The sequence below is a fragment of the Burkholderia sp. SJZ089 genome (genome assembly GCF_007828315.1).
Taxonomy (GTDB): domain Bacteria; phylum Pseudomonadota; class Gammaproteobacteria; order Burkholderiales; family Burkholderiaceae; genus Burkholderia; species Burkholderia gladioli.
On record NZ_VIUM01000011.1, the window covers coordinates 1 to 57,671 of the forward strand.

A 57,671-nucleotide genomic window follows, 5' to 3' on the forward strand; every position below is an offset into this window, starting at 1 on the left:
GCCATCACGGCCGGGCTCGTGTAGTTCTCGGAGGCGATCAGCTCGATGTGATCTTCCTGGCGCTGGTTTTCCTGCTGGATCGCCTGCCAGAGGTCGGGATCGACGTTCGCGATGGTGCTTTGGGCTCTGTCAAACATACGGTTTCCGTCAAGTGTGTACAGGTTGACCGGGGCGGGCCGAGTACATTGCGCGCTGCTGGCGGACGGCCAGCCCGGCGCGACGGAAGGATCCGGTTACGCAAGGCGGACAGCCACCGGCAATGTACGCAACGGCGCACAACGGCTGCCCAGGCGAACGGCAAAAACGACGCCCTGCGCTTCACGGTGGGATGCTCCACCTTGAACCCGAGGGTTCTATCGCCAGTCACGCAGGGGCTGATGAGCGCCGTAGTTTATTGGATGGACGATGAATAGGCAACCGGCCGCCCGCCCCTGCGGCGCAATAAGGGCGCGATCCAAATTGCCGCGAATGCCCCGCCGGGCCTGCCTCCGGCGTCGGCTTCGAGCCTGGCGCGCAGGTCGCGGCCGAGCCCGGGCACGGCCCGTGTCGCCTTGCCGCAACGCGGCATTGTCAGTAGGCTAACGATCCCCCCTATCGTTTCACCCCACCGACCAGGAGCAGCAGCAATGATCGTGTTCGTCACCGGCGCATCCGCGGGATTCGGCGCCGCCATCGCCCGGACCTTCGTCAAGGGCGGCCATCGCGTGGTCGCCAGCGCGCGCCGCAAGGACCGGCTCGACGCCCTCGCCGCCGAACTCGGCGAGGCCCTGTTGCCCGTCGAGCTCGACGTGCGCGAGCGCGGCGCCATCGAGGCGGCGCTCGCGGGCCTGCCGGCGGACTTCGCCGGGATCGACGTGCTGGTCAACAACGCCGGCCTCGCGCTGGGTACCGAGCCGGCGCAGCGGGCCAGCCTCGACGAGTGGCAGACCATGATCGACACCAATTGCTCGGGCCTGGTCACCGTCACGCACACGCTGCTGCCCGGCATGATCGCGCGCGGCCGCGGCCACATCTTCAACCTGGGCTCGGTCGCCGGCACCTACCCGTACGCGGGCGGCAACGTATACGGCGCGACCAAGGCATTCGTCCGACAATTCAGCCTGAACCTGCGCACCGACCTGCTGGGCACGCCGCTGCGCGTGACCGACATCGAGCCGGGCCTCTGCGGCGGCACTGAATTCTCCAACGTGCGCTTCCGCGGCGACGACGAGAAGGCCGCCAACGTCTACGCCAACGTCGAGCCGCTCACGGCCGAGGACATCGCCGACACGATCTACTGGATCGCCACGCGCCCGGCCCACGTCAACATCAACACCGTCGAAATGATGCCGGTCGCGCAGGCCCCGGCAGGGCTGGCCGTGCACCGCGGCTGAAGGCTGCCGGCAGGCCCGCCCGGAGCGCGCGCAGCCGCGCCGGGCGGGCCGCTGCGCGCGCAACATTCGGTTACGAAACGGCGCGAAACGTTCCGGTAGAATGCGCGCCATGACCGAACCCGAACCTCCGCCCGAAGCCGTGCCCTCGTTTCGCTGGCCGGTTCGCGTGTACTACGAGGACACCGATGCCGGCGGCATCGTGTACTACGCGAACTACCTGCGCTTCTTCGAGCGGGCCCGCACCGAATGGCTGCGGGCCTGCGGCCTCGACCAACGGCGCCTGGCCGCCGAGACCGGCGCGATGTTCGTGGTGCGCGACACGGCGGTCGACTACCGGGCGCCGGCGCGGCTGGACGATCCGTTGACGATCGTCAGCCGGATCGAACGTTTCGGGCGCGCCTCGCTGATCTTCGTGCAGGAAGCCTGGCTCGGCGACCTGCTGCTGGTGTCGGGGCGTACCGGCATCGGCTGGGTCGACCGCGAAACGCTGCGGCCGACCGGCATTCCGCCCTCGGTCCGCGATGCACTGGAACGGGGACCGGTACCAAGCGTGTCAACGGCCGAGGCCTGAGCGCCGTTTAGACAGAGCCGATGAACTTGCGACCCTGATTCGGGACCAACGACGGCACGGCAAGGAGCGATGCGGGCAGCCGAAGGCCGGCCCGCCACGCGCCGCCGGACGCCGGACCCGTAGCGCGCCAGCGGCATCGAAGCGGCGCGGCGGCCAAGAAGGCATGACAACCACACACCTATGAACTCTGCACAAGACCTGTCGATCGTTTCTCTCGTCCTCAATGCGAGCGTGCTCGCCCAGGCGGTGATGGGGCTGCTCCTGCTGCTGTCGCTGATGTCCTGGACGTTCATCTTCCGTAAATGGTTCGCGATCCGTCGCGCGCGCAAGCAGACCGAGCGTTTCGAACGCGATTTCTGGTCCGGCGGCGATCTCCAGGCGCTCTACCAGAGCGCGGCGAACAATCGCCACACGATCGGCTCGCTGGAACGGATCTTCGAATCGGGCATGCGCGAGTTCCTGAAGGCCAAGGAAAAGCGCATCTCCGATCCCTCGCTGATCCTCGACGGCGCCCGCCGCGCGATGCGCGCCTCGTTCCAGCGCGAGATGGACATGCTCGAGGCCAACCTCGCCTTCCTGGCCTCGGTCGGCTCGGTCAGCCCCTACATCGGCCTGTTCGGCACGGTCTGGGGGATCATGAATTCGTTCCGCGGCCTGGCCAATGTGCAGCAGGCCACGCTCGCCAACGTCGCGCCCGGCATCGCCGAGGCCCTGGTGGCCACCGCGATCGGCCTGTTCGCCGCGATTCCCGCGGTGGTGGCCTACAACCGCTACGCGCACGACATCGATCGCCTGGCCAGCCGCTTCGAGACCTTCGTCGAGGAGTTCTCGAACATCCTGCAGCGCCAGGCCCAATAAGGAGCACGCGATGGCCGGCACTCCCCTTCGTTCCAGCATGCGCGGCGGCCGTTCGCGCCGCTCGATGGCCGACATCAACGTCGTGCCCTACATCGACGTGATGCTGGTGCTGCTCGTGATCTTCATGGTCACGGCCCCGCTCGTGGCCCCCTCGATCGTCAACCTGCCGACCGTCGGCAACGCGGCGCCGCAGGACCAGACGCCGCCCGTGGTGGTCAACATCCAGGCCGACGGCCGCATGAGCGTGCGCTACAAGAGCGACGCCGGCGCCTCGCAGGAAGACACCATGAACAAGGCCGAGCTCGACGACTTCATCGCGTCGCGGCAGGCCGACCATCCCGACCAGCCGGTGGTGATCGCGGCCGACAAGACCGTGCAGTACGACAAGGTGATGACCGTCATGTCTGACCTGAAAGCGCGCGGCGTCAAGCGCGTGGGCCTCCTCGTCAAATCGCAATGAACCAGCGCAAGACCCGCACCGCCTCACCGCTGCAGCCGCCTCGAGAGCGCGGCACGGGACGCGCGTTCCTGCTCGCGGCGCTGATGCACGTGCTGCTGGTGGCCCTGCTCTACCACGGCATCAATTGGCAGAACAGCACGCCGGCCGGCGCGGAAGCCGAGCTGTGGACCGAGGTGCCGGATTCGCCGGCGCCGCGCCCGGTGCCGCCGCCCGCCCCGCCGGTGCGCGTCGCGCCAGCGCCGCCTCCGGCGCGGGACGACGATGCCGAGATCGCCCTGCAGCAGAAGCGCCGCCAGCAGCAGGAAGCGGCCGCGCGCGAGGCGCAGCTCGCCGAGCAGCGCCGCGAGCAGGCGCTGAAGGCCCAGCAGCAGGAAGCCGAAGCCAGGCGCGCCGCCCAGCTGGCGGCGCAGCAGCTCGCCCAGCAGCAGGCAGCGGAAAAGCAGAAGCAGGCCGACAAGTTGCGCCAGCAACAACTCGCCGAACAGAAGAAACTCGAGCAACAGCAGAAGCTCGAGCAGCAACGCAAGCAGGAGCAGGCACAGGCTGAAGCGCAGAAGAAGGCCGAGGCCGAGAAGGCAGCGGCCGCCAAGGCGGAAGCCGCGGCCAAGGCCAAGGCCGACGCGGCCGCGAAGGCCAAGGCCACCGCGGCGGCCAATGCCAGGCTCGACAAGGAGCGCCAGGCGCGCCTCGCGCAGTTGCAGGGCGCGGCGGGCGGCCAGGGCGGCAGCGACGGCCTGGCCAAGAGCGGCACGGGTTCGGGCTCGGGCGGCAATGCCACCTCGCCCGGTTATGCCGACAAGGTCAAGCGCCGCGTCAAGCCGTTCATCGTCTGGAACGGCGCCACCGAAGGGCTGGTGACGCGTGTGCAGGTGCGCTGCTCGCCGTCGGGCGACGTGCTCGGCGTCTCGGTGGTGAAGCCCAGCGGCAATCCGGCCTGGGACGAAACCGTGGTCGGCGCGGTGCGGGCGGCCTCGCCCCTGCCGCCCGATACTAACGGGAGCACCCCGGCGAATATTGCAATTACCTTCCGGGCGGCCGAGTGACACGAAATCGGCATACACTCGCGCCGTCGCCACAAGGAACGAATCGGCTATTGTTAGGTCTTTGCGGTTGCACAGTTACATACGGGAAACAGGACGCATGAGTTTGATGACGAAGCTGGGTTTCAGGGCACTGGTGGCCTCGTGCCTGATCGCGGCGGGCAGCACCGCCAACGCGCAGGTCAATGTGCTCATCACGGGCGTCGGGTCGACGCAGTTTCCGATCGCCACCGCGAATTTCGTCAACGAAGGCGGCTTGCCGCAATCGGTGACCGCCGTGGTGCGCGCCGATCTGGCCCGTACCGGCAAGTTCTCGAATGTCGACGCCGGCAGCACGCCGATCCCCGAGACCGCCCCGGTCGACTACGGTGCCTGGAAGGCAAAGGGCGCGAACGCGCTGGTCGCCGGCACCGTGAACCGTGAAGCCAGCGGCCAGGTGAAGGTCGACTTCATGCTGTTCGACACGCTCAAGCAGCAGAGCCTCGGCGGCCTCTCGCTGACGGCCGGGGGCGATGCCGAGAGCATGCGCAAGACCGGCCACAAGATCGCCGACTTCATCTACCAGAAGCTGATGGGCGTGCGCGGCGTGTTCAGCACGCGGCTGTCCTACGTGACGCGCTCGGGCGGCAAGTATCGTCTGCTGATTTCCGATTCCGACGGCGAGAACGCGGTGCCGGCCCTGACCAGCTCCGAGCCGATCATCTCGCCGGCCTGGTCGCCGAGCGGAACGAAGGTTGCTTACGTGTCCTTCGAACTGCGCAAGCCGGTGGTCTATATCCACGACCTGCCGACCGGCCGCCGCTACGTGATTTCGAACCAGAAGGGCAACAACAGCGCGCCGGCCTGGTCGCCGGACGGCCAGACGCTGGCCGTGGCACTGTCCCTGACGGGCAATACCCAGATCTACTCGGTCAGCGCGACGGGCACCGGCCTGCGCCGGCTCACCCAGAGCAGCTCGATCGATACCGAACCCTTTTATTCTCCTGATGGCCGGTGGATCTATTTCACCAGCGATCGTGGTGGCGCGCCGCAAATCTACCGGATGCCCGCACAGGGCGAGAGCGCCGGCAGCGCGCAGCGCGTGACGTTCACGGGCAGCTACAACACCAGCCCGCGCGTCAGCCCCGACGGCAAGTTGCTCGCGTATATCTCGCGCACCGGTGGGGGCTTCAAGCTGTATGTCCAGGATCTGCAAACCGGCGCCGCCAACGCGGTCACCAATACGACGCATGACGAATCGCCGAGTTTCGCGGCAAACGGTCAGTACATCCTGTACGCGACCCAAGCCAATGGCCGCAGTGTGCTGGCCGCTGTCCCCTCGGACGGCAGCTCGCCGCCGCAGATTCTGCCCGTCCAGGGCGGCTCCTTCCGTGAGCCGTCGTGGGGGCCATTCATGCAATGACCAACAGGAGATTCACCATGATGACCAATAAAGCTCGCCTGGCACTCGCCGTGATGATGATCAGCGCCCTCGCCGCCTGTAAGTCGGGCGTCAAGCTCGACGACAAGGCGAACCAGCAAGGCAACGCGCTGCAGACGCAACCGAACCCGACCGACGTCGCGCAAGTGAACGTCGATCCGCTGAACGATCCGAACAGCCCGCTGGCCAAGCGCAGCATCTACTTCGACTTCGACAGCTACTCGGTCTCGGACCAGTACCAGTCGCTGCTGGCCCAGCACGCCCAGTACCTGAAGAGCCACCCGGCGCGCCACATCCTGATTCAGGGCAACACCGACGAGCGCGGCACCAGCGAGTACAACCTCGCGCTGGGCCAGAAGCGCGCGGAAGCGGTTCGCCGCGGCCTGTCGCTGCTCGGCGTACCGGATTCGCAGATGGAAGCGGTCAGCCTGGGCAAGGAAAAGCCGCAGGCGCTGGGCCACGACGAAGCCTCGTGGGCGCAGAACCGCCGCGCGGACATCGTCTATCAACAGTAAGCAAGGAAACCCAAGCCGTATGACGCACCGCTTCCCCTGGCTGCGTGCAGCCGCCGCGGCCTGTGTCGCCGGTGTCGCGCTCGGCGCGGCGCCGGCCCACGCAGGCATGTTCGACGACGACGAAGCCCGTCGCGCCGTGCTCGATCTGCGTAGCCGCACCGACAACCTGACCAGCCAGTTGTCGGCCGCGCAACGCACGATCCTCGACCAGTCCGGCCGTCTCGACCAGCTCAACCAGCAGGTCGCGACGCTGCGCGGGCAGAACGAGGACCTGACCAATCGCCTGACCACGCTCGAGCGTCAGCAGCGTGACGGCTACACCGACCTGGACACGCGGCTCAAGAAGTTCGAGCCGCAGCAGACCACGGTCGATGGCGTCGAGGGCACGGTCCAGCCCGGGGAAACGGATGCGTTCAACGCGGCTTCGCAGCAGTTCCGCGCCGGCGACTTCAAGGGCGCGGCGGCCTCGTTCCGCGCCTTCATCGCCAAGTATCCGCAGAGCCCCTACCAGCCGGTGGCGCAGTACTGGCTCGGCAACGCGCAGTACGCGCTGCGCGACTACAAGGGCTCGACGGCGACCTGGCAGGCGCTGGTGAAGGCCTTCCCGCAGCACCCGCGCGCCGGCGACGCCCTGGTGGCGATCGGCACCAACCAGTTGGAGCAAGGCCAGAAGGCGGCCGCGAAACGCACCTTCGAACAGGTCGTCTCGCAGTTCCAGGGGTCGAGCGCGGCGCAGGCGGCGCAGGCCAAGATCGATTCGATCAAGTAGGCGAGATGGAGTGGCGGCAAGCCTGTCGAGGGTCAATTCTTGACAGGCTCGAAAAATCTCCGCTACAATCTCGCCTCTTTGGGTCGTTAGCTCAGCTGGTAGAGCAGCGGACTTTTAATCCGTTGGTCACTGGTTCGAATCCAGTACGGCCTACCAAGAAAATCAAAGGGCTGCAGCGCCTCGGCGCTGCAGCCCTTTGTCCGTTTACGGGTCGTGTAGCCCCATCCTATGGGCCTACACGACCCGCATCAATCGATGCGATACCTACCATCCACGACCATTTCATGGCTTGGGCAACGCCACGCCGGCGATGATCGGATCGGCCCAGTCGTCGAGAATACGCGCGCCGGCAGCCTTCGCCTTCACCTCGGCCGCGTGCCGCTGCCGCAGCAGGCTAGGAACCTCGCTCGCGTATTTGGCCCGAGCCGCTTCGTAGGTGGGACCGAAGGTGTCGAGCCACGCGGTTTCCGACTGGATCCGCAGATCGAGCTGATCGCCGAGCGTGACGGGCAGATCGGCGGAGCGCTCGTCGCGCTCGTACTTCAAATCGACGAATTTCCCGTCCGCATACCACTGCCAGAGCGTGGTGCCGCCGCGCGACAGATGCCGCCAATCCTCGAACGTCAGGGCGTAGCCTGGATCGGCCTGCGCCAGCGACGGCGAGCTGGCATAGGTCGGTCCGGCGTAGCTCTCGGGCGTGAAGGAATAGGTCCGCCTGCCCTCCAGCCGCGGCGACGACAGCGGAATATAGCGCTTCCAGCCAGCCTGCCGGATCACCTGCAGCACGCCCGTCACGTAGCCGTACATCGCCCGGTCGTAGGCGTCGAAAGCGGCCGTGTCGTGGACGTCGGTCGGCGAGACCGGCACCTTGAACACGACGTGAATGGTGCGGATCCTGCCGCCCTCCTCCGTGTCGGACATGAATTCGACATCGGTGGCCTGCGGCAACAGCATCCGGTGCCGCGCATCGCGGAACTCGAATACCGGCTCGGCGCCGGTCGCGATCCGGCTCGCGTCGTACATCAGGGCAGTGGAGAGCTGCGAGCGCTTGACGGGGACCCGTGCCGTGCGGGCAACCTCGTCGCCGTTGTCGCCGATGCCGAAGATCAAATCAGGTTGCATGGTGGAGGTTCCGTTGCGCGCCATCGAGGAGGTCGTCATATGCCAGCCGTAGCCACCCGCGCACGACGCGACGAGCAGCGCGAGCGCCGTGAATCCGAGGCGCCTACGCATCCTTCCAGCCCGCGATCGTGGAAATCTGCTGGATCATGTACGGCCGGTATCGCTGGCTCGACATCAGGGCGTGGTACTTGTCGAGAATCTTCTTCACGTATTTCATGCGTTCGGTCGCATTGTAGAGACTGCCATCCTTGCGCTCCATGGTGACCTTGATGGCGTCCTCGCCGAGGCCGGCCGACTTCATCCGCGGATCGTTCGGATCGATCTCGGCCGAGGCATTGAAGAACAGCGTCGGGTCCTTCGCGCCGGAAAAAACTCGCAGCACCGGCAGCCGGCCAAAGTCGTTCATGTCGATAGCGTTGCGAAATTCCGCGTGGTTGTAGACCATCGCCTGCAGGTGCAGCGTCTGCTCGTGCAGCAGGAACTGCCATGCGGCCTTGTAGGCGAGATCGGGACGCTGCTGCGCGCCCGCCGCTTCATAGCTCTCGAGCAGCGCGAAGCCGTTCGACAGATAGGTCGTCACCTGGCACTGCTTCATTTCCGCGAGCGCCGCGCCGTCGTTGATCATGTCGCCACCGATCACCCATAGCGGATTCGACTTCTTCTTCAACCCGTCGATCAGCCCATCGTTCTGCCCCATCGCCCACGGCAGCCCCTGGACGATCTTCCTGACCGCGGGATCGTAGCTCTCGACGTTGCGCCGGGCCTTGCAGTGCTCGAACAGATCCTTGCCGTACTTCCGGTAGAACAGGTGCCAGCTCGTGACCTCGAGGAACACCCAGAGATTGCCCTTGGCCAGATAGTAGAACGTGACGATCGCCGACATCCGTGCCTGGCCGAGCGCCGACTGCGCTTTGTCCCACGACAGGAAGTGCAGCGCGAGATCCATCCCCGCCACCACCTCCTTGGCCGCAAACGCCGCGAGGCCGGGCCAGTAGAAGCGCCCAGCCTTGTCGGTACCCTCGTCGCCGAGGAACAACTGCGCGTAGTTGCCGGCCGTGCGTTTCGCGCGCCGCATCGGATCCTTCAGGAAGTTCAGACCATCCGCCTCGAGCGCGACGTTGTCCATCTGGATCATCGACCATTGATGTTCACATGTGACCGTGCAGTCCTTGCACGAGTCTGGCGTCTGGTTCAGCGTGCTCTCGCCGAGCAGGCCGCCCTTCAGATATACCGTGCCTTCCTCTTGATTCACCAGCGATTCGTCCGCCACGCGCGTCTCCCGGTTGCGTCATTCGAATTGATCGGAGCCGACCTGGATATTCGGCACGTGCAGATACGCCTGGATCGGGTCGGGCGACTGGCTGAACACGCGCGAGATCGAGCCCTGGTCGCTCGCGACCGTCTTCATCAAGTCGCCGCGCATCTGCAGCAAATGATCGAGGTTCGGCAGCGGCTTGCCGAGTTCGTCCTTGAACTGCAGTGCCTCGTCGTAGGGGCCGGCGGTCGGCTTGAACGCGCCGAGGTTGGTATGCAACTGCGTCGGGCCAGTGAACGCATGCGAGGCCCCCTTCACATCGACCTTTCCAGGGGCGTGGATCTCGATGTTGCCGTCCTTGATCCGAATGTAGGCCCCACCCGAGGTCAGCAGGATCTCCTGCTGTGCGGCCACTTCGATCTTCTCGGTTGCCGACAGGACCTTCACCGTCTTCTGGGCGCTAAGCTCGATGTCGTCCGAATGCGCCTGGATCTCCACCTTCCCCTTCGCTGCGAACAGCTTCATCCCGGCATTCTGCACGAACAGGCTGATCTTCTCCGCCACGCTCGCGACCAACGACTTCCCGCTCGCGATGAACGTGCTCTGGCCGCTGATCAGGTTCGTTTGCTCATCGCTCGAGACGTGCACGGATTCCTGCGTTGACAAGGCGATACCGGACGGGCTCGCCACCAGCATGACAGGACTCTTGAACACATTCGCATTGCCCGTTCCACCTCCCGCCGTCCGCCCGCCAGCCTGCGCTCCCGGCACGCTGTTTTGCGTCGCATCGGTAAACTTCTTCAGCGCATCGTGCCCATTCATCAGGTTTTCCGCCTGATGCGTCTGGCTCGCCTGCGACATCGCCTCGATCACGCTTTCCGCGCTGACGAGTTGCTGCCGAGCCTCGCGCACATCGAGCGGCTGGCTGCCAGCCGACCCGGCATGCGTCGTGACGTAGAGACCCCGGCTGGCGCGCACGGCGCCATAATCGTCGGTCCGCAGGTCGAAGCCACTGCCCAGGTAGCCGCCGCGCGTATTGCCACTCTGATCGATCAGATAGCCCAGATGCAGCAAACTGTCCGCGCTGCTGCTCATCAGCTGGACCCGGTTCTGGCCGGTCGCGTCGTCCATCACCATCTGGTTGTAGCCGCTGCCGCCGTATTCTTTCGAACGGTGGCCCGAGAGGATGCCGTTGCTGTGCCACTGGGGCTTCACCGCGCCGTTGTAGACGCGATGTAGTACGATCGGTCGGTCGCAATCACCGCCGACGTAGCCGACGATCACCTCCTCACCGACGCGCGGCATATGCACACCGCCGTAGCCTCCTCCGGTATCGGACTGCGCAACACGCACCCAGCACGAGGCACGCTCATCGCCGTCGTTCAGGCGATCCCAGACGAAGCACACCTTGACGCGATTGAGCTCGTCGGTATGGACCTCCTCGCCGCTTGGACCAACGACGATCGCCGTCTCCAGGTGCATCTCGGGCTTCTTGTGCTCGAATGGGCTGCGGTACGGCACGGTGGTGCGTTGCGCTTCCACCTCGGCCAGATAGAAGCCCGTCGACCCGTCGTCGTGATTCACGGCAACGCCTGCGTACCCGGCCTTGGCCCGCGCCAGCGCCGTTTGCAGGCTGTGCGGAAAATGCGTTTCCTGCTCCGACAACGGCAGGTTGTTCTCGATGTAGCGCCAGACCTTGATCGCGACAAACTCTCGCTGGGCGGCAGGATCGCGGTCGTGCTCCGGGTGGCCGCTCAAGTCGAACCGCAAACCTGCATCGACGCCACGCACACCACCGGCTCCCGTAAATCGCTTGGCCCGTGATTCCCATTCTTCCAGATGCACTTTGGAAAGATGCTCGCCTCGATCCTGCCGATCGTAGGTGTAGGCGCCCGTGTACTCGTAGACTTCGGTCTGCTCCGGCAAATTTCCCTGCCCAGCCATCGTCGGCAGGGTGGTTCCTTTCGGATTAGCGGCCGATGCAGGAGCCTTGTAGTCGAACGTGCGTGTCGTGTGTGTCGTGCTCTGCAAGGTCCGAACGCCACTCCACTGCGTTAACGCGTCGGCCTCGCTGCCGATGCCCGACCGATAGAACTGGACCGGATTCGGCACGACTTGGTCCAGCGCTTGAATGTCGTCGGTCACGACGAGCGTGTGCGATTTACCGTCCTTGCCCTGTCGCCAGAAACCGAACAGGCCTTCCTCCTCCATCAGTCGATGGACGAAATTCCAGTCGGATTCGCTCTGGCGGCAATACGACCGCGACGGCAACGCTTTCGACAAGGCAAACTGGAAATGACCTTGGGCTTGAGGATGCTGATCGAGGACATCAGCAATGATCGCGTCAACGCTCCGATCCTGCCAATACCGCATGTCACTGCGAAATCGCAGGAAGTGCATCCACGACGCGAAAACCAGCTGATAAACAGTAAAACTACCATCTGCACCGAGGCGACGTGCCGTATGCACGTAGCCGTTGACCGGCAAATAGGATTTGTCCGCCTGCTGGATCCACAGCGTCATCGACTGCGCGATCAGCGCCTTGAGTTCGACGTCGCCAGCCGTCGAGATCATGTCGAGCGTCACGCTGAAGTCGCGTCCGATCTCCGACGTTGCCAAGACGCGACATGGCACCATGGTGTTGGCCGGCAATGACGGAATGTCCGCCTTGATCAGCCGGTCTTGCTGAATGAGTCCACCCTGAATGGCCTGAATCAAATCGGTTAGGTTCATTCGTTAGCCACCTTGTTGTCTGCCCACCTACTGGCTGCTCTCTCTCGAGGACGGCTCCCCGATTCCTACTGACGGAACGATTCTAAGGGCATCGAAGATTCAAGGGAATCCTCAATAGAAAGAATTTTGAAAGAATACACCGGCATGTATTGATCCGTTTGCTACATGGGTAAGCTGTATCGACTACACGAAACGCCTGGACGACTCGGCGGATAGATCGTCGTGACAAGAAAGCCTGGTCTCGCGACCGGGCTTTCTGCTTTTGCGCGCCGCCGCAGCGAATCAAGCCGCTGGCTCAGCAGCTCAAGCCACCGAATATCCCCCGTCGGCCACCAGCGCATGCCCCGACACATAACTCGCATCGTCCGACGCGAGGAACGCGACGATGGTCGCCATCTCCCCGGCCGTGCCCCAGCGCCCCGCCGGCGTGCTCGTGGCGAAGGCCTGCTGGGCCTCGACCGACGGCCAGATGCCGCGATGATGAAACGGCGTCTCGATCAGTCCCGGGCACAGCGCGTTGACGCGCACACCGCGCCGGAACCACTCGATCGAGGCGGTCTTGGTCAGGCCGACCACGGCATGCTTGCTGGCGATATAGACCGAGGCATTCTCGAAGCCGATCACCCCGCCCATCGAAGCATTGTTGATGATGCTGCCGCCGCCCTGCGCGAGCATCAGCTCGGCTTCGTAGCGCATCGAATTCAGCACGCCGCGCACGTTGAGGTCGAACACCTGCTGGTAGCGCTCGGCCGTCTGCTCGACCAGCGGCGCGAAGCTGCCCTCGGTGCCGGCATTGTTGAAGGCGATGTCGAGCCGGCCATAGATGCCGGCCGCGAAGTCGACCAGCGCCCTGACCTCCGCCTCCTGCGCGATATCGGCAACGAAGGCGCGCGCCTCGCCGCCGGCCGCCGCGATCTCGGCCACCAGGCTGTCGAGCTCCGGCTGGCGACGCGCGGCCACCACCAGCTTCGCACCGCGGCGCGCCAGTTCGATCGCCGCGGCGCGGCCGATGCCGGAGCTGGCGCCCGTCACCAGTGCGACACGTCCCGCGAGTTGCCCTTGAATCTTCGTTTCCATGATTTCGCTCCTTGGCTTGGCGGCCGCTTCGCCACCGGTTGATCGATTCGACAGAGCGAAGTATCGGAGCCCGGCTGATGAAAATAAATGGAATGATCGAGCATTGAAAATTCCTTGAAGAAGAACGTTTCGCGTCAAGGCCGAAACGACTGGCACGGCGCCGGGCGCAGCCCACAAGACACCAGCGGCCCGCCCCGCTTCGATTGACTCGCGCCCCGCAACGCGGGAACAATGAGCGGCCGGAACACCCTCCTTTCCGGCCATTCTTCCCAGCGGAACAATCGATCATGCTCGATCGCCTCGAATTGCTAACCGTCTTCGCCGCCGCCGCCAAGGCGTCGAGCTTCCGCGATGCGGCGCGCCGGCTCGGCGTCTCGCCGCAAGTGGTGACGCGCGCGATCCGCGAACTCGAGCAGCGGCTCGGCGAGACGCTGTTCCACCGCAACACGCGGCGCGTGCAGATCACCGCCTACGGACAATGGTTCGCGGCGAACGCGCAGACGGCGCTGGCCGGCATCGACGCGCTGTTCGATGCAGCCGGCGCCGCGCAAGCCGACGACGTCGCGGGCACGGTCCGGCTCACGGCGCCCGGCTATTTCGGGCGCCATTACGTGATGCCGATCCTGATGGAGCTGGCGCGACGGCACCCCGGCCTCACGCCCGACCTGCGCCTGTCCGATACGCCTTCGGCGGTGGTGGACGAGCGCATCGACATCGGCGTGCGGGCCGGTTCGATCGGCGACAACCGCTTCGTCGCGCGCGAGGTAGGACCGCTGCCGATATGGGTGGTCGGCGCGCCCGCGCTGATCGAGCGCGTCGGCGAGCCGAACACGCCCACCGCGCTGGCAGCCCTGCCCGTCACCAGCCTGATCGACCGCGCCAGCGGCCGGCCCTGGCCCTGGCTGTTCCGCGGCGACACGCCGTTCCAGACGCCCGCCCCGGTCTTCGTCACCGACGACGTCGAGGCCGAGATCGCCGCGACCTGCGCGGGCCTCGGCTTCAGCCAGTGCGCCGAATACCTGCTCCGCCCGCAGCTCGAGAACGGGCGGCTGGTTCGCGTGCTGCGCCGCTTCGAGCCGCAGCCCTGGAAGCTGCACGTCTACCGCCCGCAACGCGGGCCGGTGCCCAGGCGGATCCGCGTGGTGTTCGACGCGCTGGTGGCGGGGCTGGCCGGTGCGACCTGGCGCGGCTGACGCGCGCCACGGCCTCAGCCGTTCAACATCCGCCCGCCGTCAACCACCATCTCGCAGCCGACGCTCCAGGCCGATTCGTCCGAGGCCAGGTGCAGCACCGCGCTGACCACCTCCTCGGCCAAGCCGAAGCGACCAGCCGGAATCGAGGCGAGGATCTCGCGCTCGACCTGCTCGCGATACGCATCGGGAATGCCGAGCTTGTCGTAGAGCGGCGTGTCGACGGGCCCCGGGCTGACCGCGTTGATGCGCACGCCGCGCTCGAGCAGCTCGCTCGACAGCGTCTTCGACAGCGACAGCAGGGCCGCCTTCGAAGCCGCGTAGACCGAGGAACGCGCCGCGCCGACGTGCGCGTTGATCGAGGTATTGAGCACCACCGAGGCCGGATTCGCGAACACCAGCAGCAGCGCCTGGATCAGGAAGAACGGGCCCTTGAGGTTGACGTCGAGCGAGCGCGCGAACATCGGCTCGGTCCACTGCTCGATCGGCAGCCAGACCGATACGCCGGCATTGAGGAAGGCGACGTCGAGCTGGCCGTAATGGTCGGCGACGGCCTGGCCGTTTCTCGATGGCGAGGTGAACGTCTCGGGGCGCCGGTGCGTGAACGCCCCGCAGGCGGTGCAGGAAGCGGTGCTGGCCGGCGTCGGCATCGCCCACGGCCCGCGCTGGCTGTTCGAGGCCAGCCTCGCGGACGGCCGCCTGCAACTGCTGCTCGACGCAGCATGCCGCGCCGCCGGTGCCGATCCACCTGCTGTACGCCGCGAACCGCCTGCTGTCGCGGCGCGCAATCGTGTTCATGGACTTCGTCGGCGAGCTGTTCGCGCGCGTGCCCGCGCTGAACCTGCCCGAGCCGCCGCGCCGCTAGCCCGGCGCGACGCGTCTCACTGCTCGACCACCCCGAGCAGGCTCTGCTTGCCACCCACGTAGCGGTAGAGCGAGATCACGCCATGGCGCAGATCGCCTTTGGCATCGAACTGCGTCTCGCCGAGCACGCCCTGGTAGCGCGTGGCCGGCATCGCCGCGAGGATCCTGGCCGGCTCGGTCGACTGCGCGCGCCTCATCGCGTCGACGATGATCCCCACCGCGTCGTAGGCGAACGGCGCGTTGAGCACCGGCGGGTGGCCGAAGCGCGCCTGGTAGCGCTGGACGAAGGCCGGGCCGCCCGCCATCTTCATGAGCGGCGCGCCGGCGATCGAGCAGATCACGGCGTCGGCCGCCTCGCCGGCCAGCTTGGCCAGGTCGTCGGCGCACAGGCCGTCGCCGGCCAGCACCCTGACCGCCATGCCGAGCTGGCGCGCCTGCTTGACGAAGGGGCCGCCGGTGCCGTCCAGGCCGCCGTACATGATCGCGTCGGGCTTCTCGCCCTTGATCCTGGTGAGGATCGCGCGGAAATCGACGGCCTTGTCGGTGCTCGCGTCATGCGAGAGCACGCGGATCCCGTCGGCCTTCGCGCGCTGCTCGAACTCGACGGCCAGCCCCTGCCCATAGGCGGTCGAGTCGTCGACGATCGCCACCGACTTCACCCGCAGCGTATGCGCGGCATAGTCGGCCAGCGTCGGCCCCTGCTGCGCGTCGGTGGCGACCACCCGGTAGGCGGTGGCGAAACCCTGCCGCGTGTAGGCGGGATTGGTGGCCGAGGGCGAGACCTGCACGATGCCCGCGTCGTGATAGATGCGCGAGGCGGGGATGGTCGAGCCCGACTGCATGTGGCCGACTACCGCCACCACCTTGTCGTCGACCAGCTTCTGCGCCACCTGGGTCGCCTGGCGCGGATCGCCGGCATCGTCCTGCGCGTCGAACACCAGGGTGATGCGCCGCCCGCCGATCACCAGCGCGCCGCGGTTGATCTCCTCCACCGCGAGCCGCGCGCCGTTCTCGGTGTCCTTGCCCAGGTAGGAGGCCGGCCCGGTCACGGGCGCGGCCTCGCCGATCCGCACCAGTTCGTCGGCCTGAGCCGCCCGGGCCGCCGGCCAGGCCAGGCCGGCCAGCGCCGTGGCCGTCACCAGCGCCGCCATCGTCACCCGCGCCGCCAGTCGCCCCGCGCCTGCCGGCCCCCGCCCGCGATACCCCGCCTTGCTGCTGTGCTTGCTCATGCTCCACCCGCCTGATGTGATCGTTGAATAAGGGAGTCCGCGCACCGCCGGCGGCGCGCGGGGGCTTGTCGACGGGATCGAATGTAGGCAGCCACAAAGCCATGGCATTGAACCGATCTGCCCGGAAATAGAACAGATGCGTCACGCCTGGGCGGCCCCGGCGCGGCCGGCTACAATCGATCCACCCTCCCCGGATCCGGCATCGGCGCCCGCGCCATCCGCCCGATCCCCCTTCCCCGAGTTCGCGCATGAACCCCTCCCCCCCTGCTCCGCGCTCCAGCGAATCGAGCGCATCCCTGGTCGAGGCCCTCGACGCCCGGCCGCGCGCGGACGAGGCACGGGCGTGCCGCACGGGCGGCGGCGCCGAGCTGAGCGTGGCGATCCTGCTGTGGCCGCGCTTCCCGCTGCTGTCGCTGGCCGGCCTCTGTGACGCGCTGCTCCACGCGGCCGACCGCGGCGACCAGAGCCGCCCGTTGCGCTGCTTCTGGACCGTGACCGGCATCGAGGGCGAGACGATCGAGGCGAGCTGCGGGATTCCGGTGCCGGTACAGGAGGCCTTCCCCGATCCGGCGCGCTTCGACTACCTGGTGGTGATCGGCGGGCTGCTGCCGCAGCTCGGCCAGGTCGACCCGCGCTATTGGGCCTACCTGCGGCGCGCGGCGGATGCCGGCGTGCCGCTGGTCGGCCTCTGCACCGGCAGCTTCGTACTGGCGCACGCGGGCCTGATGGACGACCGCGTCGCCTGCATCCACAGCTTCCACGTCGACGACTATCGCGAACGCTTCCCGGCGCTGCGCCTGATCACGCATGCCGACTACCTGATCGACGGCGAACGCATCACCTGCGCCGGCGGCATCTCGATCGTCGAGCTGGCCACGCGGCTGATCAGCCTGCACTGCGGCCCCGACCGCGCCTCCAAGGTGATCCACCAGATGACGGTCAGCCGGCGCAAGGGCGCCTCCTTCGTGGAGCGGCGCGCCGCGCTCGGCTACCTGTCGGTCGATGACGCGACGGTGCGGCACGCGGTGCTGCTGATGGAGGAGAACCTCGAGGCGCCGCTGACGATCGCCGTGATCGCGCGCATGACGGGCAGCAGCGTGCGGCGCCTGGAGCGCGCCTTCGCGGCCGAGATGGACTGCTCGCCGAACGAGTTCTACCGGCGCATGCGGCTGCGTTACGCGCGCTGGATGCTGGTCAACACCACGCGCCGGATCACCGACATCGCCTACGAATGCGGCTTCGCCGATGCCGCGCATTTCATCCGCGTGTTCCGCGAGGTATATGGCGTGACCGGGCAAGCTGCGCGGCGCGCGCGGCGGCAGCGGAAACGGCGTGAACGCGAGCAGCGGAAGCGGTGACGAAGCGGAGCCGGATCGCGATGCGGACGAGCCAAGCTGAGCGGTGCCCGGAAAAGGTCTGACGCAAATCTTCTATTTTCCGGCCGGCGCGTGCAATGCGCGCGGCACGGCGCGGTCTACAGTGCACCGGTCGCGGCGATTGCGCCGCCCATCCACCACGGATCACGAGGAGGCGAGAGGCACGACATGCATATCCTGATCGTCGGCGCGGGCGTGATCGGCCTGTCGAGCGCCTATACCCTGAGCCGGGCCGGGCACGCCGTCACGGTGGTCGAGCGCGGGCCCGAGGTGGCCGGCCAGACCAGCGCCGGCAATGGCGGCCAGCTCTCCTACAGCTACGTCGCGCCGCTCGCGGATCCGGGCGTGATCGGCAAGCTGCCGGGCTGGCTCACGCGGCGCGACTCGCCGGTGCGCTTCCAGCCCTCGCTGGACCCGCGCCAATGGCGCTGGTGCTTCGCCTTCCTGGCCGCCTGCACGCGCTCGCGCAGCGCGCTGACCACGCGCCGGCTGCTGTCGCTGTCGTTCCTGAGCCGCACGCTGATGCACGAGCTGATCGCGGCCGAACCCTCGCTCGATTTCGACTTCGTGCCATCCGGCAAGCTGGTGCTGCATCGCGAGCCCGCCGCGATGCAGGCGGCGATCGCCCAGCTCGAATTGCAGCGCGCACTGGGCTGCGAGCAAGCCGCCATCGAGATGGACGCCTGCATCGCGCTCGAACCCTCGCTGGCGCGGCTGCGCGGCCGCTTCGCGGGCGGCATCCACACGCCCAGCGAGGACACCGCCGATTGCCAGCGCTTCTGCACCGGGCTCGCGGCCCTGCTGCGCGAGCGCGGCGTATCGATCCTGACCGACACCGCCATCGATGCCCTGCATGCCGGACGCGATGGCCGCGTGACGGCGTTGCACGGCGGCGAGCCGCTGGCCGCCGACCATCTGGTGATCGCCGCCGGCGCCGCCGCGCCCGCGCTGCTGCGCCCGCTCGGCATCCAGGTGCCGATCTGGCCGCTGAAGGGCTACAGCCTCACCTACCACCTGCCGCCAGGCGCGGGCGTGCCGCGCGCGAGCCTGACCGACTTCGCGCGCAAGGTGGTCTATGCACGGCTCGGCACGCGGCTGCGCGCGGCCGGCATCGCCGACATCGATGCCTCGCCGGCGCCCGATCCGGCCCGGCTGGCGAGCCTGGAAGCCGAGGTCGCCGCGCTGTTTCCGGAGATCGCGGCCGGCGCCGAGCCGCAGCGCTGGTGCGGCCTGCGCCCGGCCACGCCGACCGGCACGCCGATCATCGGCCCGACCCGCTATCGCAACCTGTGGCTCAACCTCGGCCACGGCGCGCTCGGCTTCACGCTCGCGACCGGCTCGGCCGCGCTGCTGGCCAACTGGCTGGCCGGCGACAGCGGCCATGCGCTGCGCGCGAGCTTCGCGCACTGACGCCGCCCGGATCCGCCTGAACCCGCGACCTCGACCGCCGCCGAAGCGCGACGCCGCTTTCCCCACTTCGGACTACGATGCAAACCCTTCCGCACATCGCCGTGATCGGCACCGGCGGCACCATCGCCGGCCAGGGCGCCGCGCCCGCGCAGACCGCCTCCTATGCCTGCTCGGTGCTCGGCATCGAGTCGGTTCTCGCGCTGGCGCCCCAGGCGGCCGGGCTCGCCACGCTGCAGGCCGAGCAACTGATGCAGACCGGCTCCGAGAATTTCGGCAATGCCGAACTATGTGCGATCGCGCAATGCGTGGCCGCGCGGCTGGCCGATCCCGAGGTGGACGGCGTGGTGCTCGCACAGGGCACCGACACCATCGAGGAGAGCGCCTACTTCCTGCACCTGACGCTGAAGAACCCCAAGCCGGTGGTGATGGTCGGCGCGATGCGCCCGCCCTCGGCGCTCAGCTCGGACGCCGCGCTGAACCTCTACGCGGCCATCGCGGTGGCCGCGCATCCGGCTTCCTACGGGCTCGGCACGCTGGTGGTCGCCAACGACGAGATCCACAGCGCGCGCGACGTGGTCAAGCAGCACAGCTTCAAGCTGGAGGCGTTCCGCTCGCCCTATGGCCCGCTGGGGCTGGTGGTGGACGGCCGGCCGCGCTACTACCGCCGGCCCTCGCGCCTGCACACGGTGGCCACGCCCTGGTCGGCGGCGGCCCTGCCCGCGCTGCCGCGCGTGGACATCGTGCTGACCCACGACGATCTCGATCCTGCCTGGCTCGACGCGGCCGCGCCGGCGCGCGGGCTGGTGCTGGCGGGCAGCGGCAACGGCAACGTGCCGGCGCGGCTGGTGACGGCGCTGCGCGAGGCGAGCCGGCGCGGCACGCGGGTGCTGCGGGCCTCGCGCACGGGCGCCGGCGTGGTCACGCACAACGGCGCGCAGCCCGACGACGACTACGGCTGGCTCAGCGTCGACGACCAGATCCCGCAGAAGGCGCGCATCCTGCTTGCGCTGGGCCTCAGCGGCACGGACGACCGGGCGGCCCTGCAGTCGATGTTCGGGAGATATTGAGGAAGAAGCGGAAAACGCAAGCCGCGCGGCGCTCAGCCCACGAGGCGCATGCGGATCGACTCGAGCTCGGCCGGCAGCTTGCGCGAAACCGGCTTCGCGCGCGGCTGCTCGACGAAACCGAGGCGCCGGTACAGCGCGGCCGCGCGCGGGTTGCTCAGCAGCACGTCGAGCACCACTTCGCGGCCCTCGCCGTCGGCCAGCGCACCAGCGCGACGGGCATCCTCGAACAGCGCGGTGAACACGCCGGTGCCGCGCCAGCGCTCGTCGATCGCGCAATGGGCGACATGCGTCTGAGCGCGCTTCGGCGCGGGCAGCTCGCCCTCGAGCACCAGCCCGCGCAGCAGGGCCGCCACAGTGCGGCGCGCTCCGAACACGCGCAGCAGCATCCAGGCCACGTGCGGATCGTCGAGGCTCGTCAGGCGGCCGTCGTGGGCGGCCAGCACGCCGGCGATCCGGCCGTCGGGCGCGATCGCGACGCGATGGCGGCGCCACGAGAAACGGCCGAGCGAGGAGGCGAAGGCCGTCGCCAGGAAAGCCGTCATCGCCTCGGGCGCCGCGCCGAGGAAGAAACCGAATTCGCGCACGCCCGAGGCGAGGATCAGCGGCGCGCAGGCCGCCGCATCATCAGGACGCGCGGCACGGAAGGTCCAGCCGGCAAGCGTGGCCGCCATCGCGACGCCTAGCGCGCGAGCCGCGCCAGCGCGGCCACGGTGCGGGTGATCTGCTCGGGCTCGTGCGTCGAGCAGATGAAGAAGCGCAGCCGCGCGGCCTTCTCCTCGACAGCCGGATAGAAGATCGGCTGCACGTTGATGCCCTCGTCGAACAGCGCGTTGGCCCAGCGCGCCGCCTTCAGCGAGCTGCCGGTGATCACCGGCACCACCGCGTAACCCTCGCTGGTGCCGATATCGAGGCCGGCCGCGCGGGCCTCGTCGAGGAACTGCTTGCCGCGCGCGCGCAATTGCGCGACACGCCCGGGCTCGCGCTGCAGTACCTCGAGCGCGGCCAGCGAGGCGGCCGCCAGCGCGGGCGCGAGGCCCACGCTGTAGAGAAAGCCGGGAGCGAGATGGCGCAGCATGTCGACCAGCGGCTGGCAGCCAGCGATGAAACCGCCGCAGCCGGCCAGGGTCTTGGAGAGCGTGCCCATCCAGAGGTCGACGTCCTCGGGCGCGACGCCCGCGTGTTCGCGGATCCCGCGCCCGGTCGCGCCGAGCACGCCGAGCGAGTGCGCCTCGTCGACCAGCAGGAAGGCGCCGTGGCGATTGCGGATCTCGACGAACCTCGGCAGCTCGGGCAGGTCGCCGTCCATGCTGTAGAGCCCCTCGATCGCGATCAGCACGTTGCGATACTCGTGGCGCACGCGCGCCAGCAGCGCATCGAGCGCACGCCAGTCGTTGTGCGGGAAGCTCAGGCGCTTCGCGCCGCTCAACTGCGCGCCCTGCACGATGCTGTTGTGCGCGAGCGAATCGTGGACGATCAGGTCGCCGGCGCCGAACAGCGAGCCGATCACGGTGACGTTGGTGGCATGGCCGCTGACGAACACCACGCAGTCGTCCGTCTCGTAGAAGCCGGCCAGCGCTCGCTCCAGCTCGCGCTGCACGGGCCGCTCGCCCGCCACCATGCGACTGGCCGAGGCCGAGGTGCCGTAGCGGTCGATCGCTTCCTTGGCGCGCGTCGAGACGCTCGCCTCGCCCGCCAGGCCGAGGTAGTTGTAGTTCGCGTAATTCAGGTACTCGCGCCCGCCGATGGTGGTGGTGGCGCCGGCCAGCCCCTCATGGACGCGGAAGAACGGCGATTCGACGCCGAGCTTCTCGCCCATCTCGTGCATGATCCGGACCTGCTGGTACTGCGGCATCGATTCGAAACGGCTGCGCGGCGACGCGTGCGTCGTCGAGGCCGGCACCGGCACGGCGGCGGCGCCGCCTTCGGTGACGCGCTCCAGTTGGCGCTTGAGCGCCTTCGCAGCCAGTTGCTGCCGGAGATGATCTCCCAATCCCATCGATTCGTTCGCCCGTCTGTGCTTGGTCAAGCTCGTTATGTTACGCCTTGAGCTCGACCCATTCCCAGGCATCCGGCGTCGACAGCAGCGCGTCGACCAGCCGGAAGTTCATTTCGTGGCTGGGCCGCAACGCCGTGACGCGCGCCAGCAGCGGCGCGCCGGCCATGGCGAGGTCGCCGACCAGGTCGAGCACGCGGTGGCGCACGAACTCGTCGGGCACGCGCATGCCGCCCAGCACGCGGCTGCCGACGATCGAGGCGGTACACGAGGGCCGCGCGCCGCGCAGGATCGGCACGCCGCGCAGGTAGCCGGCGAGGATCGCCGGCACCGCCCACTTGACGCGTCCATACGAACGCGAGGGCGCGATCTCGGCCGCGAAGGCCGCGGGCGTGATCGCGCCGCTCCAGTGCATCTCGCCGAAGCCCTTCAGGTCGTTGCACACGCTCAGCTCGTAGCGCGGCGCCGGCTCGATGCGCATCTCGCGACGCGCGCCGCCCTCGCCGTCGGCCACCGTCAGCGGCCGCAGCACGCGGATGAAGCGCTTGGGCGCCGCGAGCGCGCGGCGCCCGCAGCCGCGAATCGCCGCCAGCCAGGGGCTCGCGCTGCCGTCAAGGATCGGGATCTCCTCGGCGTCGAGTTCGACCAGGGCATGGTCGATCTCGCTGGCCAGCAGCGCGGCGAGCAGGTGCTCGACGGTGCGCACGCCCACGCCATCGGGATGCAGCAGCATGGTGCAGAGCGGCTGCGCGCGACGCAGCGCCGGATCGACGCCGAAGCTGGCCAGCTCGCGGCGGCCTTCGAGACGCCGGAAGCGGATGCCGCGCGTGACCGGCGTATCGCCCTGCGCGGGCAGGATCCGCACTCGCACGCGCCGGCCGGTATGCAGCCCGTGGCCGTCCAGCGCCAGTTCGGCGGCGAGCGTGCCCTCGCTGGCCTGCCAGCCGTCCGGCGCCGCCGTCATTGCACGATCCCGAGCCGGACCAGCTTGCCCTTGAGCTCGGTCGTGGCGCCCTGCGTTGCCTGCGCCGCGACCTGTTCCGCCGCGGCCACCGCCTCGACGGCCGGATCGTTGGCGGCCACCTTGAGCACCGCCTTCGCCTCGCTGTCGAGCCCGTGCCGGGCAGCCAGCGCGGCGACCTCGTCGCGCTCGCCGCCCGAGCCCGCATTGGCCTCGGCGGCCGCGATCGAATCGACGATGCGGCCCGCCAGCGACTGCACGGTCGCGCCGTCGGCGATCGCCATCACCGACAGCTTCACCTCGAACACCTCCTCGACCGCGAGACCGAGCTCCATGCCCATCAACGAGTCCATGCCCATCTCGAGCACCGACTTGTCGAGCGCGATGCGATCGGCCGTCATGTGCAGGATCCGCGCGATCTGGGCGCGCAGCGATTCGGACACCAGGGCCACCGCCTCCTCGCGCGGCAGCGCCGCGACCTGGCCACGCAGCTTGTCGCCGCCTTCGCGCGAGGCATCGCTGCCGGCGCGCGTCTGCATCTGCGCATACCGGCGCGCGCCGGCCGCCGGCATGCCGCGCGACAGCGCCTGCCAGTCGATCCGCACCACCGCCTCGCCAGCGCCGCCCTCGAGCAGCACGCGCTCGAGCGCGTCGAGCGCTTCGGCCGAGCGGATCGCCGCGCCGCCGATGCGCGCCTGCAGCGCCTCGCGCGTGCCGTCGTGGCGCGCCAGGAAGCCGACGTCCTCGAGCGGCCCCCAGGCCATGAAGCTGGCCGGCAGCCCAGCCGCGCGGCGATGCGCGACCAGCGCCTCGAGGAAGCTGTTGGCGGCCACGTAGCTGGCCTGCCCCGGATTGCCGAGGTAGGTGGTGGCCGAGGAATAGAGCACGAACCAGTCGAGCGCCATGCCGCGCGTGGCGCGATGCAGGTTCCAGGCGCCGGCCACCTTGGGCGCCAGCACGGCCGCGAAACGCGCGTCGTCGAGATTGCGCACCAGGCCGTCGTCGATCTGCATCGCCGAGTGCAGCACGCCCTTGAGCGGCGTGCCGCGCGCGACGATCCGCTCGACCAGCGCCGTCACCGCCCGCGCATCGCTCACGTCGCAGGCGGCCACCTCGACCGTCACGCCGAGCGTGTCGCGCCAGCGCGCGACCTCGGCCGCGGCGGCCTCGCCCAGCACGCCGCCGCGGCTGGCCAGGCTCAGGTGGCGGGCGCCGCGCTCGACCAGCCGGCGCGCGGTGGCGAAACCGAGCCCGCCGGTGCCGCCGATCACGAGATAGGCCGCGCCCGCATCGAGCGCGAGCCGCGGCACCTCGGCCAGGCCACGGGTGGGCGCCGGCGTGCCCAGCGGATAGGTGACCAGCACCTTGCCGATCTGGCGCGCCTGCTGCATGTAGCGGAAGGCATCCTCGGCGCGTTCGGCCGGGAACGCGCGATACGGCAGCGGATGCAGCGTGCCGTCGGCGAACAGCTGCATGACCTCGCCGAACAGGCGCGCAGTCAGCTCGGGCAGCACGCCCATCAGCTGGTCGGCATCGATGCCGAAGTAGCTGATGTTGTTGCGGAACGGACGCAGCCCGATATGGCTGTTCTCGTAGAAATCGCGCTTGCCGAGTTCGAGGAAGCGGCCGAACGGGCGCAGCGTGTCGATGCTGCGCACCATCGCCTCGCCGGCCAGCGAATTGAGCACGATGTCGACGCCCTGCCCGCGCGTGAGGGCGCGGACCTGGTCGGCGAAGGCCAGGCCGCGCGAATCGAGCACGTGGTCGGCGCCGAGCAGGCGCACGAATTCGCGCTTCTCGTCGCTGCCCGCGGTGGCGAACACCTCGGCGCCGAAGTGGCGCGCGATCTGGATCGCCGCGATGCCGACGCCGCCCGCGCCGCCGTGGATCAGCACCCGCTCGCCGCGGCGCAGGCGCGCCAGCTCGACCAGCGCGTACCAGGCGGTGAAGAAGGTGGTGGGGATCGTGGCGGCTTCCTCGAAGCTGAGGCGCGCCGGCTTGGCGGCGATCGCGTCGGCGCGCGTCACCACGCGCGTGGCGAAGCTGGCCGGCGCGAAACCGAGTACCGCGTCGCCCGACGCGAAGCCGCTCACCTCGCGGCCGACGCGCAGCACGCGCCCGGCCAGCTCCATGCCGATGGTGGCGCCGGCGAAGCCGTTCTCGACCGCCTCGTCGGAGAGCAGGCCCATGGCGTACATCACGTCGCGGAAATTGAGGCCGGTGGCGACCGGCTCGATCTCGACCTCGTGCTCGCCGAGCGTGCGCGGCGCATGCGCGAACCATTCGAGGTTGCGCAACGACCCCGGCGCCTCGAAGGCCAGCACGGCGGGTACCTTGGCCGCCGCCGGCCGGCGCGCGGCCGCGCGCTCGGCGCTCAGCATGCGCGGCACCAGGCGCGCATCGGCCCGCAGCAGGACCTCCTCCTCGGCCACGTCGACCAGCAGTTCGCGCGCGAGCCGCGCCGGCTCGACGCCGCACGCCGGATCGAGATCGATCAACCGGCAGCCGAGCTCGGGATGCTCGTTGGCCAGCACGCGGCCCAGCCCCCACAGGGTGGCGTGGGCCGGCGCCTGCGGCGCGGCATCCTCGAACGGGGCCGCGCCGCGCGTCACCACCGACAGGCGCACGCCGGCCGCGCGATGCTCGGCGTCGAGCGCGCGCACCAGGGCCGCCAGGGCGATCGCACCCGAGGCCTGCGCCTGCATCAGTTGCTCGGCCGGCGCATCCTCGTCGAAGCGCGCGGCGGGCGCGCAGAACACCAGGTGAGTCGCGTCGGTGGCCGGCATGGTGGCGATGAATTCGGCGCTGCGCCGCGCATCGACCACCTCGACCACATGGCCCGCGTGCGCGAGCGCGTCGGCCAGGGCGGTGCCGATCGGCTCGGCATCGTCGCCGGCCGTGACCACCACCCACTGCTCGGCGCGCTCGAGCGCGTCGAGGCTGTCGTCGTCGGCCTCGACCGCCGCCTCGGCAGCGGGACGGCGCGCCAGCACCAGGCTCGGCGTGCCCTCCAGTTCCAGATCCTGCTCGGCGTGACGCACCACCTCGACCAGGCCCGCGCGCTCGCAGAGCGCGCCCAGCTCGGCCGGTGTCAGCGAGGCGGTGCGGCCGTCGGCCGACTGCAGGCCGAACACGATGTCGGCGAAGCGGTTGTGGCGCGCCTCGGCCAGCACCACCAGCCCGCCCGGCGCCACCCAGGCACTGATCGAGGCCAACACGTCGGCCGGATCACTGCGCCCGGCCAGGGCACGGTCGACCAGCACCAGGTCGTAGAGTTCGTCGGGCTCGGCCTTCAGCGCGAAGCGCTCGCCAGGCAACTGCGCGACCGTCGAGACGGCAGGCATCGCATCGGTATCGAAGGCCGCCAGTTGCTCAGGGGTGCCGACGATGGTGCGCTCGCAACGATCGGCCGGCAGGCGCATCGTCAGCGGCCGCAGCATGTCACCGCGGGTCGATTCGATTTCCAGCAGGCGCAGCCGGCGCGGTTCGGACCAGCCGTGGACGGCCGCCGCCGCGCAGCCGGCCATCACCGCATGCAGGTGCTCCCAGCTCGGCGAGGCGTCGAAGAACTGCTCGACCAGGCTCTTGCCGGTCGGCGACAGCACGCGGGAGGCCTCGATCTCGCCCTTGAGCACGCGCGGCAGGGCCGCGCCGCAATGCGCGAGCAGGGTCAGCTCGGCGACGTGATGCGGCGATTCGGCCAGCAGGCCGCGCCAGAGTTCGTCGAGCGGCGGCAGCGCCGCGCAGGCCTGGTCGTCGCGCACCAGGCGTTCGCCGTCGCGATGCGCCAGGCCGTCCTCGATGATCATTTCGGCCAGGCGCGCGATCAGCGCCGCCTGCGGGTGGGTCGGCAGCGCCGGCGTCGCGAACGCGTCGATCGCCTCCAGCGCGCGCAGCGCGTAGAGGCTGGCCAGCACGTCGAGCAGCGGCAGCATTTCGGTCAGGTGCTTGCCGCGGCGCGCGCCGTCCTCGTGCGTCGCGGCCCTTGCCACCGCCTCACGCAGCAGTTCCGCCGGCGCGGGCAGCGCCGCGGCGCTGGTCTCGCCCGGCAGCGGCCGGTGTTCGAGCGCATAGACGAAGCGCGAGGGCGCATGATGGCGGCCGAGCAGGTCGATGCGGCGGAAGCGACAGGCAGCCAGGCGCGCGGTAACGCTGCCGTGCGCATCGAGGAAATCGAACGAGGCCACCACCGAGTGCGGGCTGCGGCGCTCGATGCGCACCAGCACGCGGTCGATCGCGTCGCCGCGCAGGTAGTCGACCCGGCCGATCTGCACCGGCACGTAGGCGGCGCGATCGCCGTCGCCGGCCACGCCGCCGAGCAGCACGAAAAGCGGATGGAAGCCGCTGTCCATCAGTGCCGGATGCAGGCGCCAGGCCGCCAGCGCGGTCGCGTCGCCAGCCTCGGCGGGCGCGGCCAGCTCGGCCAGCGCGGTCTCGCCGGCCACCCTAACCTTGCGCACCCAGCGGAAGGCCGGGCCGTATTCGAGGCCAATCGCCGCCGTGCTCTGGTAGAGCGCCGCGCCGTCGAGCGCCGGCTGCGCGCGCAGCGCATGCAGCGTCGCGCTCGGCACCACCGAGTTCGCATCGAGCGTGGTGCCGCTCGCCAGCAGGCGGCCCGTCACGTTCAGCGTCCAGGGTATGTCGCTCATCCGCTCGCGCGTCTCGATCTGGAACACCGAGGTCTCGGGATCGATGCGCAGGCGGAACAGCTTGGCCTGCTGCGGCTGGAACACCACCGGCGCGTGGATCTCGAGATTCTCGAGCGCCGCCTCGTTGGTTTCGAGGTAGACGCGCGCGGCGGCCAGCGCCATCTCGACGTAACCCGCGCCGGGGAAGGCCACGCCGCCGTCCACCACGTGGTCGGCGAGCAGCGGCAGCTTGGCCGGATCGAGCTGGTTCTCCCAGCCGAAGGCGTGCTCGTGCAGCCGGTAGCCGAGCAGCGGGTGCTCGCGGCGGCGGTTGACGAGGTCGTAGCCCTCGACACTCGCCTCCAGCCAGTAGTGCTCGTGCTGCCATGGATAGGTCGGCAGCGCCACGGCCGGCGCCGCGGGCACGAATCGATCGAGATCGACGTTCGCGCCGTGAGCGACCGCCGACAGGATCGCGCCGTCAAGCGTGGCCGCGCTGCCCTGCTGGCGCTTGAGCGTGGGCAGCACCGCGCCCTGCGCCTGCGCGGCGGCCAGCCCGTGCTTCATGTAGCTGCGCAGGATCGAATGCGGCGCCACCTCGATGAAGACCCGCGCGCCGTCGGCGATCAGGCTCGCGATGCCGTCGCCGAAGCGCACCGGCTCGCGAATGTTGCGCCACCAGTAGCGCGCGTCGAGCGCAGTGCCGTCGAGCCCGGCGCCCGTCACGGTCGACACGAAGCTGCCGTCGCCGGACGCCGGCGCGAGCCCGGCCAGTTCCGTCTGCACCAGCGGCTCGATGCTGTTCATCTGGCGGCTGTGGAAGGCGTAGTCGAGATCGAGCAGCTGGTAGAAGCGCCCGCTGTCGCGCTGGGCCGCCTCGATCGCCTGCAGGCCCTGCAGGGTACCCGCCAGCGTGACCGCCTCGGCGCTGTTGATGCCGGCCACCTCGACCAGGCCGGCGAGGCCGAGCCGCGCGATGGCCTCGTTGGCGGCGGCCTCGCTCAGGCCTACCGCGGCCATCCGGCCGGTGCCGCGGGTGGTGCCCTGGGCGCGGCTGCGGATCTTGATCACGCGCACCGCGTCGGCCAGCGTGAGGATCCTCGCGGCCCAGGCTGCCGCGACCTCGCCTACGCTGTGGCCGATCGTCAGGTCGTGCAGGATGCCGCGCGATGCCAGCACGCGCGTGAGGCCCACCTGGATCGCGAACAGCAGCGGCTGGGCGTTTTCGGTGGCGGCCAGCCAGGTTTCGTCGACGCCGGCGCGCATCGCCTCAACCAGCGAAGCGCTGCCGTCGGCGCGCCAGAGCGCATCGACCTCGTCGAGCGCGTCGCGGAACAGCGGCGATTCCTCGTAGAGCTGCCGGCCCATCCCGGCCCATTGGCAGCCGTTGCCCGAATAGACGAAGGCCACCCGGCCTGGCTCGGCCGGCGCCTCGCCGCGCACTACACCGGCGGGAGAAGCGGTGGCGTCGGCGGCCAGCGCCGCCAGCGCGGCGCGCCCCTCCTCAAGCGAAACCGGTGCTATCACCAGGCGATGAGTGAACCACTGGCGGCGCCGCGCGGCGGTGGCCGCGATCGACTGCCAGTCGGCCCCACCCTCGAGCACGGCCAGGTAGCGCGCGGCCAGCGCACCGAAGGCCTGCGGCGAGCGCACCGTCAGCACCAGTGGCGACAGGCGCGCAGCCGGCGCCGCCGTGACAGCCTCGGCCCGCGGCGTGTGCGCCCCGGCGGGCGCCGAGCTCAGGACCACGTGGGCATTGGTGCCGCCGAAACCGAAGGAGTTGATGCCGACCGTGAGCGGCGCCTCGTCGTGCTCGCCGTCGAGCTCGGTGTAGCGCTCGACCACGCGCAGCCGGCCGCCCGCGAAATCGATGGCGGGGTTGGGCGTCTGGAAGTGCAGCGAGCGCGGCACCGCGCGGTGCTTCAGGCACAGCACGGCCTTCAGCAGCCCGGCCATGCCCGAGGCGGTTTCCAGGTGGCCGATGTTGGTCTTGATCGAGCCGATCAGGAGCGGCTTGTCGGCCGGACGTCCGGCCGACATCACCTCGATCAGCGCGCGCGCCTCGATCGGGTCGCCCACCGCCGTGCCGGTGCCGTGCGCCTCGAGATAGGACACCTCCCGCGGGTCGACGCCGGCGCGCGCGTAGACGCTGCGCAGCAACTCGGCCTGGGTGGCCGCGCCCGGCACGCTGATGCCACCTTGCGTGTAGCCGTCGGAATTGACGCCCGAGCCGGCGATCACGGCGTGGATCGTGTCGCCGTCCGCCAGCGCACGCTCGAGCGGCTTGAGCAGCACGAAGGCGCCGCCCTCGGCCCGCACGTAGCCGTCGCCGCTGGCGTCGAAGGCGCGGCAACGGCCGCGCGGCGAGAGCATCGAGGCCTTCGAGAAGCTGACGAAGCCGAACGGGTGCATCAGCAGGTTCACCCCGCCGGCCAGCGCCATGTCGGTCTCACCCGAGCGCAGCGCCTGCACCGCCTGGTGCAGCGCGACCAGCGAGGACGAGCAGGCCGTGTCGACCGACAGGCTCGGGCCTCGCAGGTCGAACAGGTAGGACACGCGGTTGGAGGCGATGCTGAGGGTGTTGCCGGTGGCCGAGTACGGATCGACCGAATTCAGGTCATCCATGCTGCGATTGCCGTAGTCGGGGCTCGCCACGCCGACGAACACGCCGCAATCGCGGCCGCGCATGTCGAGCGGACGAAGGCCGGCATCCTCGAACGCCTCCCAGGCGAGTTCGAGCAGCAGGCGCTGCTGCGGATCCATCTGCGCCGCCTCGCGCGGCGAGATGCCGAAAAATGCCGCATCGAATCCCGCGATGTCGTCCAGCACGCCAGCCGCGAACGTGTAGCTCTTGCCGGGCTCGCGCTTGGAGGGGTGCTGGTGAAAGTCCGTGCCGAAGCGCCCGGCAGGAATCTGCGTGACGGCATCGCGCTCGTCGCGCAGCAGGCGCCAGAGTGCTTCCGGATTATTGACGCCCCCGGGAAAGCGGCATGCGATCCCAACAATTGCAATCTTTCCGTTCATCTTTATGTCGTTTTCTCTGGTGCCCGCGACTGGTCCATGCGACTTCCACCACCCTGCTGTGTCGCTTGCAGCAGCAGGCCCCCCAACATCTCGGCCTGCAAGTCCCGACGTTCGGGTTTATCGACCCCGAAATTCCGCCAGATGAAATAATCGCTGCGCTCCGGACTCACGTCCAGCCCATCGAAAATACGCGACAGGGCCGGAACATGATCACCGTAGAAACAGACCACGGTCTGCCTTTCGCTCGAACGCAAATGATCCAGCAGGCGCCCGAGCATTGCATCTGCATTTTCAATATGTCGCAAATACGCAGTCAGGTCCCGCCATTGGGCATCGTCGCCGAGAGTATGCCGCGAAGCCGCCTCGCCCGGCTGCACTGTTTCGAGATGCAGAGGACCGTGGTTTTCCATCGTCATGGCGAACACGAAACGCGGTCGGTCCGGCCCCGCCGTCTCCAATTCCGCAACGATCGCCTCGCCGACCGCCGCATCCGCTACATAAGGGCCGGCGCGCGATGCGGAGGCGAAATGACCGATATCGAGGAAACGCTCGAAACCGAGCAAGGGAAATACCCGGTTTCGTCCGAAGAAATTGGCGTAATAGGGATGGATCGCGACTGTCTCGTAACCGCCACGGCCGAACCAGGCGGCCAGCGAGGCGAGCGGCCGCCTGACGAACGCGTAAGGATAGAAACGCGCGTAACCGAGCGACTGCGAGGCGGTGCCCGTCAACACCTCGAACTCGGTGCGCATGGTGTTCGCTCCCCAGGCCGGCACCGTCATCTCGCCGTGCCAGACGGCCTCGCCGCGCGCCTGGTCGAAACAACGCAGCAGGCCGGGCTCGATCGCCGCGCCCATCCGACGGGCATCGAAGAACGATTCGCTCTGGATCAGCACCACGTCGGGGCACAGGACCGGTTCGCCGGTCGCGAACGGCGAGGCGGCCAGGCATTCGCGAAAGCGCCGGAAGGTGGCCGGACGCAGGCCATTGAGCAGGTAGGCGACGAATACCGCGAAAAAGCCGTGGCGGCGCTGGTCGGCCGAGGGCTCCAGCGTGAGCGGCAGGCGCGCGGCGATCGCCACCGCGAGCGCGAACGACAGCGCCACCGCCAGCCAGAGCGGCGCGGCCGCGGCAGGCGGCAGGGGCCGCTCGGCGACGAAGCCCGCGATCACGAGCACGATGCCCGCGCCGATCGCGACGACCTTGCCGGCGCTCAGGAAGGGCAGATAGAGCCGAGGATGGGCAAACAACTGGCTGAACAGGCTCAGGTCCGTGAACACGAACGGCTCGCGCAAGGACTCGTATTTCGCATTGCTGACGGCCGCCACCAGCCCGACCAGCGCCAGCGCCGCGCAGGCCGAGAAGATCGGCCGCGACGTCAGCGCGAACGCCAGACCGGCGAGAAAGCCTACCGAAAGAATGTGAAGCATTGACGACAGCAGCGGCCGCGCCAGCGGCGCGCGCGGCACCGCGATCGCGTCGAGCGCGAACGACAGCGCGATGGCCGGCACCACGGCCAGGGCAAGGGCAAGCGACGCGCTCAATTGGCGCGGTCCTTCGCGGGCAGGTAGGACAGGCGCTCGAGGATCGCGTCGGCGAGCGCGACGGGCAGCAGCGGCAGCAAGCGCATGCCGAACGCGAGCAGCGCCGGGAAGGCGATCTCGCTGCGGCCCGCCTCGAGCTTGCGCCGGATGTGCGCGGCCGCGCGCTCGGCGCTCCAGAGGAAGGGCTTGTCGCCGGGGAACACGTCGCTCATCGCGGTCTTCACGAAGCCCGGCAGGATCACCGTCACGGCCAGGCCATCGCGCTTGAGCAAGGGCCGCACGGAGTCGGCCCAGGCCTTGATCGCCGACTTGCTGGCGCAATAGGCGGGCGAGATCGCCATGCCGCGCAAGGCGGCGATCGAGGCCACCACCGCGATGCGGCCGCGGCGGCGCGCGCGCATGCGCTCGATCACCGGCAGCACGGTATTCAGCATGCCGTAGAGATTGGTGTCGATCACGGCGCGGGTACGTTCGGCATCCTCCCAATCGTCGGCGGAGGCAATCGTGCTGGCGATGCCGGCATTCGCAACCAACAGTGTGATCGGGTAGCGCGCATCGAAGGCATCGAGCCAGGTACCGATCGCCACCGCGTCGCGCACGTCGACGATGCCGGTCTCGACCGTCGCGCCGCGCGCGCGGCAGGCCGTTGCGGCCGCATCGATGCGCTGCGGGTCGCGTCCGACCAGGCCCAGCACCACGCCCGGCGAGGCGTGGGCCAGCGCGAGCGCGAGGCCCAGGCCGGCGCTCGCGCCGGTGATGACGATATGGGCCGGAACGGGGCTACGCATCCGCACGTTCCAGCCGCTCGACCGCGCCGCGCACCGCCATCTCGATGCCGGTGCGCGTGTAGAAATCGCCGTTGATCTGCGTGTGGTGCATCACGTAGTCGAGGAATGCGTGATAGAGGATCATGTCGGGCAATTCACCTTGATGCCAGAAGTCATCGAGCCTGCCCTGCCAAGTCAGTCCCGGCATATTGTAGATCGCCGCACCGAGCGCGATCAGGGGGCGCTCGTGGTGCAGCGCCGACAGGCCGACCGTGCTGTTGACCACTACCACGCCGCGCGAGCGTTCGAGCAGGGTCGGGAGGTGCCCGGAGTTGATGAAACGAATCCGTTCGCCGATGCCGGCCTCGCGCGCGATCGACAGCGCGAAGCGGTGATACTCGATCATGCCGGTGTCGAGCGGATGGTTCTTGATCAGCAGAATGGCATCTCGCGGGGCATGCCTGGCGAACGAGCGCACCACGTAGTCGATCGCGTCGCGCACGCCCTCGAACGGCGAATGCACGACGATCTGCGCATCGGAATTCAACTGCAGCGGAAACAGGTAGTAGGGGCGGCCGGCATCGAACAATTCGCGCGTGACCCGCTCGGCCTGCCGGCGATGACGCCCTTGCAGCAGCGCGCGAAACGCCAGCCCCCCATATTCGACGAAGCCGTTGCGCGGCCGGTGGCTGCGGTAGCGGGGAAAACGCCAGGCCAGCAGCGCGTTGGCGACGCGATAGCTGATGTCGTGGAAGACACGTTCGTAGAGGTTGTAGCCGGTCGGCTCGCCGGGTTCGGCAGCCGGGGTGAGCTCACGCAGGCGCAGATACTCGGCGGGATCCCTCGGCATGCGCGAGCGGCCGTTGACGCCATGACGCTCGAGCGTGATCCAGTGCGGGCGGACATAGCCCTCCTCGAACACGTGCACGCGCAAGCCGTATTGCTCGGCGATCGGATGCAGGGGCCGATGGACTTCGCGGCAGTCGCCGAACATCAGGACATCGGTGATGTTTTCGCGCTGTACCAGTTCGGTGTACCAGGCCGACAGGTCGGCGGCAGCCCCGCCGTGATTCAAGGCACGCTTAGTTCTGCCATAGAACCAGTCTCCGCCGCAGAAGTTGACGCGATGCACGGCGTGGCCATGCGCGACGAGCGCCTCGGCCAGACAACGGAAAAACGAGGAAGCCGTGCCTTGCAGCACTAAAAATGAGCGAGGCATCGGTATTGAATAACGGACAGTGCGGACTTGCGGGGGCGCCCGAGCGACACTCGGCGGCGTTCGGCGACACCGCTCGGTGAACCTTATTCGAAATCTTGCCGGCGAGTCGAGTCCCGTTTCGGACCGTCACCGAATATAGCATTCTGATACAAACAAAAACAGCCTGACTCAAAAACTTCACCAAACTTGAAGCTTGCGATTGACAAGGCCGGTGCGCAGATGGCTAAAGTACACTAGGCTGGCTATAATCAGCCGCCTCTGGTGAACGATGACACGCGATCGATCGAACGGCACCACATCGCTTGGTGTGATGACTACACGGGCCTGCTGCGCACCACCGACACACTCGGCAAGGCAGTGACGCCGGCCCCGCCCCGCTCGCGGATTCGGGCATTTTTGCCTGCCGCTCGTCGGACTACGCAGCCTCTCAACGTGACGGAACAAAGTTGGAAAACGTAACCAGCAGCGACCTGCCTCCCTCCTCCGGCACCAAGCCGAGCCTCGGACAGCGTCTCAAGAAAGTCAATCGCCTGTTCCTCCTGACTGTCGCGTTGCCAACCACGCTGGCTGTGCTGTATTACGGTTTGATTGCAGCCGACGTCTATGTGTCGGAATCGCGCTTCGTCGTCAGAAGCCCGCAAAAGCAATCGCAGACCAACCTCGTCGGCGCCCTGCTGCAGGGCACGGGCTTCTCGCGCGCCCAAGACGATACCTACCCGGTGATCGACTACATCGAATCGCGCGACGCATTGCGCGAGCTGAACGTCGGCAACTATGTCGCCGACGCCTATTCGGAGCATGGCGACGCGATCAGCCGTTTCCACCGCTGGCCGGACGGCAGCTTCGAATCGCTGTGGAAATACTACGGCAAGCACATCGTCGACATCGAATTCGACTCGACGTCAGCGATCGCAAAACTGCAGATCAGGGCGTATACCGCAGAGGACGCCGAAAAGATCAACGAGCGCCTGCTAGAAATGAGCGAGCGGCTGATCAACCGCATGAATCGCAGGGCGGTGAGCGATACGGTGAAGTTCGCCCAGGGCGAGGTCGACGTCGCAGCCGCCAAGGCGAAGGACGCCGCCGCCGCACTGGCGGCCTATCGCAGGACCTATACGGTGTTCGATCCCGATCGCCAGTCGGCGCTCCAGCTCCAGCAGGTCACGGCCCTGCAAACACAGATGCTGGCGGCGCAGACCCAATTGGTCCAGCTCCAGTCGATCTCGCCCAAGAATCCGCAGATCCCGGTACTGCAGACCAATATCGCCAACCTGGAAAAGCAGATCACTGCCGCCACCAGCGGAGTTGCCGGAGGCAAGAATTCGCTGGCCGACAAGGCCGCCGTCTATGCGCGCATGCAACTGGACTCGCAGTTTGCCGACAAGCAACTGGCCTCGGCGATGGCAGCCCTGGAGAATGCGCGTGCCGATGCCCAGCGCAAGCAGCTCTATCTCGAGCGCCTGGTCGAGCCGAACACGCCCGATGTCGCCATCGAACCGAAGCGCCTGAAGAGCATCCTCGAGGTGTTCGCGCTCGGCATCATCGCCTGGGGCATCCTCGAGTTGCTGCTCGCGGGCGTGCGCGAACACAACGACTGAGGGAACGGACATCGTGCATCACGACACGCCTCTCGTCTCGTCATTGCGCATTCAGCTTCGGGTCGTCGGTGCCTTGTTGATGCGTGAGATTCTGACACGCTACGGCCGGCACAACGTCGGCTTTCTGTGGATCTTCTTCGAGCCGATGATGTTCACGCTCGGCGTGCTCGCGCTCTGGACGGCCCTCAACGCCACCCATGGCACGACGCTCTCGATCACCTCGTTCGCGGTGACCGGCTACTCGTCCGTGCTGCTATGGCGCAACTGTGCGAACCGTTGCGCCCTGGCCATCCTGCCGAACCAGGCCCTGCTCTATCACCGCAACGTGCGCGTCATCGACCTGTTCTTCGCGCGGTTGCTGCTGGAGATCGCCGGCGCGACCATGTCCTTCGTGTTCCTGACGGTCTTTTTCGTTGCGATCGGCATGATGGATCCGCCGAAGAACATCAGCCTGGTACTGGGCGGATGGCTTCATCTGGCCGCCTTCGGATGCTCGCTCGGCCTCATCGTCGGCGCCCTGAGCGAGCGCAGCGAAACCGTCGAACGCGTCTGGCACACGATTGCCTATCTGCTGTTCCCGCTGTCGGGCGCGGTGTTCATGGTCGAGTGGATTCCCGAAAAATTCCGCGCCGTGGTGCTCTACCTGCCGATGGTGCACGGAACCGAAATGCTGCGCGGCGGCTACTATGGCTCCCTGGTCAAGCCGCACTACAGCATCCCCTATATGGTCGCCTGCGATTCAGTGCTGATGCTGATCGGCCTGTTCCTCGTGCGCGACGCCAGCAAGCGGGTGGAACCCGAATGATCGACCTGCAGGGCGTCTCCAAGGACTACCACACCCGGCAGGGCCGACGCCGGGTACTCGACGACATCAATCTGCGCGTGGCCCCGGGAGAAAAGCTCGGCGTACTGGGCCGCAACGGCGCTGGCAAGTCGACGCTGATCCGCATGATCAGCGGTGCCGAGCTGCCGACCACGGGCAAGATCAACCGCAGCATGAGCGTGTCCTGGCCACTCGCGTTCGGCGGTGCCTTTCAGGGCAGCCTGACAGGCATGGACAACCTGCGCTTCATCTGTCGCGTGTACGGAGCCGATGCGAAGCAGGCCGAACCATTCGTCCAGGAATTCTCGGAACTGGGCTACTACCTCAACGAGCCGGTCAAGAGCTATTCGGCCGGGATGCGCGCCCGCCTCGCCTTCGCGATTTCGATGGCCATCGAGTTTGATTGCTTCCTGATCGACGAAATCGTGGCGGTCGGCGACAGCCGCTTCCACGCGAAATGCCACCACGAATTGTTCGTGCGACGCGCCGATCGCTCGTTGATCATCGTGAGCCACGATGCCGGCTACATTCGCGAGCATTGCCATCGCGCTGCCGTGCTGGTCCAGGGGCATCTGCACAGCTTCGACCAGATCGATGACGCCTACGCGTTCTACCAACAGAACGGCTGACGTTTTCCACGCTCCATGCCAAGCCTGATCAATTGGCGCGCGACACTGCTGCTGCATGCCGCGACGCGGTGGCGCCTGCCTCTGACCGGCGCCGCGCGCAAGGCGATCGCCGCGATCCGTTCCGACGTCGCCCGCCAGACATCGCGGCAACCGCGTCAGCTACTGGTCGACGTCTCGATCATCGCCGCACAAGATGCCGGTACCGGTATTCAGCGTGTGGTTCGCTCGCTGCTGGCCGAACTGCTGGAGACACCGCCCGCCGGCTACACGGTCCGCGCGGTCAGGGCAACCCGCAAACGTCCGTATGTCTACGCGGACCGCTACCTGGAGACGATGATCGGCGCCCCGCTCGGTGACCACGATCCCCTCGTCCAGGTCGGCCCCGGCGACCTGTTCCTCGGGCTCGACCTGACCAGCCGCATCTCCCCGGCCAGGCAAACGGACTTCCTGCGCTGGCATGCAGCCGGCGTGCGCTTCGCCTTCGTCGTCTACGACATGTTGCCGGCCCTGCACCCGGCCTGGTTTACACCTCGCGCGGTCCAGTCGTTCGAACGCTGGCTGACGATGCTGGCGATCCATGCGGATGCCCTGTTCTGCATCTCGGCCACGGTGGCCGGACAAACGCGCAGCCAGCCGCGCTTGACGGCGATTCCGACCGGATGGTTTCACCTCGGTGCCGAGCTCGGCGGGAGGCCAGGCGCAGGGCGGACGACAAGGGACGAGCTCGCGCCGGGCTCTGCCGGCCCGTTGCGCATCCTGATGGTCGGGACGATCGAACCTCGCAAGGGGCACGCGCTGGTCATCGATGCCTTCGAGCAGCTGTGGCGCACCGGTTCCCAGGTCTCGCTGTCGATCGTCGGCCGTGCCGGCTGGGCCGTCGAGACGCTGACGGCCAGGCTCGCGGCGCATCCCGAATCCGGCAAGCGCCTGCACTGGCTGGCCGACGCCAGCGACGCCGAGCTTACCCAGTGCTACGAAAGCAGCGACGGATTGATTCTGGCCTCCGAGGGCGAAGGCTTCGGCCTGCCGATCATCGAGGCCTGCGCCCAGCGCCTGCCGCTACTGCTGCGCGATCTGCCGGTGTTCCGCGAGATCGCCGGCGACCACGCCAGCTATTTCTCCGCCGTGACGGCGGCCCAACTGGCGCCATGCCTGCAGCAATGGCTCGAAGCCATCGCCGCGGGCACCACACCCGACAGCGGCGCGATCAAGGCACTGAGCTGGCATGAAAGCGCGATGCAACTGAAGTCGCTGATCAGCCGGCTCGACGCGCAGTCATGACCCCGCTACCCGGCGATAGACCTCGAGCGTGCGCTGCGCGCATCGCAGCCAGGTCGCTTCGCCGGCCACGCCGAGCCCGAGGCGCGATGCCTCCTCACGCCATGCCGATTCGCTGAGCACGTGCTCGATGCCAGCCCGCAAGGCCTCGTGATCATCGGGCTCGACGAGCCAGGCGGCGCCGCCGGCCACCTCGGGCAGCGACGACGTGTTCGAGGTTAGCGTAGGGACGCCACTGGCCAGCGCCTCCAGGACCGGAAGCCCGAAGCCTTCGTATTTGGACGGCATGAAGAAGGCTCGAGCACCCGCATACAGCACGGGAAGCAGCGCCTCCGGAACGAAGCCGAGATAGCGCAGCCAACCCTCCTGCTCCGCGCTCGCGATTGCGCTATGCAAGGATTCGCTCAACCAGCCCGCGCCGCCGACCAGGACCAGCGGATAGTCCTCGCGCAATGCGCTCGGCAGTTCGGCATAGGCCGCCATCAGGCGGTCGATGCGCTTCCTCGGTTCGAGCGTCGATACGCTCAGGGCATAGCCGCCCGGCACCAGACCGTATTGCGCGAGCGGCTTCGAGATCTCCTCGGCGCCACGTGGCCGGAACTCCGGTCGCACACCGAGCGGAACGGCGGTGATCCGATCCAGCGGCCAACCGAAATACGCGGCCACCTCATGCCGAATCGCCTCGGAATCGGTGAGCAGATGCGAGGCGCGGCGCAGCGTCGAGTCGAAACTTCGCTCGAAGTGCTTCAGGCGCTCCACGGGATGGGTTTCCGGAAATCGGAAAACCGACAGATCATGAATCGTGACGATTCCGCGATCGACGGGATAGGGAAGGAAATAGTTCGGCGAGTGAAACAGGTGGCCGCGCAGACGATGCCGCATCCGCAGCCCCCGGAAGCGGCGCGTCGAGGTGATCGACCTCGGCAGCCAGCGCGGACGCCGTCGCCCTTTTTCCGCATCGCCGCCGATGACCCAGGACGGATCCTCGATCGGCTCGTCCGCGAAGAAAAAACGCAAGGACTGCAAGGGCTCGTCGAAGTGCGTGAAATGCCAGGCAAGCTCCCAGGCGTAACGGCCGATTCCGGTCAACGGCGGCGCGATCGCATCCACCGCGAACGCGAGCTTCACCGCCCGCTCTCCAGCATCCACGCCAGCGTCTCTTGCAAGGGCAAGATATCGAGGGAGCCGATCGCCGTGGCAAGCCGACGATTGTCGCCGATCAGACGATGGACCTCGTTGGCCCGCACGAAATTCGGATTCACGCGGATCTCGGGATCGTGCTGCGTGAGAGACCGCATCATCTCCAGGATGTCCTGCAGCGAATACCCGTTGCCCGAACAGACATTGAAGGTCTCGCCTGCCCACTTGCCGGCAATCAGATCGGCGTAGGCCCGTACCACCATCCGAACATCGGAGAAATCGCGGATCACGTCTAGGTTCCCGAGCTCGAGTACCGGCGAACGGTTGCGGAAATTATCGACGATCTTCGGCAGAACAAAATTGGCGGCCTGCCCTGCCCCGGTGTAATTGAACGGGCGCACGATCGTGATCGGCAAACGATCGCTCCAAAGCGCCGCCACGCGCTCCATCGCAAGTTTGCTGATGGCGTAGTCGTTTGCGGGGTTCGGCGGTACCGACTCGTCGATCACTCCACGGTCGGTGTTGCCGTAGACATTGGCGCTGCTGGCCACCAGCACGGCACGCGGCGGGCAGCCGGCCGACGTGATCGCATCGAGCAGGTTGCGGGTCCCCATGATGTTCGTCTGGTACACCGTCCCGACGTCGCCATGCGCGACGAAGGCGATCGCAGCCAGATGAATCACCACGTCCGGACGCAATGCCGCGATCAGCGCGCCCATTCCGTCGCGATCGAGCAGATCGCAGACATGGGCCGACCATGCCAATCCGGCAACCGGCCGATGGACGAGCCCCTCGACCTCGCAGCCCCGCCGTTCCAGCTCACGCGCGAGATGGCGGCCGGTGAATCCGCCGATTCCCGTGATGAGTACCTTCGTCATCGGTCAGAATGAAAATCCGGTTTCATTGCGGCGAATATCCGCTTCCACCATCATCTGGCACAGGGCTTCCAGCGTGGTCGCCGGCTCCCAGCCGAGTTCGGCTCGCGCCTTGGCCGGATTGCCGATCAGCAGATCGACCTCGGCCGGGCGATGGAACTTCGGGTTGATCTTCACGATCGCCTTGCCGCTGGCCGTATCGATGCCGCTCTCCTGCAGGCCGCTGCCTTCCCAGGCGAGCTCGAAGCCGGCCGCGCGTGCGGCCATCGCCACGAAATCCCGCACCGTCTCGGTCCGATTGGTGGCGAGCACGTAGGTATCGGGCCGGTCTGCCTGCAGCATCCGCCACATGCCTTCCACATACTCCTTGGCATAACCCCAGTCGCGCTTGGCATCGAGATTGCCGAGTTCCAGCACGTCGGCCTTGCCGAGCCGGATCTTGGCGATGGTATCGGTGATCTTGCGCGTCACGAACTCGCGGCCACGCAGCGGCGATTCGTGATTGAACAGGATGCCGCTGCAGCCGAAGATATCGTAGCTCTCGCGGTAGTTGATCGTCATCCAGTGGGCATACAGCTTCGCCACCCCATACGGGCTGCGCGGATAGAAGGGCGTGCTTTCGACCTGCGGGATCGCTTGTACCTTGCCGAACATTTCCGACGTGCTGGCCTGATAGAAGCGAATCGCGGGATTGACGATGCGAATGGCTTCGAGAAGGTTCACGGGGCCGATGCCGGTGATTTCCGCGGTCGTCACCGGCTGGTCAAACGAGACGCCGACGAAGCTCTGCGCTGCAAGGTTATAGACTTCGGTGGCGCCCGTGCTTTGCAACAGACGGATACTCGAGCTCAGGTCGGTGAGATCGTACTCGACGAGGTGCAGGTCCGGATGACGCTCGACACCGACTTCGGCGATGCGCCAGAAGTTGACCGAACTGGTTCGACGATACGTACCGTAGACGGTGTAGTCCTTCTCCAGCAGCAGCTGTGCGAGATAAGCGCCGTCCTGGCCGGTGATGCCGGTAATGATCGCTTTTTTCACGAACTTCCTTCCTCGAATGAAAATTAAACTTTGACGGCGGATTTGATATCTTCATGCGCGCCGCGCGCATCCTCGCGCTCTCGCGCGAGGGCGACATAGGCATTCACTGCGCGGATTGCCGAATTCCTCGAGCTGAACTTGCGAATCTGCGCCCTGGCGCCATTCGACAGGCGCGCATGCAGGGTCTTGTCGGTCAGGACGCGCAATACCTGGTCAGCCAGCTCGGTTGAATTGCCGGCCTCGAACAACAGCCCCGACTGCCCGTCACCCACTACTTCCGGAATGGCGCCCGCGCGCGAGGCGATCACCGGCTTGCCATGCACGAAGGCCTCCAACGGCACGAGCCCGAACGATTCGTACTGAGACGGGAAGGCCACGCAATGGGCCGCATGCAACAGCTTCTCGCGCAGTTGGTCGTCCACCGAGCCAAGGAAATGCACGCGCTGCATCAGCGATGCGCCGAGCACGTCCTTGGCGCGTTCCGTCCAGTTCTCGATATCGCGCCCGGCCAGGACCAGGTGAGCGTCCGTATCGTGGGCCAGGAAGCGCTTGGCGGCATCGAGCAAGGTGCCGACTCCCTTGCGTCCCTCCAGGCGGCCGACGAACAGGACGAACTTCATGTCCTCCGAGATCTTCAGCGGTTTGCCGGCACTGTCCTCCAGTGCCGAATAACCGTTCTGCGCATCGAAGAAAGGCCAATAGGCAATGCCGCAATGGGATTGCCTCCAGCGCGCGTCACGCCTGACACCATGCTCGGTCTCGATCGTTTTGGCGATCGACTCGCTGATCGGCACGACCAGGTCGGCATGTTCGATCAAGGTCGTTTCGCCGGTCAGGAACAAGTCGGCCTCGCGCGGGGGTACCTGCCAGCCGTTCAGGCGAGCGGCAACCGGGAAAGGCGTGACCAGCCGCACCACCACGGGCGGCCGCTCATGCTTGGGCAACAGGGCTATCGGAAGCGCCTCGGTGTCCCACAAGGCCGATTCGATGACGTCAATTCGATGCTCGGCATGAAGCTCGGCGACGGCACGCAGCGCCGTCAACCCCCAGTTGAGATTGTTCACGAAGCCCGTCGACCCGAGCGTATCGGTGACATTGGTGATCGGCGGCACATGTCGGACCGAGAAACGGCCGCATCGGTAAACGAAGTCGCGGCCACCCGGCGTCACCACGGTGACCTGGTGCCCCATCAACAGCAATTCGCTCGCGAGATGATAGTACAGCGTCCCGATACCGCCGCTGCCGGAAAACGGAGGAAACTCCTTCGTCACGATGCAAACATGAAGCCGCGGCGTGTCGCAACCGACCAGCGGATAGCCGGCCGCGCCCGTGAATACCTCGAATCGTCCGGTGCCCTTCTTCAGCTTGCGCGTTTTCGGAAAATCCGCGGCATCCTTCAGCCCTTGCTCGACGCCCGACCGAATCGCCTCGAGGTGCCGATCGTACTCATCGCCCTCGATTTCGCCCGCCCGTTGTGCCGCCGCCAGCGGCGCGATGCGTTCCGACTGCATGCGCCGATCGAGATATTTCTTCAGTTCCGCCCCCTTCAGGCCGGAGTAGGCGGCGATGAAATAGGCAGTGTTCTTGCAAATCGTGAACCAGTTGTAGTTATAGCGGCCGCCCCGATTGTGGCTTTGCGCAAACTCGTGCCGCAGATGGAGGTCGGGCCGATAGGCAATCAGGTAACCCGCCTGGCGCATCCGGAAGCACAGCTCCGATTCGTCGAGGAAATAATCGAACTGCTCGTCGAAGCCATTCACGGCGCGCACCGCCTCGGCACTGAAGCAGGTGTTGGTGCCCAGTAGCGAACGCTCCCAACCGTTCTCGCCGATCTCCCGCGAATCGATATTGACCTTCGCCTCGGCGAACTTGTTGATGCCGATGTCCTCCGACTGATAACGCAGGGTACCGGCATAGTAGGCCGGCCCCCCAAGTGCGCCGAGAGTCAGCGGCCGTCGGTTGAATTCCTCGAGCAGCGTCTCCACCCAGTCGTCGAACGGCAGCGCGTCGTCGTCGATGAAGGCCAACAGATCGCCATCGGCGAGATCGATACCGATATTTCGCGAAATGGCAAGATTGCGTTGCGGATTGCTGCCGATCTTGATGCGATCCTTGTAGCGTTCGAGCACCGCGTCGGTGCCGTCATTCGACGGACCGTTGACCACCACCACCTCGAAATTCTGATTCGTTTGGTATTGCAGGTAATCGAGGCAACGCTCCAGCAAATCGGCGCGATTGTAGGTGCAGATGATGATCGAGACGGTCGTGAATCGCTTGGCGGCGGGCAGTACCTTGCGCAGCGCATCGACGACGCGTTTGCGCACCGCGTCGGAGGTAAAGCGCTCGGTATTGCGGCGCTGGAACTCGACCAGGTTCCGATATGCAGCTTCATCCCTCGCCAGGCGCGCGATTTCGGCCTTGAGTTTGCCGATCGAATCGAGCGGATTGTCCTTCACCCCGAGCGTCTCGCCAATCGCGGTGTTGTGCAGGCCGACCACCGGCAGGCCGTGCAGCGTCGCCTCGATGAGCGGAACGCCGAATCCCTCGTGGCGGCTCAGCGAGACATACACGAAGGCCTTGCCGAAGTGGTTGCTGATCGCCTCGTCGGGTACCTTGCCGGTGATGTCCACGAGATGTTCGACCTTGTACTTCTTGATCGTGGCGAGCAGCTTCTGGTAGTAGGGATCCTGAGGATTGAAGCCACCGACGATCGACAGGCGCGCCGCGACCTGTGGCGACGACTCGTGCATCTCGGCAAACATCTGCACCAGGTCGACCTGCCCCTTGTTGGCCGCCACGCGCCCCAGGAACAGCCAGTGGCCAGGTTCGCGATTGCGCGAGGCGCGTACGGCTGCGGCGGACTCCGGCGCATCGACGATGATCGGCACCAGACTGCATCGATCGGGGGATACGCCCAGGTCGATGATCTCCTGCAGGTTGTATTCGCTGTCGCCCCAGAAGTAATCGAAGCTCGGTGCAATTTCGCGCAACTGTTCACGCCCCATCAGGCAGAACTTGTACAGGTCGGTACCCTTCTCGAAGAAGCTATGCGGGGTGATATTGTGATAAACGCAGATCTTGGTGCAGCGCTTGGTGTGATAAGCCTGCATGACGTGCTCGGAGTACCCGGCAAAGTGAACGATCAGTACGTCATTGTCCTGAATGTCCAGTTCCTCCAGATTCCTGCGGTACTGTCCGACGCTCTGATGATGCCACTTGCTGTAGATCTGCGATTGCAGGCCCAGCCCCTTGAACATCTGATCGAGTGCGACGACCTGATTGGAAACGGCATCGCCGAAATCCAACGCCTCGGTGAGCTGCAGAATCCTGCCGGAAAAGTTGGTATCGAACATCACGGACGATTTTTGCATGACCGAATAATCTCGAAATTATCTCGTGGGGACGGCCGCCTTGCGATGGCAACGATCGATCGAAGTGAGGGCTTAGCGCGCAGCCAGCATGCGTGCCTCGCGAGATGCGCCGACCAGGGAACTCAGGCTGAGCATCACCTGTCGCGCATCCGGCTCGGTCAGGACCACCGGAGCAGCATGCACCGATTTCGGGGAGGTGTCGCCGGGTACGCCCGCGGCGAGGCCGGCCGGTAGATCGGGGTTTCCGGCAGCCGCCGACGCGACATCGGATGCCGCGGCGGCGTAGGAGGTCGAAATATGGGCGCTGAGTGTATCGAAGCGCGCCGACAGCGCGGCGATCGAGACCTGGATATCGGCCGTCTTGCGCTCATGATTCGCCAGCAAGGCAGCCTGATTGGCCGCAATCGACTCCAGGCGCGACTCGATCGACGCGAAGCGCCGCATGGCGAGTTCGCGCTGCTCGTCGTAGCCCCAGATCTTGCCGAAGATCGGGCCGATCACGGGCAACGCCGCGAACTTGAGCCGCGATACCGCGGAACCCAGGCCGATCACCGTGACCTTGTTGAGCTTCCCTTCGTCGGACTCGGCAATCGCATCGAGAATCCTGACACGCGAATCGCCGCGGCGCGCGCGTTCGAGGAAATGGCCAAAACCATCGGGATCGGGATCGCGACGCAGCAGCACACGGTAAGCTAGAACCACGAATCCCGCATCATCGACGGCCATGAAATCACGTAACCGATGCGGGCCGCCGCGCGGCACTTCCCCACTTTCCGTCAGGGCTCGGCTCAAAATATCGCTCATGTTTCGTTCCGTGGATGCAGGTGATTGATTTTCCGCCGTCGAACCATGCGACAGCCCGACTTGCATGGGATGCGACACATTTTTGTCGGACAAAACACCACGATCGGCGGCGTCGTCCGTGACCAGAGCCGCCATGTCGGCAGCAAGCCTCTTGTCGAACACGGCACGCAATGGCGCCATGATCTTCCAGCCAAACGACAGCCGGATGTCCTCGATCACGCCGGACAATTCAACGGCTTTCGCGTCGGCCCTCGCATAACGGCGCTCGATGTCGACGATTCGCTCGAACGCTTGCGCATCGCGCTGCGTGAAGTCGCGACGCTCCGTTTCCAGAAGCGCTCGCAACCCCGCCAGCTCGTGGCTCATCTGCTGTTTGCTGTCGCTCCATTCTCGAGCTTTGCTCTCGAATTCGCGCCGTGCCGACTCGAGTTCAATGACGAGTCGGGACTCGCGCGCACTGGACTCGATCGCATTGATGCGCAATGCCGCCTCATGGCGCCGATTCACATCAAGCAGTTCATTTTCCAGTTGGCGCTCGCGCTTCAAGGCAAACTGCCGCAGCAATCGGTTGCGGCGCCGGATCAAACGCAGGCGCACCGAAAGCTGCCGCCGCTGCTCGGCGTGGCGCTGCTCGACAGTGCGTCGCGCAGCCCTTGCCTCGTGCAACGCGGCGGTGGCACGCTCCAGCGCCTGTGCATGAAGCGCAGCCGTCACTGCCTCGCGCCGCTCGGCGTGCGCCGCCTGCAGTGCCAATTCGGCCCGATGATCCTGCTGCTGCCGAATCATCTGATCGCGAGTTTCACGCAAGGCGGCCGATTCGCGCGAGGTGGCCGCTTCGGCACCGCGCAGCGCGTCGGCCAATACCGCATCGTGGGCGGCACCCGCCCTGATCAGTCGCGCACATTCATCGCGCAAGGTCTCGAGATGCCCGGCCATCAGCCGGTCATCGTCGCGATACGCCTCCCTCTCGCGCGAGTAGAGGCGTTCGAGACGATCCACTTCGTCGATCAGCCGATCATCGTGTCGTCCCGCGCCATCGGCCGACGATACCGTCCCGCGGGCCCGTCGCAGTTGCCCGGCCACCCCCGCAAGCGATTCCAGCGCCGCTGACTCCCTCGACCGAGCGCAGGCAAGCTGCCCTCGCAGTTCGCGAACCGCCGCGGCCGCCTCGTCCCGCAGTTCCGTTTCGCGCACCTGCAGGGTCTTCTGCATCTGCTCGGTGGTTTGCTGAAGGCGCTCATGCAACAAGCCGTGAAACGGCGCATTGGCTGTCCCATTCAGGCGAAACGCATCGAATACATTGGGCGGCGCGCCGAATGCCGCACGCAACTCAGGATGTTCCGCGCTCAGATAGAAACGATTCAGTCCGTCAAAATAGACTGCCTCGTAGCCCCGATCCAGGAGCAGTGCCTCCCACTTCTCGTGACTGAGCGTCTGCGTGAGCGGCAGCGTGCTTTCGATGACCACGATCCAGGGACGAGCCGGCGAATCCGCCCAACTTCGCAGTACCGACGATTCGAAACCCTCGACATCGATCTTGAGCCAGTGCACCTCGCGACCGGCATGCATCGCGAAGATCTCCGCCAGCGATACACAGGGCACGACGATCTCGGTCAGTTCGAAGCCGCGCTCTCGATGCCCCTCGGCAATCACCGGGTCGGCCGTCGAAATGCCGGTCCCGACGATCTCGAAGAAGTTCAGCACGCCGGATTGAGCCGCGACCGCAGCCTGGACCACCGTCTCGTCGGGCCGATGGGCTCTCAGCGCATTGGCATAGCGAGCAGTCGGTTCGACATGAATACCTCGCCATCCGCGCTCATAGAACACCAGACTGACCGAATCGACCAGCGGGTCCTGTGCACCGATATCGATGTAAAAGCCGCTATCGATGTGCGACAGCGCACGCCAGAGCATGACATCTTCAAAATTCTGGGCATAGGAAGTAATCATCTGTCCGCGTCCCAACCTTGACGAATCGACATCATTTCCAGGATATGCGCCTCCCCTGCGCAGTCATCCGACCCAATCCATCCAGCCGGCAATACCATGCCAGTTGCCCGCCAAGCAAATCGATCAGGAATCACGACCACCGCGATTCGACAAATCTGGCAATCCATTGGACGTCACGTCAGACGAAAGCATATCGCAGCGGACTTTCGTACCTGTGCGATATGCCGACCCTTAATTCTTATTTGAACGATTGGACGCCCGTCACGACAGGATAAGCAACCGAGAACACCAGATTTAAAACTTTCTGAAGTTCGGTAATCGGTGCATTCGATACGTACAGCAGATCCTTGTTATCCATCACGAAACTCTGTGCCGTGAAAAATGCGCTCGGATCTTTCAAATTCATGCGATAAATGACAGGCACCTTGCCATCCGCCGTGGTGCGTACCGGCTTGACGGGCCACGGCAACGCATTGGCGTCCTCCAGACGGAAGATGAACACGCCCTGTGCATCCGAGCGCGAATCCTCCAGGCCGCCTGCGCGTGCGATCGCCTGGGCCAGCGAGATGCCCTGTGCCTCGAAATTGATTTCCTGATTCTTGCCCGTCGCGCCGAGCGCGGTGAAGCTATAGGGTTGGTACAGCGCCGTGACCACGTCGCCGGCGTGCAGCGGCACATTCTGGCGCGGATCGCGAATCACGGTCTGCAACGGCAAGGACGCAACCTTGTCGCCCCGCGTGACCTGCAAGGTGATCTTGTCGATCGGCTGACGCACGCCGCCAGCACTGGCCAACGCATCGAGCAGACGCTCGCCTCGCGCCGACAACTGCATCCGGTTGCTCGAGACAACATCGCCCACCACGGTGACGTAGGAAGTTACGTTTCGTGACAGTTTCACCAGCACCTGGGGATCGTGCGCCATGTTCTTCAGGCGCAACGTGATGTCGCGTTCGAGCTGCGTCGGCGTCTTGCCCTGGGCCTTGACCGCGCCGACGAACGGTACGTTGATATTGCCGTCGCCGTCGATGGTCTGGTCGGGCAACACCGTCACCCGGGCATTGCTCGGCGCGCTCGCGCCACTGCTGCGCGTGTCGAGTTGCGCGGCGCCGAACAATGTCGCGGGCGGCGCCTCCCAGATCGACACCTCGATCGTGTCGCCGATACCCAACTGCTGGCGAAAGTGCGTATCGATACCCAGCGTGGTCGCGAAATCACCCTGTTCGCGTTCGGCATACAGCTGGCGCGCGATGGAATCGGTCAGGTCGACGACCTGGATTCCTGCCATGCCGGCCGTCGCCTCGGCGGACCCATTGCCGGATTGGACAATCGCGGAGCGGCTGGGCCCCGATGCCGGAATGGTTGAGCAGCCGACCAGCACACCGCTGACAAGGACCGAACACGTAACACAACGGAGCAAAAGCGACATGTGTTGCCAGGGGAACGGAAAATCTACGGATCTGAATTGTCGCACGTTAGTAGATGCAATAAACTAGTTTTTGCGGACCGAACCGAGCATAACCGTCCGGGACGACACGCTTGTAATAATTTGTACCGCAACCGTTTGCCACCCGAAACATCCATTAACGACATTCGAGTGACACAAATACTTCTCGACGTCACGCGTATCGTCACCCGCCGTCACGATGGCTTGATTCCCACCGGGGTCGACCGAGTCGGCCTGGCCTACGTCCGGAAATACGGCGACCACGCACTCGCTGTGCTCGGCGAGCAAGGTCGTTCGATCGTTCTGAGCCGGCGAGATTCCGAACGCCTGTTCGACCTGCTGCTCTCGACGCCGGGCTCGCGTGACCGCTGGGCGCTGCGCGGCATGGTTGCGCGCGCACTGACGAGCATGCTGAGCAGAACACGCTTCGAACATGCCGTCCTGCTTCATACCAGCCATTCCGGCATGGAGCACACACGCTACTACAGAGCCATGGCCGGCCGCAATGCTCGGTCGGTGTTCATGGTCCACGACCTGATTCCCTTGACTCACGCGGAATATTGCCGTCCCGGCGTCGAGCAGATGCATCGCCTGCGTATCCGCACGGCATTGCGACACGCAAGCGGGCTCATCGCGAACTCGCGGGCGACGCTGGATTCGATCGAACAGGAGGCACGGGCGGCCGGCCTGCCCACACCACCCTGCACGATCGCCCGTCTCGCGCCCGGCATCTCCGCGCACCAGCCCTGCCCCGACCCGATCGGCGAGCCCTACTTCCTCATGCTGGGAACCATCGAGCCGCGCAAGAATCATTGGCTGATGCTGCACGTATGGCGCAGCCTGGTCGAGCGCCACGGCGCGCGCGCGCCGAAACTCGTGATCATCGGACGTCGGGGCTGGGAATGCGAAAATGTCGTCGACATGCTGGAGCGATGTACACCGCTACGGCAGTTCGTCGTGGAGGAGTCCGAATGCAGCGACGAACGCCTGCATACGCTACTCCGGCATGCGCGAGCCCTGTTGTTTCCATCTTTCGTCGAGGGCTACGGCATGCCGCTCGTGGAGGCGCTCGCCTCGGGCGTTCCGGTGCTCGCGAGCAATCTCGACGTCTTTCATGAAATTGCCTCCGACACACCAGATTATCTCGATCCACTCGACGGCCCGGCATGGGCCGACCGGATCATGACGTATGCCGCCCCCGACAGCGAGGCACGACAGCAGCAGATGTCCCGCATCGAACAATTCGGCGCACCGACATGGAGCGCTCATTTCGCGTGCGTCGACAGCTTCATCGGCACACTCAGGTAGATGTCCGAATATCCAGCCCCGCTGTCCGGATCGACCGGCCCGCAGTTCGATGCGATCTACCTCGCGCACGGCTATCGTCTATTCGGCTGGTTGACCGGCCGAAGCCGGTGGCTCTGGCCCGAAGCTCGCGGCGGCCGCCTGCTGGCCACGGTCGCACGCCGGCTGCGGCCCGACACTCAGGCCGCCTACGCGGGGCCGATCGCGCCTCGCGCCTCGCTCGGCCTGGCACCGCTGTCTTGGTTCTCGATTCCGCTCGATCGCGGCCATGAGGACCCGCTCGGCGTTGCAATCGAGCAGGCCCTATCAGCCTCGGCGCCCCACGACGAGGCGCGCATGCAGGCCCTGATGCAGCGTCTGCTCGACAGCGATGCGCTGCATCTGCGCCGCAAGGCGGCCCAGCTACCCGATGCCGAGTTCATGGCAACGGCTCGACGGCGCATCCTCCTGATCGACGAGCGCTTGATTTCAGGATCCTCGCCACATACGTACAAAAGCCGCCGCATCGCCGACTTTCGCGCGATGGTCGACGACGCGCTTGCCAATCACCCCGATGCGGAATTCTGGCTGGCCCCTTCGTCGGATCCGGGTCACGGCCCGTGGTTGTCGTCCAGATGCGGCGTGCTCCCACGCGAATTGCGCGTGCTGCGCCCGGAATACTCGCTGCGCGCCTGGTTGCCGTATTTCAGCCAGGTGTATACGGTCGGCGCCGCCGAGGGAATGGGCGCGATTCTCGCGGATCGACCCACCTTCGTCTACGGCCGCCCCTACTACGCCGGCTGGGGCTTCACGACCGACCTTCACGCATTCCCGAAGCGGCACGCGCGACCGACATTAGCCGCCTGGTTCGACACGACTTTCATGCGGCTGACGCACTATCTCGACACCGAACGGGAGCAACTCGGCACACTGGAGCATGTGCTCGACGCGCTCCAGTTGCAATATCAGGTTGCCGAACGATTCCGCGAGCTCGACCATGTCGTCGGCCTGCGCTTCCAGTGGTGGAAGCGTCGCCTCGCAACCCCTTATCTTTCGGCGGGCGGCGGCACGCTCCGCTGGGCGCGCGGGATCGCCGACATCGGCCGGCACGAATGCGCGGCATTGTGGGGAGCGCGGCTGCGAGATGGTGCGCCACGAGACACGCGCCACTACCGCATCGAGGACGGCTTCATTCATTCCGCCGAACTGGGCTCCGACATGAGCCCGCCGTGCAGCCAGGTCATCGACGGCAGCAACCTCTATTTCGACGCCAGCGCCCCGAGCGACCTGACACGAATCCTGAACACGGCGGGCTTCGACGCCGCCGAACTCGCGCGTGCGGCAGCGCTACGCCGCAGCATCGTCGAATTCGGCATCACCAAGTACAACCTGGGTCGACACCGGCCCACCTGGCCCAGGCCCACGGACCGCCTCGTGATCCTGGTCCCGGGCCAGGTCGCGGACGACGCCTCGATCCGGCTCGGCACCGGCGCGGTCAACACCGCCGAAGGCCTGCTCGCGGCGGTGCGCGAACGGCGCCCGACAGACTACATCGTCTACAAGCCCCATCCGGATGTACTCTCGGGCAATCGCAACGGCTTGGTCCAGGCACAAAGCCTTGCCGACGTCGTCGACCTAGATTCCGACATCGTGTCCCTGATCGAAGCCGCCGACGAAGTACACACGCTCTCGTCGCTATCGGGCTTCGACGCCCTGCTGCGCGACAAGCCCGTATTCACCTACGGCCTGCCCTTCTATGCCGGCTGGGGCCTGACCGAGGACGCCATCAGCCCCCAGCCGTGGCGAGAGCGTGCATTGACACTGGACATGCTGACGGCCGGGACGCTGATACGCTATCCGATATATTGGAACTGGCGCCTGGCTCTTTATACTACGCCCGAGGCCGTGGTCCGGCGGCTGGCAACGGCCGCGAGGCGGCCGCTGCGCGCCCAGGGACGCAACTGGCGGCGCCCTGCCCTCAAGGCATTCCGCTGGATCACGAACGCGCTGATTCATCTCGGCTGGCGATATCGGCAAGCCGGGCATCGACGGAATTCACTCGTACGACGCATCGAATAAGACTCGCGTTGCAGCGAAACGACGCATCTGGACAATCCGCAATCGTTGACAGTATTCACATCCGAGATTCAGACATGAGCATCTTCCCGGTAATTTTGTGCGGCGGCAGTGGTACGCGACTCTGGCCGATGTCGCGCGGCGGATACCCCAAGCAGTATCTCAAGTTGACCGGCGACGATACGCTGATCCAGCAGACAGCCCTGCGCGTACGTCGTTTGCCGGGTGCCGCTCAACCCATCATCCTGACCAACAACGAGCAACGCTTCCTGGTCGCCGAGCAACTGCGGCAGGTCGGCATCGAACCGTCGTCGATTGTCCTGGAACCCGTCGGCCGCAACACGGCACCCGCGATCGCGGTGGCCGCGCACATGGCCCTGAAGGAGTCGCCGGATGCGCTACTGCTGGTCCTGCCGTCCGACCACGCCATCCGGAACCAGGCCGCCTTCGCTGCGGCGGCGCAAGCGGCGGCAGCGGTCGCGAGCAATGGCTACCTGGTCACCTTCGGCATCCCCCCAGACCGCGCTCATACGGGATTCGGCTATATCCGCCGCGGCAAGCCGTTCGACGATGGTGCGCAAGCCCACTGCGTGGACGCCTTCGTCGAAAAACCCGACATGGCCACCGCGGAAGAATTCGTCAGGTCGGGCGAGTACTACTGGAACAGCGGCATGTTCATGCTGAAGGCATCGACCTATCTGCAGGAGCTGCAGCGGCTCGAGCCCGAGATCGCACGGCTGTCGCAGGCAGCGCTCGAGGGCGCGTCGCACGACAACGATTTCGTTCGGCTCGACCCGGCCGCGTTCGCGGCAAGCCCCAACATCTCGATCGACTACGCCGTGATGGAACGGACCGAGCATGCCGCCGTCGTTGCCACCGACAATCTCGGCTGGAACGACATCGGTTCGTGGGGCGCCTTGGCCGATCTCGCCGAAACCGACGAGAATGGCAACACCGTGATCGGCGACGTGTTCTGCGAATCGACCAGCAATTCGTATGTCCGCGCCGAACACCGGATGGTAGCCACGATCGGCGTCGACAACCTGGTCGTGGTCGAAACCGCCGATGCCGTCCTGGTAGTCCATCGCGATCACGTACAGGACGTGAAAAAAGTCGTTGAGCAGCTCAATGCCTCCGGGCGCCACGAGTCCGTCACGCATCGGCGCGTGGTACGTCCCTGGGGCGCTTACGAGGGCATCGACGAGGGAGACCGCTTCCAGGTCAAGCGCATCGTGGTGAACCCATCGGCACAGCTGAGCCTGCAGATGCATCACCATCGTGCCGAGCACTGGATCGTCGTGAAAGGCACGGCGCTCGTCACGAACGGCGACAAGGAAATCCTGTTGACGGAGAACCAGTCCACCTATATCCCGCTTGGCGCAACCCACCGTCTGCGCAATCCCGGCAAGATCCCGCTGGAGCTGATCGAGGTCCAGTCCGGCGCGTACCTCGGCGAGGACGACATCGTTCGCTTCGAGGACAACTACGGGCGCGCGCCCGCGAAGTAAACGCCCGGGCGCATCGCGATGCCGCCCGTGCCCGGGCTCGCGCGCGGCGGCCGACATAACGCCGGGATTCCTGCATACACATCGTGAACGCGCATCCGCGCTCGTCCCCCACCACCGAACCAGGCAGATTATGAGCACGACACACTACAAAGAACTCGAGCGTCGCATCGCGGCACTGGAAGCCCATGCAATGTCCCGCACGGCCGTCAAGGAAATGATTCGGGAAAGCATCCTCGTGCCCTCGCTCGAGCGCCCCACGATGCTGGAGAGCGATCCGTTCATGGCCTATACGAACGTCAGCTCGCTCGACTTCACGCATCCGCGCTACGCGCAGCTCTGCAAGCTCATCTATCAAACGCCGACCTGGCACCGCAAGCAGTGGGAATACATCTACATCCTGCACCAGCTGCTGGAGGCAAACATCCTGCGCCCCGGCACCCGCGGTATCGGTTTCGGTGTCGACGCGGAACCACTGCCGTCAGCCTTCGCCCAGCTCGGTTCGGCCGTGCTGGCGACCGACGCGCCCGCGGCGATCAAGATGGCCGGCGGCTGGCTCGCGAACCACGACAATTATCGTCCGCTCGATCGCCTGCATTTCGGCTGGATTCCTGAGTCGCTGTTCCGCGAACGGGTGAACTTCACCGAATGCAACATGAAGGACATCGATTCGAGTTTCTCGGGCTACGACTTCGCCTGGTCGTCCTGCTGCCTGGAACACCTAGGCACGCTGGAAGCCGGACTCGATTTCGTCATGAACAGCGTCGAAAAGTGCCTGCGCATCGGCGGCATCGCGGTCCACACCACGGAGCTGAATCTTTCGTCCGACGTCGATACGGTCGAGGCCAGCGACGAGACCGTGCTCTATCGTCGACGCGATCTCGAAGCCTTCGTCGAGCGCATGCGCGAACGCGGCCATGACGTGCAGCCGATCCGCGTCGGGCCGGCCGCCACCGCCCTCGACTTCCACGTGGACGTGCCGCCTTACAGCCCGAATCCTCACCTGCGCCTGAAGCTGGCGGGATTCGTCACGACTTCGGCGGGCCTCGTGATTCGACGCGGTCGCTGATGCCTGGCGGACATCCTGTCCTGGACAGGATGTCCGCCACGGCACCGCGGAACGGATCTCAAGCAGCGCTGTCGAGCCGGCTCCGTCCTCAGCAATGCAATGCGTCAGGCAGGAGGAATTCCATGTGCCGCTGGCTAGCCTACACCGGTAACCCGATCCCGCTCGAGACCGTCCTGTTCCGCGCCCGTCATTCACTGATCGACCAAAGCCTGCACTCGCGCCTGGGCGCCACCACCACCAACGGCGACGGCTTCGGCATCGGCTGGTACGGCCGCCCGGACGAGATCCCGTTCCGCTACCGCTCGGTCCACCCCGCCTGGAACGACCGCAACCTGCGCGAGGCCGCGCGCGCGATCCACTCGCCGCACTTCGTCGCGCATATCCGCGCCGCCACCGACACGCCGATCCAGGAAAGCAACTGCCACCCGTTCCGCCACGGCCGCTGGCTGTTCGTCCACAACGGCCTGATCCGGCGCTACCACCGGCTGCGCCACGACCTGATGATGCGCATCGATCCCGTGCTGTTCCCCTCGGTCGAGGGCTCGACGGACTCCGAAGTGATGTTCCACCTGGCACTGACCTTCGGGCTGGAACACACGCCGCTGCCGGCGCTGGAGCGGATGGCCGGCCTCATCGAGGAAACCGCGGCCCGGCACGGCGTGGCGCAGCCGATCAACATGACCGTCTGCGCCACCGACGGCGAGCAGGTGGTGGCGGTGCGCTACTCCAGCGAGCACCAATCGCGCACGCTGTTCCACAGCACCTCGTTCCGCCATCTGCATGAGCTCTATCCCGACGATCCGCGCATCGCCGCGGTCGGCGACGACGGCTTCCTGGTGCTCTCCGAGCCGCTGGTCGACCTGCCCGACGCCTGGGAGGAGATTCCCGAAAGCACCGCGATCGTCTCGCGCCACGGCGAGGTCGCGCAGTTCCCCTTCGTGCCGCGCGCGCCGCGCAACGGCAACAACGGCAATCACTTCCACCGCGGCTGAAGCGGCATGCGCGGTGCTGGCGCCGGCCCGCGCGTGATGGCGTGGCCGGCTTGCCGCGTGCGCGTCGGGCGAGGTATAAAGGCCGGCCCGGCGCATGTCGCGCCCCTATTTCCTCCCCCGGAGAACCCATGCTGGATATCGCAACCGCTCAGCAGTTCCTGATGACGCGCGGCCTCGATTTCGGCCTCAAGGTGATCGCCGCGATCGCGCTATGGATCGTCGGCCGCTGGCTGATCCGCCTCGCCACGCGCCTGCTGAGCCGGCTCGTGCAGCGCAGCGGCAAGGTCGACACCACGCTCGCCTACTACCTCTCCTCGGTGGTCAGCGTGCTGCTGACGATCGTGCTGATCCTCGCGATCCTGCAGGTGTTCGGCGTGCAGACCACCTCCTTCGCGGCGCTGCTGGCCGGCATCGGCCTGGCGGTCGGCACCGCCTGGGGCGGCCTGCTGGCCCACTTCGCGGCCGGCGTGTTCCTGCAGGTGCTGCGCCCGTTCAAGGTCGGCGACTCGATCGCGGCGGCCGGCGTGACCGGCACCGTCAAGGAGCTGGGCCTGTTCAGCACCACCATCCTGACCGGCGACAACGTGGTGACCATCGTCGGCAACAACAAGATCTTCTCGGACAACATTGCCAACTACAGCGCGACGCCGCATCGGCGCGTGGACCTGACCGCCAAGATCGCCAACGGCGTCGACCCGGTCGAGGCAATCGCAAAGCTGCGCACGGCGATCACCGCGATCCCGAACGTGATGTCGGCGCCCGCGCCCGACATCGGCATCCTGCAGCTCACCCCCGAGGGCCCGCTGTTGTTCGTGCGTCCCAACACGCCGCCCGCCACCTACTGGCAGGTCTATTGCGACGCGCATCGCGTGATCATCGAGACCTTCCGCGAGGCCGGCTACCCGACGCCGGAAACGCCGACCATCCAGCGCACGGCGAGCTGAACCCCGCCGCGGTGCCGCGGAAACGACAACGCCCGCTCGATCCACGAGCGGGCGTTGTTTCGAGTACCGCCGCAGCGGACCGCCGGAGCCCAGCGGCTGACGGGCGCTGGCTCAGCCGCGGCCGCCGCCCGCGCGCTGCGCGCCCGAGCGGCCGCGCAGCAGCTTCCAGACCCCGCCGATCAGCACCGGCACGGCCGCCGCGCCGATCCCCACCAGCACGATCACGTTCAGGTACTGGCGGATGAAGGGAATGTTGCCGAAGAAGTAGCCGAGCAGCACCAGCAGCAGCACCCACAGCAGCGCGCCGGCCACGTTGAAGAACTGGAAGCGCGCGAAACGCATCATCGACACGCCGGCCACGAAGGGCGCGAAGGTCCGCACCA

At 66.7% G+C, this 57,671-nt stretch carries 43 protein-coding genes, 1 tRNA gene, 1 pseudogene and 1 riboswitch (1 of these 46 running past the window's edge); of the genes and pseudogenes, 24 read left to right on the forward strand and 21 right to left on the reverse strand.

Features of this window, described 5'->3' with window-relative positions; all coding sequences use genetic code 11:
• Positions 1–137: pseudogene (glyA, locus tag FB600_RS20455) on the reverse strand (serine hydroxymethyltransferase); the annotation flags it as partial.
• 140 nt (positions 138–277) lie between these two features.
• Positions 278–377, reverse strand: a riboswitch (ZMP/ZTP riboswitch).
• A gap of 249 nt (positions 378–626) precedes the next feature.
• Between glyA and FB600_RS20465 the strand changes: the two are divergent.
• The 9 genes from FB600_RS20465 (at position 627) to FB600_RS20505 (ending at position 7,162) form a co-directional block, all read left to right on the forward strand.
• A complete protein-coding gene (locus tag FB600_RS20465) occupies positions 627–1,373 on the forward strand; it encodes an SDR family NAD(P)-dependent oxidoreductase (RefSeq protein WP_017921779.1) in 747 nt (248 codons plus the stop codon).
• A gap of 100 nt (positions 1,374–1,473) precedes the next feature.
• The gene (gene ybgC, locus FB600_RS20470) at positions 1,474–1,944 is read left to right on the forward strand and encodes a tol-pal system-associated acyl-CoA thioesterase (protein ID WP_013696777.1); all 471 of its coding nucleotides are present in this window, start codon (positions 1,474–1,476) and stop codon (positions 1,942–1,944) included.
• A 180-nt stretch (positions 1,945–2,124) separates the two neighbouring features.
• Positions 2,125–2,802, forward strand: coding sequence for a protein TolQ (tolQ, locus tag FB600_RS20475; protein ID WP_013696776.1), 678 nt, complete (start codon positions 2,125–2,127; stop codon positions 2,800–2,802).
• Between the two features lie 10 nt (positions 2,803–2,812).
• Complete coding sequence (tolR, locus tag FB600_RS20480; protein ID WP_096749666.1) at positions 2,813–3,262, forward strand: protein TolR; 450 nt, start codon at positions 2,813–2,815, stop codon at positions 3,260–3,262.
• Positions 3,259–4,305, forward strand: coding sequence for a cell envelope integrity protein TolA (gene tolA, locus FB600_RS20485; protein ID WP_096749667.1), 1,047 nt, complete (start codon positions 3,259–3,261; stop codon positions 4,303–4,305). Before tolR ends, tolA begins: the two co-directional genes overlap by 4 nt.
• Before the next feature lie 97 nt (positions 4,306–4,402).
• On the forward strand, positions 4,403–5,704 hold the full coding sequence (gene tolB / locus FB600_RS20490) for a Tol-Pal system beta propeller repeat protein TolB (protein WP_098154509.1): 1,302 nt from the start codon (positions 4,403–4,405) through the stop codon (positions 5,702–5,704).
• A 17-nt stretch (positions 5,705–5,721) separates the two neighbouring features.
• Complete coding sequence (pal, locus tag FB600_RS20495) at positions 5,722–6,237, forward strand: peptidoglycan-associated lipoprotein Pal (protein ID WP_017921203.1); 516 nt, start codon at positions 5,722–5,724, stop codon at positions 6,235–6,237.
• Positions 6,238–6,256: 19 nt separating this feature from the next.
• On the forward strand, positions 6,257–7,006 hold the full coding sequence (gene ybgF / locus FB600_RS20500) for a tol-pal system protein YbgF (RefSeq protein WP_098154510.1): 750 nt from the start codon (positions 6,257–6,259) through the stop codon (positions 7,004–7,006).
• A gap of 80 nt (positions 7,007–7,086) precedes the next feature.
• Positions 7,087–7,162: transfer RNA gene (locus FB600_RS20505), tRNA-Lys, on the forward strand.
• A gap of 126 nt (positions 7,163–7,288) precedes the next feature.
• Here the strand turns inward: FB600_RS20505 and FB600_RS20510 are convergent.
• The 4 genes from FB600_RS20510 to FB600_RS20525 all read right to left on the reverse strand — a co-directional run bounded on the left by FB600_RS20510 (position 7,289) and on the right by FB600_RS20525 (position 13,193).
• Complete coding sequence (locus FB600_RS20510; RefSeq protein WP_096749668.1) at positions 7,289–8,239, reverse strand: hypothetical protein; 951 nt, start codon at positions 8,237–8,239, stop codon at positions 7,289–7,291.
• Positions 8,232–9,398 carry a DUF2515 family protein gene (locus tag FB600_RS20515; RefSeq protein WP_145757291.1) on the reverse strand — a complete coding sequence of 389 codons (1,167 nt, stop codon included), beginning with the start codon at positions 9,396–9,398 and terminating at the stop codon, positions 8,232–8,234. Before FB600_RS20515 ends, FB600_RS20510 begins: the two co-directional genes overlap by 8 nt.
• 18 nt (positions 9,399–9,416) lie before the next feature.
• Positions 9,417–12,116: a type VI secretion system Vgr family protein gene (locus FB600_RS20520; RefSeq protein ID WP_145757292.1), complete on the reverse strand. Its 2,700-nt coding sequence runs from the start codon at positions 12,114–12,116 to the stop codon at positions 9,417–9,419.
• A 303-nt stretch (positions 12,117–12,419) separates the two neighbouring features.
• A complete protein-coding gene (locus FB600_RS20525) occupies positions 12,420–13,193 on the reverse strand; it encodes an SDR family NAD(P)-dependent oxidoreductase (RefSeq protein WP_013696767.1) in 774 nt (257 codons plus the stop codon).
• A gap of 287 nt (positions 13,194–13,480) precedes the next feature.
• Here FB600_RS20525 and FB600_RS20530 point away from each other — a divergent pair, with 287 nt between their 5' ends.
• Positions 13,481–14,386 (forward strand): LysR family transcriptional regulator, encoded by a 906-nt coding sequence (locus FB600_RS20530; protein ID WP_096749671.1) that lies wholly within the window; start codon positions 13,481–13,483, stop codon positions 14,384–14,386.
• A gap of 14 nt (positions 14,387–14,400) precedes the next feature.
• Here FB600_RS20530 and FB600_RS20535 read toward each other — a convergent pair whose 3' ends face one another.
• Positions 14,401–15,033 carry an SDR family oxidoreductase gene (locus FB600_RS20535; protein WP_227743014.1) on the reverse strand — a complete coding sequence of 211 codons (633 nt, stop codon included), beginning with the start codon at positions 15,031–15,033 and terminating at the stop codon, positions 14,401–14,403.
• 86 nt (positions 15,034–15,119) lie between these two features.
• On the opposite strand from FB600_RS20535, the gene FB600_RS37775 reads away from it, so the two are divergent.
• Complete coding sequence (locus FB600_RS37775; protein WP_258182157.1) at positions 15,120–15,248, forward strand: hypothetical protein; 129 nt, start codon at positions 15,120–15,122, stop codon at positions 15,246–15,248.
• Between the two features lie 16 nt (positions 15,249–15,264).
• Here FB600_RS37775 and FB600_RS20545 read toward each other — a convergent pair whose 3' ends face one another.
• Entirely contained in the window at positions 15,265–16,398 is a 1,134-nt protein-coding gene (locus FB600_RS20545; protein WP_175427785.1) for a branched-chain amino acid ABC transporter substrate-binding protein, read from the reverse strand.
• Between the two features lie 326 nt (positions 16,399–16,724).
• On the opposite strand from FB600_RS20545, the gene FB600_RS20550 reads away from it, so the two are divergent.
• The 3 genes from FB600_RS20550 to FB600_RS20560 all read left to right on the forward strand — a co-directional run bounded on the left by FB600_RS20550 (position 16,725) and on the right by FB600_RS20560 (position 20,329).
• On the forward strand, positions 16,725–17,834 hold the full coding sequence (locus FB600_RS20550; protein WP_145757293.1) for a GlxA family transcriptional regulator: 1,110 nt from the start codon (positions 16,725–16,727) through the stop codon (positions 17,832–17,834).
• 186 nt (positions 17,835–18,020) lie between these two features.
• Positions 18,021–19,262 carry a D-amino acid dehydrogenase gene (locus FB600_RS20555; protein WP_096749673.1) on the forward strand — a complete coding sequence of 414 codons (1,242 nt, stop codon included), beginning with the start codon at positions 18,021–18,023 and terminating at the stop codon, positions 19,260–19,262.
• Positions 19,263–19,339: 77 nt separating this feature from the next.
• Positions 19,340–20,329 carry an asparaginase gene (locus tag FB600_RS20560; protein ID WP_098154516.1) on the forward strand — a complete coding sequence of 330 codons (990 nt, stop codon included), beginning with the start codon at positions 19,340–19,342 and terminating at the stop codon, positions 20,327–20,329.
• Positions 20,330–20,361: 32 nt separating this feature from the next.
• Here FB600_RS20560 and FB600_RS20565 read toward each other — a convergent pair whose 3' ends face one another.
• The 7 genes from FB600_RS20565 to FB600_RS20595 are packed head-to-tail and all read right to left on the reverse strand — an operon-like array spanning position 20,362 to position 34,465.
• Positions 20,362–21,000: a GNAT family N-acetyltransferase gene (locus tag FB600_RS20565; protein WP_096749675.1), complete on the reverse strand. Its 639-nt coding sequence runs from the start codon at positions 20,998–21,000 to the stop codon at positions 20,362–20,364.
• An 8-nt stretch (positions 21,001–21,008) separates the two neighbouring features.
• Entirely contained in the window at positions 21,009–22,325 is a 1,317-nt protein-coding gene (locus FB600_RS20570; protein ID WP_096749676.1) for an aminotransferase class I/II-fold pyridoxal phosphate-dependent enzyme, read from the reverse strand.
• 40 nt (positions 22,326–22,365) lie between these two features.
• Positions 22,366–23,286 (reverse strand): UDP-3-O-acyl N-acetylglycosamine deacetylase, encoded by a 921-nt coding sequence (locus tag FB600_RS20575; RefSeq protein WP_145757294.1) that lies wholly within the window; start codon positions 23,284–23,286, stop codon positions 22,366–22,368.
• Positions 23,283–30,935 carry a type I polyketide synthase gene (locus FB600_RS20580; RefSeq protein WP_145757295.1) on the reverse strand — a complete coding sequence of 2,551 codons (7,653 nt, stop codon included), beginning with the start codon at positions 30,933–30,935 and terminating at the stop codon, positions 23,283–23,285. Before FB600_RS20580 ends, FB600_RS20575 begins: the two co-directional genes overlap by 4 nt.
• A gap of 2 nt (positions 30,936–30,937) precedes the next feature.
• The gene (locus FB600_RS20585; RefSeq protein ID WP_145757296.1) at positions 30,938–32,479 is read right to left on the reverse strand and encodes an LTA synthase family protein; all 1,542 of its coding nucleotides are present in this window, start codon (positions 32,477–32,479) and stop codon (positions 30,938–30,940) included.
• On the reverse strand, positions 32,476–33,267 hold the full coding sequence (locus FB600_RS20590) for an SDR family NAD(P)-dependent oxidoreductase (protein ID WP_145757297.1): 792 nt from the start codon (positions 33,265–33,267) through the stop codon (positions 32,476–32,478). Before FB600_RS20590 ends, FB600_RS20585 begins: the two co-directional genes overlap by 4 nt.
• Positions 33,260–34,465 carry a capsule biosynthesis protein gene (locus FB600_RS20595; protein ID WP_181159678.1) on the reverse strand — a complete coding sequence of 402 codons (1,206 nt, stop codon included), beginning with the start codon at positions 34,463–34,465 and terminating at the stop codon, positions 33,260–33,262. Before FB600_RS20595 ends, FB600_RS20590 begins: the two co-directional genes overlap by 8 nt.
• Positions 34,466–34,911: 446 nt before the next feature.
• Here FB600_RS20595 and FB600_RS20600 point away from each other — a divergent pair, with 446 nt between their 5' ends.
• The 4 genes from FB600_RS20600 to FB600_RS20615 are packed head-to-tail and all read left to right on the forward strand — an operon-like array spanning position 34,912 to position 38,796.
• A complete protein-coding gene (locus tag FB600_RS20600; protein WP_096749682.1) occupies positions 34,912–36,063 on the forward strand; it encodes a hypothetical protein in 1,152 nt (383 codons plus the stop codon).
• Between the two features lie 10 nt (positions 36,064–36,073).
• Positions 36,074–36,868, forward strand: coding sequence for an ABC transporter permease (locus FB600_RS20605; RefSeq protein ID WP_172535097.1), 795 nt, complete (start codon positions 36,074–36,076; stop codon positions 36,866–36,868).
• Positions 36,865–37,515 carry an ABC transporter ATP-binding protein gene (locus FB600_RS20610; RefSeq protein WP_145757298.1) on the forward strand — a complete coding sequence of 217 codons (651 nt, stop codon included), beginning with the start codon at positions 36,865–36,867 and terminating at the stop codon, positions 37,513–37,515. The genes FB600_RS20605 and FB600_RS20610 overlap by 4 nt, the downstream gene beginning before the upstream one ends.
• A gap of 15 nt (positions 37,516–37,530) precedes the next feature.
• Positions 37,531–38,796, forward strand: a complete 1,266-nt coding sequence (locus tag FB600_RS20615) for a glycosyltransferase family 4 protein (RefSeq protein WP_124093745.1) — start codon at positions 37,531–37,533, stop codon at positions 38,794–38,796.
• On the opposite strand, the gene FB600_RS20620 is transcribed toward FB600_RS20615, so the two are convergent.
• From FB600_RS20620 to FB600_RS20645, 6 genes are all read right to left on the reverse strand, one after another.
• The gene (locus FB600_RS20620) at positions 38,791–39,921 is read right to left on the reverse strand and encodes a glycosyltransferase family 4 protein (RefSeq protein ID WP_145757299.1); all 1,131 of its coding nucleotides are present in this window, start codon (positions 39,919–39,921) and stop codon (positions 38,791–38,793) included. The two genes, FB600_RS20615 and FB600_RS20620, sit on opposite strands and share 6 nt — an antisense overlap.
• Positions 39,918–40,811, reverse strand: a complete 894-nt coding sequence (locus FB600_RS20625) for an NAD-dependent epimerase/dehydratase family protein (RefSeq protein ID WP_145757300.1) — start codon at positions 40,809–40,811, stop codon at positions 39,918–39,920. Before FB600_RS20625 ends, FB600_RS20620 begins: the two co-directional genes overlap by 4 nt.
• Positions 40,812–40,814: 3 nt before the next feature.
• The gene (gene gmd / locus FB600_RS20630) at positions 40,815–41,849 is read right to left on the reverse strand and encodes a GDP-mannose 4,6-dehydratase (protein WP_145757301.1); all 1,035 of its coding nucleotides are present in this window, start codon (positions 41,847–41,849) and stop codon (positions 40,815–40,817) included.
• 23 nt (positions 41,850–41,872) lie between these two features.
• Positions 41,873–45,220 (reverse strand): glycosyltransferase, encoded by a 3,348-nt coding sequence (locus FB600_RS20635; protein WP_145757302.1) that lies wholly within the window; start codon positions 45,218–45,220, stop codon positions 41,873–41,875.
• Positions 45,221–45,292: 72 nt separating this feature from the next.
• Positions 45,293–47,974 carry an FkbM family methyltransferase gene (locus FB600_RS20640; protein WP_145757303.1) on the reverse strand — a complete coding sequence of 894 codons (2,682 nt, stop codon included), beginning with the start codon at positions 47,972–47,974 and terminating at the stop codon, positions 45,293–45,295.
• 238 nt (positions 47,975–48,212) lie between these two features.
• Positions 48,213–49,400 carry a polysaccharide biosynthesis/export family protein gene (locus tag FB600_RS20645; RefSeq protein ID WP_186467874.1) on the reverse strand — a complete coding sequence of 396 codons (1,188 nt, stop codon included), beginning with the start codon at positions 49,398–49,400 and terminating at the stop codon, positions 48,213–48,215.
• Between the two features lie 168 nt (positions 49,401–49,568).
• Between FB600_RS20645 and FB600_RS20650 the strand changes: the two genes are divergently transcribed.
• From FB600_RS20650 to FB600_RS20675, 6 genes are all read left to right on the forward strand, one after another.
• Positions 49,569–50,726, forward strand: a complete 1,158-nt coding sequence (locus FB600_RS20650) for a glycosyltransferase family 4 protein (RefSeq protein ID WP_096749692.1) — start codon at positions 49,569–49,571, stop codon at positions 50,724–50,726.
• On the forward strand, positions 50,727–52,781 hold the full coding sequence (locus tag FB600_RS20655) for a capsular biosynthesis protein (RefSeq protein WP_098154526.1): 2,055 nt from the start codon (positions 50,727–50,729) through the stop codon (positions 52,779–52,781).
• 74 nt (positions 52,782–52,855) lie between these two features.
• Positions 52,856–54,286, forward strand: coding sequence for a mannose-1-phosphate guanylyltransferase/mannose-6-phosphate isomerase (locus tag FB600_RS20660; protein WP_096749693.1), 1,431 nt, complete (start codon positions 52,856–52,858; stop codon positions 54,284–54,286).
• Positions 54,287–54,476: 190 nt separating this feature from the next.
• A complete protein-coding gene (locus FB600_RS20665; protein WP_096749694.1) occupies positions 54,477–55,352 on the forward strand; it encodes an SAM-dependent methyltransferase in 876 nt (291 codons plus the stop codon).
• 122 nt (positions 55,353–55,474) lie between these two features.
• Positions 55,475–56,344: a class II glutamine amidotransferase gene (locus tag FB600_RS20670; RefSeq protein WP_098181301.1), complete on the forward strand. Its 870-nt coding sequence runs from the start codon at positions 55,475–55,477 to the stop codon at positions 56,342–56,344.
• A gap of 128 nt (positions 56,345–56,472) precedes the next feature.
• Complete coding sequence (locus FB600_RS20675) at positions 56,473–57,288, forward strand: mechanosensitive ion channel family protein (protein ID WP_096749695.1); 816 nt, start codon at positions 56,473–56,475, stop codon at positions 57,286–57,288.
• A 111-nt stretch (positions 57,289–57,399) separates the two neighbouring features.
• On the opposite strand, the gene FB600_RS20680 is transcribed toward FB600_RS20675, so the two are convergent.
• Positions 57,400–57,671, reverse strand: the 3' portion of a protein-coding gene (locus FB600_RS20680) for a VTT domain-containing protein (RefSeq protein ID WP_013696736.1). Its footprint extends 412 nt past the window's final position; 272 of the gene's 684 nt are visible here — the last part of the coding sequence; its start codon lies off the right edge, out of view; the stop codon is at positions 57,400–57,402.

Coding starts and splice junctions, on each gene's coding strand:
- FB600_RS20465 (WP_017921779.1), top strand. CDS start 627: ATGATCGTGTTCGTCACCGGCGCATCCGCGGGATTCGGCGCCGCCATC.
- ybgC (WP_013696777.1), top strand. CDS start 1,474: ATGCGCGCCATGACCGAACCCGAACCTCCGCCCGAAGCCGTGCCCTCG.
- tolQ (WP_013696776.1), top strand. CDS start 2,125: ATGAACTCTGCACAAGACCTGTCGATCGTTTCTCTCGTCCTCAATGCG.
- tolR (WP_096749666.1), top strand. CDS start 2,813: ATGGCCGGCACTCCCCTTCGTTCCAGCATGCGCGGCGGCCGTTCGCGC.
- tolA (WP_096749667.1), top strand. CDS start 3,259: ATGAACCAGCGCAAGACCCGCACCGCCTCACCGCTGCAGCCGCCTCGA.
- tolB (WP_098154509.1), top strand. CDS start 4,403: ATGAGTTTGATGACGAAGCTGGGTTTCAGGGCACTGGTGGCCTCGTGC.
- pal (WP_017921203.1), top strand. CDS start 5,722: ATGATGACCAATAAAGCTCGCCTGGCACTCGCCGTGATGATGATCAGC.
- ybgF (WP_098154510.1), top strand. CDS start 6,257: ATGACGCACCGCTTCCCCTGGCTGCGTGCAGCCGCCGCGGCCTGTGTC.
- FB600_RS20510 (WP_096749668.1), bottom strand. CDS start 8,239: ATGCGTAGGCGCCTCGGATTCACGGCGCTCGCGCTGCTCGTCGCGTCG.
- FB600_RS20520 (WP_145757292.1), bottom strand. CDS start 12,116: ATGAACCTAACCGATTTGATTCAGGCCATTCAGGGTGGACTCATTCAG.
- FB600_RS20525 (WP_013696767.1), bottom strand. CDS start 13,193: ATGGAAACGAAGATTCAAGGGCAACTCGCGGGACGTGTCGCACTGGTG.
- FB600_RS20530 (WP_096749671.1), top strand. CDS start 13,481: ATGCTCGATCGCCTCGAATTGCTAACCGTCTTCGCCGCCGCCGCCAAG.
- FB600_RS20535 (WP_227743014.1), bottom strand. CDS start 15,033: ATGCCGACGCCGGCCAGCACCGCTTCCTGCACCGCCTGCGGGGCGTTC.
- FB600_RS20545 (WP_175427785.1), bottom strand. CDS start 16,398: ATGGCGGCGCTGGTGACGGCCACGGCGCTGGCCGGCCTGGCCTGGCCG.
- FB600_RS20550 (WP_145757293.1), top strand. CDS start 16,725: ATGAACCCCTCCCCCCCTGCTCCGCGCTCCAGCGAATCGAGCGCATCC.
- FB600_RS20555 (WP_096749673.1), top strand. CDS start 18,021: ATGCATATCCTGATCGTCGGCGCGGGCGTGATCGGCCTGTCGAGCGCC.
- FB600_RS20560 (WP_098154516.1), top strand. CDS start 19,340: ATGCAAACCCTTCCGCACATCGCCGTGATCGGCACCGGCGGCACCATC.
- FB600_RS20565 (WP_096749675.1), bottom strand. CDS start 21,000: ATGGCGGCCACGCTTGCCGGCTGGACCTTCCGTGCCGCGCGTCCTGAT.
- FB600_RS20570 (WP_096749676.1), bottom strand. CDS start 22,325: ATGGGATTGGGAGATCATCTCCGGCAGCAACTGGCTGCGAAGGCGCTC.
- FB600_RS20575 (WP_145757294.1), bottom strand. CDS start 23,286: ATGACGGCGGCGCCGGACGGCTGGCAGGCCAGCGAGGGCACGCTCGCC.
- FB600_RS20580 (WP_145757295.1), bottom strand. CDS start 30,935: ATGAACGGAAAGATTGCAATTGTTGGGATCGCATGCCGCTTTCCCGGG.
- FB600_RS20590 (WP_145757297.1), bottom strand. CDS start 33,267: ATGCGTAGCCCCGTTCCGGCCCATATCGTCATCACCGGCGCGAGCGCC.
- FB600_RS20595 (WP_181159678.1), bottom strand. CDS start 34,465: ATGCCTCGCTCATTTTTAGTGCTGCAAGGCACGGCTTCCTCGTTTTTC.
- FB600_RS20610 (WP_145757298.1), top strand. CDS start 36,865: ATGATCGACCTGCAGGGCGTCTCCAAGGACTACCACACCCGGCAGGGC.
- FB600_RS20615 (WP_124093745.1), top strand. CDS start 37,531: ATGCCAAGCCTGATCAATTGGCGCGCGACACTGCTGCTGCATGCCGCG.
- FB600_RS20625 (WP_145757300.1), bottom strand. CDS start 40,811: ATGACGAAGGTACTCATCACGGGAATCGGCGGATTCACCGGCCGCCAT.
- FB600_RS20635 (WP_145757302.1), bottom strand. CDS start 45,220: ATGCAAAAATCGTCCGTGATGTTCGATACCAACTTTTCCGGCAGGATT.
- FB600_RS20640 (WP_145757303.1), bottom strand. CDS start 47,974: ATGATTACTTCCTATGCCCAGAATTTTGAAGATGTCATGCTCTGGCGT.
- FB600_RS20645 (WP_186467874.1), bottom strand. CDS start 49,400: ATGTCGCTTTTGCTCCGTTGTGTTACGTGTTCGGTCCTTGTCAGCGGT.
- FB600_RS20655 (WP_098154526.1), top strand. CDS start 50,727: ATGTCCGAATATCCAGCCCCGCTGTCCGGATCGACCGGCCCGCAGTTC.
- FB600_RS20660 (WP_096749693.1), top strand. CDS start 52,856: ATGAGCATCTTCCCGGTAATTTTGTGCGGCGGCAGTGGTACGCGACTC.
- FB600_RS20665 (WP_096749694.1), top strand. CDS start 54,477: ATGTCCCGCACGGCCGTCAAGGAAATGATTCGGGAAAGCATCCTCGTG.
- FB600_RS20670 (WP_098181301.1), top strand. CDS start 55,475: ATGTGCCGCTGGCTAGCCTACACCGGTAACCCGATCCCGCTCGAGACC.
- FB600_RS20675 (WP_096749695.1), top strand. CDS start 56,473: ATGCTGGATATCGCAACCGCTCAGCAGTTCCTGATGACGCGCGGCCTC.